Origin of the sequence: Flavihumibacter fluminis (assembly GCF_021491375.1) — a bacterium.
Taxonomy (GTDB): Bacteria; Bacteroidota; Bacteroidia; order Chitinophagales; family Chitinophagaceae; genus Flavihumibacter; species Flavihumibacter fluminis.
The window spans coordinates 1-57,671 of sequence record NZ_JAKEVY010000007.1; the positions used below are offsets into that span (position 1 = coordinate 1).

The 57,671-nt window shown below is 43.4% G+C and carries 49 protein-coding genes and 2 tRNA genes (1 of these 51 running past the window's edge); 17 read left to right on the forward strand and 34 right to left on the reverse strand.

What is annotated here, in order from left to right; translation table 11 throughout:
• Positions 1-152: 152 nt before the first annotated feature.
• From L0U88_RS19510 to L0U88_RS19600, 20 genes are all read right to left on the reverse strand, one after another.
• A complete protein-coding gene (locus tag L0U88_RS19510; protein ID WP_234868356.1) occupies positions 153-668 on the reverse strand; it encodes a tetratricopeptide repeat protein in 516 nt (171 codons plus the stop codon).
• A 347-nt stretch (positions 669-1,015) separates the two neighbouring features.
• Positions 1,016-1,180 (reverse strand): hypothetical protein, encoded by a 165-nt coding sequence (locus tag L0U88_RS19515; protein WP_234868357.1) that lies wholly within the window; start codon positions 1,178-1,180, stop codon positions 1,016-1,018.
• On the reverse strand, positions 1,177-1,596 hold the full coding sequence (locus L0U88_RS19520) for a hypothetical protein (protein WP_234868359.1): 420 nt from the start codon (positions 1,594-1,596) through the stop codon (positions 1,177-1,179). The genes L0U88_RS19515 and L0U88_RS19520 overlap by 4 nt, the downstream gene beginning before the upstream one ends.
• Before the next feature lie 213 nt (positions 1,597-1,809).
• Positions 1,810-2,940 carry a hypothetical protein gene (locus L0U88_RS19525; RefSeq protein WP_234868361.1) on the reverse strand — a complete coding sequence of 377 codons (1,131 nt, stop codon included), beginning with the start codon at positions 2,938-2,940 and terminating at the stop codon, positions 1,810-1,812.
• A gap of 508 nt (positions 2,941-3,448) precedes the next feature.
• Positions 3,449-3,754, reverse strand: a complete 306-nt coding sequence (locus L0U88_RS19530) for a hypothetical protein (protein ID WP_234868363.1) — start codon at positions 3,752-3,754, stop codon at positions 3,449-3,451.
• Between the two features lie 264 nt (positions 3,755-4,018).
• Positions 4,019-4,567, reverse strand: coding sequence for a hypothetical protein (locus L0U88_RS19535; protein WP_234868364.1), 549 nt, complete (start codon positions 4,565-4,567; stop codon positions 4,019-4,021).
• Positions 4,568-4,965: 398 nt separating this feature from the next.
• Positions 4,966-5,373: a hypothetical protein gene (locus tag L0U88_RS19540; protein WP_234868366.1), complete on the reverse strand. Its 408-nt coding sequence runs from the start codon at positions 5,371-5,373 to the stop codon at positions 4,966-4,968.
• Between the two features lie 245 nt (positions 5,374-5,618).
• Positions 5,619-6,044: a hypothetical protein gene (locus tag L0U88_RS19545; protein ID WP_234868368.1), complete on the reverse strand. Its 426-nt coding sequence runs from the start codon at positions 6,042-6,044 to the stop codon at positions 5,619-5,621.
• A gap of 300 nt (positions 6,045-6,344) precedes the next feature.
• Positions 6,345-7,463: a hypothetical protein gene (locus L0U88_RS19550; protein ID WP_234868370.1), complete on the reverse strand. Its 1,119-nt coding sequence runs from the start codon at positions 7,461-7,463 to the stop codon at positions 6,345-6,347.
• A 213-nt stretch (positions 7,464-7,676) separates the two neighbouring features.
• Entirely contained in the window at positions 7,677-8,702 is a 1,026-nt protein-coding gene (locus L0U88_RS19555; RefSeq protein ID WP_234868372.1) for a hypothetical protein, read from the reverse strand.
• A gap of 140 nt (positions 8,703-8,842) precedes the next feature.
• Positions 8,843-9,568: a hypothetical protein gene (locus tag L0U88_RS19560; protein ID WP_234868374.1), complete on the reverse strand. Its 726-nt coding sequence runs from the start codon at positions 9,566-9,568 to the stop codon at positions 8,843-8,845.
• A gap of 235 nt (positions 9,569-9,803) precedes the next feature.
• Positions 9,804-10,427, reverse strand: a complete 624-nt coding sequence (locus L0U88_RS19565; protein WP_234868376.1) for a hypothetical protein — start codon at positions 10,425-10,427, stop codon at positions 9,804-9,806.
• A 286-nt stretch (positions 10,428-10,713) separates the two neighbouring features.
• Positions 10,714-11,379: a hypothetical protein gene (locus tag L0U88_RS19570; protein WP_234868378.1), complete on the reverse strand. Its 666-nt coding sequence runs from the start codon at positions 11,377-11,379 to the stop codon at positions 10,714-10,716.
• Between the two features lie 222 nt (positions 11,380-11,601).
• Positions 11,602-11,940, reverse strand: coding sequence for a HepT-like ribonuclease domain-containing protein (locus L0U88_RS19575; protein WP_234868380.1), 339 nt, complete (start codon positions 11,938-11,940; stop codon positions 11,602-11,604).
• A complete protein-coding gene (locus L0U88_RS21170) occupies positions 11,930-12,232 on the reverse strand; it encodes a nucleotidyltransferase family protein (protein WP_353620681.1) in 303 nt (100 codons plus the stop codon). Before L0U88_RS21170 ends, L0U88_RS19575 begins: the two co-directional genes overlap by 11 nt.
• 1,022 nt (positions 12,233-13,254) lie before the next feature.
• Positions 13,255-13,917 carry a hypothetical protein gene (locus tag L0U88_RS19580; protein WP_234868382.1) on the reverse strand — a complete coding sequence of 221 codons (663 nt, stop codon included), beginning with the start codon at positions 13,915-13,917 and terminating at the stop codon, positions 13,255-13,257.
• 148 nt (positions 13,918-14,065) lie between these two features.
• Positions 14,066-14,599 (reverse strand): hypothetical protein, encoded by a 534-nt coding sequence (locus L0U88_RS19585; RefSeq protein WP_234868384.1) that lies wholly within the window; start codon positions 14,597-14,599, stop codon positions 14,066-14,068.
• Positions 14,600-14,864: 265 nt separating this feature from the next.
• Positions 14,865-15,272, reverse strand: a complete 408-nt coding sequence (locus L0U88_RS19590) for a hypothetical protein (protein WP_234868386.1) — start codon at positions 15,270-15,272, stop codon at positions 14,865-14,867.
• Positions 15,273-15,526: 254 nt separating this feature from the next.
• Positions 15,527-16,807, reverse strand: a complete 1,281-nt coding sequence (locus L0U88_RS19595; RefSeq protein ID WP_234868388.1) for a tyrosine-type recombinase/integrase — start codon at positions 16,805-16,807, stop codon at positions 15,527-15,529.
• Positions 16,808-17,394: 587 nt separating this feature from the next.
• Positions 17,395-17,468 (reverse strand) — tRNA-Asn (locus L0U88_RS19600).
• 136 nt (positions 17,469-17,604) lie between these two features.
• Here L0U88_RS19600 and L0U88_RS19605 point away from each other — a divergent pair.
• Positions 17,605-18,654 (forward strand): zinc-binding alcohol dehydrogenase family protein, encoded by a 1,050-nt coding sequence (locus tag L0U88_RS19605; protein ID WP_234868390.1) that lies wholly within the window; start codon positions 17,605-17,607, stop codon positions 18,652-18,654.
• Between the two features lie 62 nt (positions 18,655-18,716).
• Here the strand turns inward: L0U88_RS19605 and L0U88_RS19610 are convergent, their stop codons facing one another.
• The 6 genes from L0U88_RS19610 to L0U88_RS19635 all read right to left on the reverse strand — a co-directional run bounded on the left by L0U88_RS19610 (position 18,717) and on the right by L0U88_RS19635 (position 24,770).
• A complete protein-coding gene (locus tag L0U88_RS19610) occupies positions 18,717-20,396 on the reverse strand; it encodes an ArnT family glycosyltransferase (RefSeq protein ID WP_234868391.1) in 1,680 nt (559 codons plus the stop codon).
• A gap of 14 nt (positions 20,397-20,410) precedes the next feature.
• Positions 20,411-21,016 (reverse strand): phosphatase PAP2 family protein, encoded by a 606-nt coding sequence (locus L0U88_RS19615; protein ID WP_234868393.1) that lies wholly within the window; start codon positions 21,014-21,016, stop codon positions 20,411-20,413.
• A gap of 147 nt (positions 21,017-21,163) precedes the next feature.
• Positions 21,164-21,496, reverse strand: a complete 333-nt coding sequence (locus tag L0U88_RS19620) for a Rieske (2Fe-2S) protein (protein ID WP_234868395.1) — start codon at positions 21,494-21,496, stop codon at positions 21,164-21,166.
• Between the two features lie 8 nt (positions 21,497-21,504).
• Positions 21,505-22,716, reverse strand: coding sequence for a GTPase HflX (gene hflX / locus L0U88_RS19625; RefSeq protein ID WP_234868397.1), 1,212 nt, complete (start codon positions 22,714-22,716; stop codon positions 21,505-21,507).
• Between the two features lie 88 nt (positions 22,717-22,804).
• On the reverse strand, positions 22,805-23,584 hold the full coding sequence (locus L0U88_RS19630) for an outer membrane beta-barrel protein (RefSeq protein WP_234868399.1): 780 nt from the start codon (positions 23,582-23,584) through the stop codon (positions 22,805-22,807).
• Between the two features lie 142 nt (positions 23,585-23,726).
• Positions 23,727-24,770 carry a Gfo/Idh/MocA family oxidoreductase gene (locus tag L0U88_RS19635; protein WP_234868401.1) on the reverse strand — a complete coding sequence of 348 codons (1,044 nt, stop codon included), beginning with the start codon at positions 24,768-24,770 and terminating at the stop codon, positions 23,727-23,729.
• A 79-nt stretch (positions 24,771-24,849) separates the two neighbouring features.
• On the opposite strand from L0U88_RS19635, the gene L0U88_RS19640 reads away from it, so the two are divergent.
• Positions 24,850-26,358, forward strand: a complete 1,509-nt coding sequence (locus L0U88_RS19640; RefSeq protein ID WP_234868403.1) for a sulfatase family protein — start codon at positions 24,850-24,852, stop codon at positions 26,356-26,358.
• Here the strand turns inward: L0U88_RS19640 and L0U88_RS19645 are convergent.
• From L0U88_RS19645 to L0U88_RS19655, 3 genes are read right to left on the reverse strand one after another with little or no spacing between them, the layout of a single operon-like run.
• Positions 26,315-26,842, reverse strand: coding sequence for a GNAT family N-acetyltransferase (locus L0U88_RS19645; protein WP_234868405.1), 528 nt, complete (start codon positions 26,840-26,842; stop codon positions 26,315-26,317). The two genes, L0U88_RS19640 and L0U88_RS19645, sit on opposite strands and share 44 nt — an antisense overlap.
• Before the next feature lie 5 nt (positions 26,843-26,847).
• Positions 26,848-27,474: a class I SAM-dependent DNA methyltransferase gene (locus tag L0U88_RS19650; protein WP_234868407.1), complete on the reverse strand. Its 627-nt coding sequence runs from the start codon at positions 27,472-27,474 to the stop codon at positions 26,848-26,850.
• A gap of 19 nt (positions 27,475-27,493) precedes the next feature.
• Positions 27,494-28,231 (reverse strand): YoaK family protein, encoded by a 738-nt coding sequence (locus L0U88_RS19655; RefSeq protein WP_234868409.1) that lies wholly within the window; start codon positions 28,229-28,231, stop codon positions 27,494-27,496.
• Positions 28,232-28,412: 181 nt separating this feature from the next.
• Here L0U88_RS19655 and L0U88_RS19660 point away from each other — a divergent pair, with 181 nt between their 5' ends.
• Positions 28,413-30,779 (forward strand): family 10 glycosylhydrolase, encoded by a 2,367-nt coding sequence (locus L0U88_RS19660; RefSeq protein WP_234868411.1) that lies wholly within the window; start codon positions 28,413-28,415, stop codon positions 30,777-30,779.
• A gap of 49 nt (positions 30,780-30,828) precedes the next feature.
• On the opposite strand, the gene L0U88_RS19665 is transcribed toward L0U88_RS19660, so the two are convergent.
• The 5 genes from L0U88_RS19665 to L0U88_RS19685 all read right to left on the reverse strand — a co-directional run bounded on the left by L0U88_RS19665 (position 30,829) and on the right by L0U88_RS19685 (position 35,548).
• Entirely contained in the window at positions 30,829-33,492 is a 2,664-nt protein-coding gene (locus L0U88_RS19665) for a TonB-dependent receptor (protein WP_234868413.1), read from the reverse strand.
• Positions 33,467-34,207 carry a GLPGLI family protein gene (locus tag L0U88_RS19670; protein ID WP_234868415.1) on the reverse strand — a complete coding sequence of 247 codons (741 nt, stop codon included), beginning with the start codon at positions 34,205-34,207 and terminating at the stop codon, positions 33,467-33,469. Before L0U88_RS19670 ends, L0U88_RS19665 begins: the two co-directional genes overlap by 26 nt.
• A gap of 2 nt (positions 34,208-34,209) precedes the next feature.
• Positions 34,210-34,917: a GLPGLI family protein gene (locus tag L0U88_RS19675; protein ID WP_234868417.1), complete on the reverse strand. Its 708-nt coding sequence runs from the start codon at positions 34,915-34,917 to the stop codon at positions 34,210-34,212.
• A gap of 47 nt (positions 34,918-34,964) precedes the next feature.
• Complete coding sequence (locus tag L0U88_RS19680; protein WP_234868419.1) at positions 34,965-35,288, reverse strand: hypothetical protein; 324 nt, start codon at positions 35,286-35,288, stop codon at positions 34,965-34,967.
• Positions 35,289-35,474: 186 nt separating this feature from the next.
• Positions 35,475-35,548 (reverse strand) — tRNA-Ile (locus L0U88_RS19685).
• 155 nt (positions 35,549-35,703) lie between these two features.
• Between L0U88_RS19685 and L0U88_RS19690 the strand changes: the two genes are divergently transcribed.
• The 14 genes from L0U88_RS19690 to bglX all read left to right on the forward strand — a co-directional run.
• Positions 35,704-36,285: an RNA polymerase sigma-70 factor gene (locus L0U88_RS19690; protein WP_234868421.1), complete on the forward strand. Its 582-nt coding sequence runs from the start codon at positions 35,704-35,706 to the stop codon at positions 36,283-36,285.
• A gap of 172 nt (positions 36,286-36,457) precedes the next feature.
• Positions 36,458-37,561 (forward strand): FecR family protein, encoded by a 1,104-nt coding sequence (locus L0U88_RS19695; protein WP_234868423.1) that lies wholly within the window; start codon positions 36,458-36,460, stop codon positions 37,559-37,561.
• 210 nt (positions 37,562-37,771) lie between these two features.
• Positions 37,772-41,050, forward strand: coding sequence for a TonB-dependent receptor (locus L0U88_RS19700; protein WP_234868425.1), 3,279 nt, complete (start codon positions 37,772-37,774; stop codon positions 41,048-41,050).
• Positions 41,051-41,068: 18 nt separating this feature from the next.
• On the forward strand, positions 41,069-42,577 hold the full coding sequence (locus tag L0U88_RS19705; protein WP_234868427.1) for a RagB/SusD family nutrient uptake outer membrane protein: 1,509 nt from the start codon (positions 41,069-41,071) through the stop codon (positions 42,575-42,577).
• A gap of 29 nt (positions 42,578-42,606) precedes the next feature.
• A complete protein-coding gene (locus L0U88_RS19710; RefSeq protein WP_234868429.1) occupies positions 42,607-43,476 on the forward strand; it encodes a LamG domain-containing protein in 870 nt (289 codons plus the stop codon).
• Between the two features lie 80 nt (positions 43,477-43,556).
• A complete protein-coding gene (locus L0U88_RS19715) occupies positions 43,557-46,847 on the forward strand; it encodes a VCBS repeat-containing protein (protein ID WP_234868431.1) in 3,291 nt (1,096 codons plus the stop codon).
• Positions 46,848-46,852: 5 nt separating this feature from the next.
• Positions 46,853-48,298: a glycoside hydrolase family 30 protein gene (locus L0U88_RS19720; protein ID WP_234868433.1), complete on the forward strand. Its 1,446-nt coding sequence runs from the start codon at positions 46,853-46,855 to the stop codon at positions 48,296-48,298.
• A gap of 12 nt (positions 48,299-48,310) precedes the next feature.
• Positions 48,311-49,975 carry a glucoamylase family protein gene (locus L0U88_RS19725; RefSeq protein ID WP_234868435.1) on the forward strand — a complete coding sequence of 555 codons (1,665 nt, stop codon included), beginning with the start codon at positions 48,311-48,313 and terminating at the stop codon, positions 49,973-49,975.
• Positions 49,976-49,990: 15 nt separating this feature from the next.
• Positions 49,991-51,343, forward strand: coding sequence for a glucoamylase family protein (locus L0U88_RS19730; RefSeq protein WP_234868437.1), 1,353 nt, complete (start codon positions 49,991-49,993; stop codon positions 51,341-51,343).
• 29 nt (positions 51,344-51,372) lie between these two features.
• Positions 51,373-52,533, forward strand: coding sequence for a Gfo/Idh/MocA family protein (locus L0U88_RS19735; RefSeq protein WP_234868439.1), 1,161 nt, complete (start codon positions 51,373-51,375; stop codon positions 52,531-52,533).
• A gap of 11 nt (positions 52,534-52,544) precedes the next feature.
• Complete coding sequence (locus L0U88_RS19740; RefSeq protein ID WP_234868441.1) at positions 52,545-54,236, forward strand: GMC oxidoreductase; 1,692 nt, start codon at positions 52,545-52,547, stop codon at positions 54,234-54,236.
• A gap of 11 nt (positions 54,237-54,247) precedes the next feature.
• Positions 54,248-56,410: a discoidin domain-containing protein gene (locus L0U88_RS19745; RefSeq protein WP_234868443.1), complete on the forward strand. Its 2,163-nt coding sequence runs from the start codon at positions 54,248-54,250 to the stop codon at positions 56,408-56,410.
• A gap of 11 nt (positions 56,411-56,421) precedes the next feature.
• Complete coding sequence (locus L0U88_RS19750) at positions 56,422-57,162, forward strand: GDSL-type esterase/lipase family protein (protein WP_234868445.1); 741 nt, start codon at positions 56,422-56,424, stop codon at positions 57,160-57,162.
• A gap of 15 nt (positions 57,163-57,177) precedes the next feature.
• Positions 57,178-57,671, forward strand: partial view of a beta-glucosidase BglX gene (gene bglX, locus L0U88_RS19755; RefSeq protein WP_234868447.1) — the 5' portion only. Its footprint extends 1,795 nt past the window's final position; 494 of the gene's 2,289 nt are visible here — the first part of the coding sequence; the start codon lies at positions 57,178-57,180; the stop codon falls past the right edge of the window.

The window sequence follows — 57,671 nt, forward strand, 5'->3', positions numbered from 1 at the left end:
TTTATTGATTTTGCAACTTCCGTTAAATGTCAAGCTGCATCAGAAAATCAATAAATGACAGCCTGTAAAATATTATTATGTAGTAACTTTAACCATATCAATCCCTGGGCAAACGCTTTACATAGGAACTGCTTGTTAGCTGCCGTCTCTTGCTATTTAATATACCCTTCTTCTTTCAATTTGGCGTGAATTAATGATGATAATCCACTGTCATACCTGATCGAGTCGGCTTTATTACACCAACTTAGTGCATACTTATATTGCTTATGACTTAACTTGACTAAACTGTATCCATAGTATGCATTACTGCAGTTTGAATCAAGCATTGCTGCAATAGAAAAATTTGCAAATGCATTCTTTGTATCATTAATTGTCAATAGTGCCATTCCTTTTGTGGCATAAACTTCTGCGTCAGGATAGAGTTTTAGAGCTTTGTCATAATCTGCTAATCCCAGAGATGTCTTCTTTTTAGTAAGCAATGCTCGTCCTCTATTTACCAGTGCAGTAAGGTCAGTAGAGTCTATTTCCAAGATTCGAGAGTAGTAAGCAATTGATCGGTCAAGTTCTTTGGTTGAGTCAGCAATTGCAGCCAAGGTAAAAAGGCTGTCTTTAGAAAGATTTTTGTCTACTTCAAATTTCGAATTACATGAAAGAAATAAAAGTGTCACTATTGTAATTAGGAATTGTCGCATTTTGATGGCAGCTAACGAGCAGGGCTTTATGCAGGTTGGGAATTAGTATTCCGTCCGCTGATAACCGCTGCTGATTGAAAATATAATGTTGAATATAAGAAACTAATTTTGAGATTTATTCGTCCAGACCGAACTGAAGCTGAGATTTGCAATTAGCTGATGTTACCATGTCATGCCCAACTTGCATAAAACCCAATGTTAGCTGTGGTTTTTAGTCCTTGAATAAATATTGTCAAATTTCTCCGATAGTTTCATGTATTCTTCTTTCCAGTCGTTTTGTAAAGAATATTCTTGAAAGGTTGATGTCGGCAAAAGGTGAATATTTAAATTTTCAAACAGCTTTTGTCACCTTTGTTTATTTGGTTGATGTAACCGGTCAATTCATCTCTCACTTCTTTTGCTGTTTCATAGCTTGTCCAAAGCATATCAGAATTGTCGGTGAATTTCGCTTTTACAATATATAAGATGTCAACTAAATCTTTTGTCATGAGTCTCTATAAAATTCTAAGTGGTAATTTTCAGCAATGCATTCAAACGTATTGTCTTTAAAGAAAAAAATGTAATGGTTCAGATTTCTTTTGTCTGTCATGTCAGTAAGAGTGGTGTGTCTTGCCGGAAAATCTGTTTCCCAATTGGTGTCTAATCTATAAAACTCACCCCACGGTATGTCAGTGTATTTATACCGGTATTGTCCCATGTAATAACCTTCGTCATTCATAGAATTGAATGAATATTTAAGACAATTAAGGAAAGTTAATTTTGCTTTGTCACCTTCTTTGAATTTTTCATAAATGAAACAGTTCACAAAAAAGTTGAGTGTCACAGAACTTCCTTCCACCGTAAGTTCTACTTCTGGGGCATTGGGGTCGGCATTCCAGTCTGTTGTCAGTAGAGTGTTGGTCATAAAATCACAGCTAACGTTAAAGCATTGGCGATGTGGCGGTATTCCGTGTTCCGTCTGCCTAGTTCTGCCGCTGATTAAAGATACTAAAGTTCATTGTTTACTCCTCTGCTCGGCGTCATTCGTCTGCAGAAACCGAAGCAGAATTGCAAACAAAAAGTTGAGAATATAATTGTCGCCCCGCCATATTTCCAATGCAATGTTAGCAGCAGCTTTCTACTCTGGTTCTTCTTTTGGCAAAACGCAATCCTCAATTGCACCCTCAACGATACCTACTTCGAATGGATCTTCAACTAATTCGGTTCTGTTTATTACTTCAATGTGTGTGTCAACATTAATGAATAACTGACCAGTATCCTTGAAGTCCTTAGAAAGCAATTTCCATTTTAATGTTATTACTTGTTTATCATGTTTAGGCTTAATAAATATCGTATCAGATAGTAAGATGTCGTCGCCCACAAGAATTGGTTTCTTAGGATTTATTTTTATTCTGTTATTTGACGGTTCCAGATTGATATTCGTGTGGATAGTATTTATGAATGGCATTCCTCCGCTTTCATTGGTTTCGGATAAATCTTGGATGTCGCCGATTATATCTAAAGTCACGACATAATCTTCAATGGGCTCACTTCCTGAATTCAGAATTTTTATCCTAAAGCCAAAGAAACTTAAATTGATATTTGTCTGAAAATCAGGAAGACCAACTACAGAAAAATTATTTATTGAAGATTGCCTTCCCAAGCCCGTAAAGAAACTGTCAAACGAACCACTAGCTGGTACAATATTTTGTCGCTTATCAGTAATTGTCTTCACAAATACTACTGAAGAGTTCAACTGTAATGCATCATCCTCGAAGGTTATTTTTATTTCTTTTCTAGATTTAAAATTTTGGCTTTTGATATACCAGTCATGAGTCTCTTTGTTTTCATCAATTAGATCGACAATGTCTTCCCATGAAAATAAGTGTACTTCAAAAAGTTGGTTGGTTAAATGCTCAACATTCTTTTGTCGCACATATGCCTCAATCTTAGCGTCTTTTACAGCAGTAGTAGCAAAATAAAGCTTCTTTAAAGCCGGTTTAAAATGCCTCGCATTTTCAATTTCTTTGTCAATTTCTTCTTCTGAGAATTGTTTGTCCGTATACTCGTCTTTGCCCTTGCACTGAATGCCAAAATAATCTATTTCGCCTTTGGGTATGCCATAGATATCTACTCCATGCTGTAGTTGCCCAGGACGTCCATTTTTTTTTATTTCAGCGCAATTCCAAATCTCTCCCCAAAGTTTTTTGCATAGGGTTTCAAAGTCTTGCCAATTAGTTGGTCGTCTTAAAGATTTTGATGCTTGCATAAATTGCTGCTAACGTTCAAGTATTGGCGAAGGCAGGGCCATTATTAATGTCCCGCCCGGTCTATCGATATATTATTTACAAAAGATCATATTTATAACCTAAAGCTACATTGTAACCTTAAAAAGCTTGGACTTACGTTCATCTATGATATTCTGTTGAAGTTCCAACGTCCCGCCCTGCTTTTGCTAATACTCATGTTGGCTGCACACCCTTTTTCTCAATCTTACCCAAATAGAAAAATATTAAATGTTTTGCCTAAGAAACTAAGTGTATAATAGAAAATTAGACTCAGAATGAAAATAGAAGCTATAACGCTTGTAATATATGCAAATGGATCTTTATAATATGGTTTACCGTCAATTATATAATGTCTTTTATTAATAAATTTCCAATAGGTTTTCATAAAAAAGCTACTCAAAATCATTGTCCCAATGATTAAGTATGGAACATAAAATATCATTAAGATATATCCACCTGCTAATGCCGCTTGTAAAAGTGGCATTAGTTTTAGGTAATTATTGATTTTCGGCCTTTTAAATACGATAAAATACTGCCTATTAAAAGTCCTACTAACATTAAGTATCCAGGGACTGTAATTAATGCTACTGGCACATCCGACTTGTCATTCTCTGGTTTAAATAAATATCCCATTGCAATAATTATTCCCATAAGCTCTCCAAGTAATCCAAATTTAAGAATGTGTCGGTAAGTGTCTTTTTGATTTCTAAAAAGTATTATTTTAATAAGTCCGGTTATAGTGCATGCACCTAAGGCTATAAGAATAAAAACAATTGTAAGAATTAATAAAAGCATATTCAATGTTTTATAAAAGTTCCATCCTTGACACGCAGACAGGGTCCTTATAGGGTTGCAGCCAACGTAGACGGCTTGCTGCTGTGCTGGAAATTTATAACTGTCAGCCTGGAAACTGAAGCCGATTGATGAACCAAAGTACAAAATATTTACTATTGCTCAATAGGGTAATGTCGGATGGAACTACTGCTGATATGCTAAACAAAAGTTGAGATTGCGTACTGTCGCCAGCATAGCAGCAAACCGATTGTTGTAAGCAGGCTTTCAGTCGCACGTAAATACTTTGTCTTCTTGTTTAAATCTGTCACAATAAAGGTCGTATTCATTTTTTGTCAATAGATTTATTTCAGTATCATCTGTCGGTTTTAATCGTCGAAGCATAAACCAATTTATCCTGTCAACAAAGCCCGTACAACCGCCAGCCGTCCAAAACCATGACGTGTCACTAATGTGGTTAAGAAAAATTTGTTTGAGTCCTTCGTAGTTGCGTGAGTGAAGAATATTGAAAGAATAAACTACAAGAACTTCTGATTTGCTGTTTGTTAACCGTACCAACTCCTGATTTGTCGCTTTTGATTTAAGCCGCTTGTATAATTTGAAATATTTGTTGTTTGTCTCTGGTTTTGCAGCATATCCCACAGCATAGCCAAAGTGAACCATGTTGTCCTTTTGAAGTTTGTCGGCTATAGCTTGAATTTTCGGTCTGATGTTGTTTAGACTGTCATCGGCATTAACTGTCAAACTAATCAATGTAAAGATTCCGAAAATTATAAGATGCAGTCTTGCAGCTTGTATTTTAGTGGTTGTTTTCATTAAGTTTATTTTGATGTGTCATCCTACCTCTTGCACTGTAACGCTGTCGCCCAAGCTTGCTTACAACGTTTACGGCTTGGCGATGTGGCGGTATTTGAAAATCGTCAGCCCGTAACCGCTGCTAAATTTATAACTAAAAGTTCATTGTTTATTCTGTTGCTCGGCGTTATTCGCCGGCTGGAACTGATGCCGAATAGCGAACAAAAAGTTGAGAATATATTCGTCGCCCCGCCATATTGCCAAACCGCCTGTTGCCTGCTGGCATTTTAGTCGGTCTTTTGAAATATCCCATGTAAATATTGAATTCCATCGTTGTGATTTTCACCTTTCAAAACTTCAATTACTTCGTCTGGTAATTTCTTACTTGCAAATTCTTTGTCAAGCAATGAAATATTATGTTAAAGTAATAGAGAGTTGATTTCTTTTTCGATAATTTTCAAGGAAGTGTCCGTAATGTCTCCAATTTTGTCAGCAATAAATAGTCCGCCCCAAACAACTGTGTTAAGTGTCTTACTGAAAGTAGTTTGTCCATAAGCAGCAACAGGAGCACATAAGCTTATACAAACAATTATTGCATTACCTTGATAAGTGTCACGTCCTTTTGGATAACACATAAACTCAAGGTAGTTACCTAAACCTCCGTCTTCTGAATAATATGTGTCAAAAAGTAAATTCTGTGTCAGCTTTGAAATAAGGTCGCCATAGTAGCCTTTTATGTTGTCGTCAATTTGATTTCTGTCAACAGTCCAGCTGTCTCTGTAAGGAAGCCATGAAAATATTTTATTCACTTCTTTTTCTGTCAACATTGGTCACTTCAATTTAGTAGGGTGTGTAATATGCTTGCAGGCAACGATCAGGGCTTTATGCAGGTTGGGAATTAGTATTCCGTCTGCCAACAACCGCTGCTGATCTAAAATATAAATTTGAATTTAAGAACTAATGTTGAAAGTTGTTTGTCCAGCCTGAACCACAGTTTGGATTTGCAATTAGCTGATGTTTGTTTGTCGAACCCAACTTGCATAAAACCCAATGTTGCCTGCTGTACTTTGTCTTACTCAAGTGTCAATTTGTGATTTTTTCTTGTACAAACCAAAAGTGAGATTGCCAATAGTAAAAATGGTGTCCCGCTCCAAAATGAAAAACTGTCAAGACTAGAGTTTAAAATGTTCTTTGTCAAAATAATGAATGAAAAAAACAGAATGAAAAGTCCAGCATAAATTACTCTGAACTTTTGAATTTGTTGTTTCTGAAAATATGCAATAATCAAAATAATTTGTCCGACTAAGGCAAGTGCTGCTGATAAAAAAAGTCTGTCGTTATAATTATCTGTTAAGCTAAACTTTGTGTCACCTTGAAAAAATTCTTTAAAGCCGATTATTTCAATTAATCCTAAAAATCCAATTCCGTGTCCTGCCCCAATAAGAATGAGAAAGTTAAAAACTACAGTCAGAATTATAAGTCGGTTTATAATTTTCATTTCTGTCTAAAAGTTGGTTCTGTATCCGCCAATAGTTTTTGATAGTTAAGGTTTATGTTTGCTAATTTTTAGAATGACTGAGGTTTCAATTCGTATAGCAGGCAACGGCCGAGTATTTGCGAAGGCAGGAAATTCATTGATTGTCCAGCCCGGTACAAATGCTCATTTGAAAATATGTTGTTGAAGTTATGAACAAAAGCTGAACATTGAACGTCGAGCCCAAACTGCTGCTGATGCTTGCATATAGCTGATGTTAGAATGTCCAGCCCTGCTTTTGCAAATACTTTTGTTGTACGCAGTTTATTCGATTTGTTTCGATTCAATTTGTTGTAGTATTCTTTCAATTTGGCCAAACTTAGTATTCTCATAGGGAGCTTTTAAGTCTTGACTTAGCTCTACTGTTATCGGTCTCATTGTAATTTTCATTTCTTCTTGTGATAATTTCTCGCTTGTCACTTGTGGCAATACTAAAGAAGCAAACATATACGAAACGGGAGTTGTCAGTTTGACTTTTTGCTTAAGTTCATCGCAATATCCTGATGCTTTACTTTTCTTAATAGGTATTACTAAATTAGAAAAGTTACCAAAATGTAATACTGGAATACTGCCGTTGTACTTAGTTGAAAAAAATCTGATTCCGTCAAGCTCTTTGTTATTTACAATCCATTGTAGCAACAATTGCGGAATTATATATTCAGGCTTAAACGGAAAGTCTCTATGTTGTACAACATTAGACACTGCTGCTTGTAAAGGCCAAGTTGCTAAAAATTGCACAATAAGAAAGTCAGCCATTTCGTCTACATCACCATCTTTGTCAAAGCCGATAAAAGATAATGCTTGATTAGTGTGATTAAGATTCAAAAATTTTAACTTACTATCTTTAAGGTCAAAACGTGAGAATTGAGTCCTGTCAAAATCGGGCTTACCCAACTCTTCCCAACACAGATACGTTGAGTTTGCTAAATAAAGGCAAGGGATGCCAGGTAAACTATACCGTTGTGAGTTAACTAAATAACGCTTCTCAAAAGGTATATGAAACATTTCTTCTCTTGTGAATAATATATCTGAACCATACCGTGCTCTATAAAACTGTTCAGGTTCATTAATACTTGGAATATCTGTTATTCCTTCTTTTATTAATAAATGTTTTTTTATTTGATTAACGCCAGTTTCCAATAATTTATATGCAGCAATTGTGTCACCATTTAGAAAGGATTCTATCGAGTCTAGAATTGAGTTAGCTAAAATTTCAATTTTTGGTCGTATAGCTTGTACTTTTTCTTGAAGTCTGCCATTAAATGAATCCAAGTTGGAATTAAATATGTCAAAAACTCCCTTTTGATGTTGAAGGAAATCTTCATTCTTGCGTTTGATTGGTATTGCGAAGTCTTGGGATTTAAAAATTGTCTCGTTAGTCATAGTAATTGCGTACAACGGTCACGGCTTGGCGATGTGGCGGCATTTGAAAATCGTCCGCCGGAACCGAAGCCGAATAGAATTACTAATGATGAAGATAAGTACAAAAGCTCAATAGTAAAAGTCCAGCCCGGACTGAAGCCCAATAGCGAACAAAAAGTTGAGAATATATTCGTCGCCCCGCCATATTGCCAAACCGCCTGTTGGCAGAAGTTTTTAGTCGTGCCCACTAAACAATTTTGCAAGTTCTGGAATACTTTCAACAATGTTAAGCCCTTTTTGAACTGCATAATCATAGACTTCAAATGACATGTCGCCTTGTTTGCCGTATATGTCAAGTCCGCCTGCAAGAATGTAGTCATATTCCAGTAACTCAAACATTAATTTTTCTTTGTTCATTTTGTCATAGGGAACATATTCGCTTAGCCATTTTACTTTTGTAATAAGAGGACATTGGCTTTTGATGTTCTTTTTTATAGCGTCTTCAAAAAGAAAATATTCTCTCATTGTTGGTACGCCATACTGCATTATTACAAAAAGGCTTTTCCCATTAGTCAGGTTGTCTTCCTCAAGTATTGCTGGTGGTGTCGTGCCTCTCTCATAATAGATGTTGTCTTTAGCAATTAAAGACAACTCTTGTGAGTAATCAGCATTTTTGAAAAACTTTGAGGTCGTTTTGTTTTTCATCAACTCGTACCAGTCAAGAACATAATTGCCATTTCTCAAACAGTCAACATTCCAGTCGTAATACGGACATTTTGAAATGTGTGTCCAGTCAATTGAAAGAGTATCTGAAAAATGCTTAATGAAGTCTTGAAAGTATTTCATTTCAATTAAGAAAACATTACTGAACTCGGTTGTTTCGGGGGCAAAAAGATTTTTAACTTGTTCTACGATTTTGTCATTCTTCTCAGCTATGGCTTTCTTAGCTATTTCGCACTTGGTAGAGTAGTCGCTCTGTTTATATGTGTCAAAGCTTGTTGAAGAGTAGTCTGCCAAAAGTTTTTTGATTATCTCGTCTTCTAGTTTGAATTTGTCCGGTACAGAAAGTTTCTTGATTTCAGCCTTATGCTTCTTTGCATAGAATTTCATCTCATCTTCCACATAACTGTCCTTGATGGTAAGTCCCGAAATTCTAACGTAAAATTGTGAATGGATGGTCGTCATAAAATTTCTGCCAACGACCACAGCTTTGCGTTCGGCAGGGTATTTGGAAAACGTCCAGCCCGGAACTTCAGCCAATGTAATTTACGATAGTTGAAAACATATTCTGTTGTTCATCTGTGTTAGGTCAGCCGGATATGTAGCTGATAGTAGCACTAGGATGATATTTTATTCGTCGCCCCCTGCTGACGCAAAACTGCCTGTTGTACGCCGTGAAGTTATCTATCTGCCTTGAGCAAATAGCAATTGTCAAGATTGAGTTTTGTCAGATTTGAATACCAGTCAGCGAATGGATAGTCATCCTTTGAGAATATTTCTAAATACTTGCCCACTCGTTCAAATCTTTCTTGTTCGTCAATAAAGTACTTGTCGTCTGATGGAACCCCATCTTCATCTAAGTCCCCGTTGTCGTATGCATGCCAGTAACCTTCATTTAAAATATTATTTAGTACGTCAACCTTTTTGGCTACCGGAAGAATGTTTGAAAAGCTTTCTGGTGTATGCCTTTGTGACAATACTTCTTCCTTGTCGGCTGGCTCTGTCAAGAAATATTGATAGTTGCTGTTATAACCGTCAATTGATTCTCCACCATTGTCAAGGTTGTAATATAGAACGTCGTCGTCATGAAAATGAAATGATAAAGTGTAGGTGTTAAGCAATTTGCTTAACGCATTTGTTAGGTCATATAAGTAGAAAGTGTTTTCAATGTTTACGTTTAATTCTATGATAGTTGTCCAGTTGCCATGTGACTCTGTTATTAGGTAAAAGATGCCAGGTTTAGAATAAACTTCATTGTCAAGCACCCCTTGGTAATTTGAATTGGAAATGTCGAGCTTGGAAAAATTCTTTAGGTTTCGATTTGAACCCAATTCATGTTGAAGTTCCTTAACTGTCTCATCCTGAGACTTTTTAAAGATGTGAAGAACTGTTGAAAATAGTCCCATGTTTGAATTTTAGATTGTACGGATTTTACGGCGTACAACGTTCAAGTATTGGCGAAGGCAGGGCCTTTTCTAACGTCCCGCCCGGCCAATATGATTAATTAAATTCAATTGTTTATATTCTTTTCAAAAGCCAAATTGGAAATGTTACAAGCCTAATATGTTGCCGATTAATGATCCAATGTTGATGGCCTTTAATGTCCCGCCCTGCCTTTTGCCAATACACGTGTTAGGCGCATTATAAGCCACCTTCAAAGTCTATTAACGTATCTTCACTTTTCAATAATTTGTAGTTCGTTAATATTCTAGGTTTGAATTCGTTGAAGTCTATGTGTGATAAAACTGTAACGATTAAATAATTACGGTTTTTAAGAATTGGAATCCACTGGGAGCTTATACCTGGATAAACTTCTAGTTTTAACGCTGTAATATTATATAGGAAATCATTGGCATAAAAACTCATAGGAAAATCCGCATAATAACTTTTATCAATAGCAGTGTCATAATTCATAAGGTATCTTGCTTTCCTTAATAGTTTACCGTTAAGGTTACGAGCAAATGAAAGTCGTCGAGGCGGAGTTTCATTCAGTTCATTTTCGCTGTACTCTACTTTAATTTCAAGATTTCCTTCTCTAAAGTCGGTGTTTAATATTAAGGTGTCTTTTTTTATTGTATAGTCTCCTTCAGAATATTCATGACTACCAAATGGTCTTTGTGAATTAAATATAAACCTGCCGGATTTTAGAAAAACTAGTTTACCATAGGCTGAATGATAAGAGTTGTGCTCCTCCCAATTATAAATAACACTTGTGTCTGAATTTAATGCGTTTGGAATAATTTTTTTCCAGTATTGTCCTTGCACTAATGTGCTATATATAATAGTGCAAAAAAGGAGAAAGATATAATGTAATGACTGCGGCATTTAAGTGTCTGATCAAGATGCGCCTAACGGGCAGGTATTTGCGAAGGCTGGGAAATAGACTTCCGTCCGCCCGGCTGCCTGAAGCTAAATTTATAATTAAAAGTTGATGATTTGCACTTAGCTAAATTAATAATGTCCAGCCCGATATGAAGCAAAATTGAAAAGCAACAAGTTGAAATACGGCTTCTGCCCGCCCAGCTTTTGCAAATACCAATGTTGTGTGCCGTTATTTTGGTCGGTCACATTCTTTGTCCAAATAGTCATCAAAGTTTTTATAGTTCTTGTAAACCGATAAATACGTTTTGTACGCTGGATAATAGAATTTGCATTCTTGAATTAGTTCACTTTCGTTTCGTTGCAATTTGTCACAGAGTATTTCATATTTTTCAACCTCTTGGATAAGCTCTTCGCATTCTTCAAATGTTGCACCATTTGCTCCATATAAAACGCCTGTTGGCAATTCGTGAAGTGTGTAATTCAAGTAATCTCTTGTTGCCTTTTCAGATAATTCAAGTAGTTCTCTGTCGTCTGGTGAAATACTCAATCCTTTTTCTAAAAGTGTCCAACTTGAATATGTATTGTCTTTTGTATAACCTTGATAACTTACAAGATGTTGGTCAAGTTTCAAAAGTCCCTTGATTGCATTTACATTGTTTTGTTCTACTTGGTCAGAAAGTATTGGGTAAATTAAGTGTTTAAAAAGAGGTTGTCGAATTCTGATGTCTTTGATGGTCAGACAATCAATTATTTCTAAAATGTCAGTCGAAGTCAATTTTATCTTATAGATTTCTTTGTCTTTAAAAAGGTTGTCAAGTTTTTTGTTCTTGTCTGCCTTGATAAAGGTTTTAGTTTCTATGTCAATATAGGTTTGTAGAAATCTTTCTTTGTCCACGGAATGTCTGGTTATAATGGCACACAACGGCCGGCAGCTTTGCGCAGTGCTGGTAATGAAGCACTATTGCCGGATCCGCTGTTCATTTATTGATTACTGTTTCAATCTCTGTTCTTTTGATGAATCTGTACATAGCCTGAACTGCTGTACAGAAAGGAACTGCTGTTCATTGAACCGATGTCCCGCCAGCATTGCGCAAAACTGCGTGTTGCGCGTTGTACCCTACTCATTTAACAATTCAATTATTTCCGATTGAAGAACTGGTAAATATTGTATTACTATGCCCCAGATTATTTCATCTGATACATGATCGTAGCCGTGAATTATTCTATTACGTGTAGATACTATTTGTCGGGCATAGGACAAATGAATTGTGTCTGTTTTGTGAAGGATCCTATTTGTAGCTTCTCCGATAATTTCTAAATTCCTTTCTACTGCTCGTCGTGTCCGGGTGTCATTTTTATATGCTTCGAAATCTTTTGGAACCTCTTCAAAAAAGCCATCGATTTCATTTATTGCATTCAAAATGTCATATAGCCAGGTTTTAATTTCAATTTCCATAAACAAGTTTTCTGGAATTTGAAATTGACTCCTTAAAATAAGGGTTCTTTACTGCGGTCTCTTCAATTAAGTCCACTGGCCTTTTAAATAGGTCCTCTAACGAAAATTTAAAATTGAAATAGTTATTCGTATAATTTTCCAAGTCCATATTGTCGAAATGGACAATAAAATCAATGTCGCTAGATTCATTAAAATCTTCTCTTAGGACCGAACCAAACGCATATAACTCCTTCACCTTGTGTGTCGCGCAAAGTCGTTTAATAGAGTTTGAATAATTGTCCAGCAGTTTCATATAGCTAAATTAACCAATTTTTGTTATTAGTTGGAGTTTCCGAATATAGGGTCCGGGTATAACGCGCAACGATTACGGCTTGGCGATGTGGTGGTTTTTGAAAACCGTCAGGCTGAGCCGTCGCTAAATTTATAATTATAAGTTCATTGTTTATTCCAATGCTAAGCTTTATACTTTAGTTGGATTTAATGTTGAATATGGAATAAAAGTTGATTAAATATTCCTAGCCCCACCATATTGCCAAACCGCCTGTTGGGCGCTGCGTACTAATCCCGAAGCAATTGTTTCTTAACTGTTTTTTTCCAATGTGTTGTGGCCTTGTACGTTTAATTGTCCATTTGTCGCGTCGCGGGTGCTATTATTTCTTTACTTCTACTATTGGTGACGCAGCCCATTTTACATATTATTAGGATTCTCAAATATCGGGGTGCGGTGTTCGTATTAATTTAAATGCTGCTATTTGTCCTGCACCCGATATACCATGTCGTCAGCATTTTATATTTTTAGAATACGTTGTTACACCGATAGCTGAACTTAACAGTCGCGTTAGGTGGTGTTACACTCTTTGATAAGCTATTGCGTCGTAAGTTGCCCACCTTACTATTTGTTTTACTGTTTGCATTCGGGGAAACCGTGCCCCCAGTAAATGTTTCATACAATATTGACCTCTATAATTCAAGTACCCCACCTGGCTATTAATTGTCGCGTTTGCATTCTGATATTCCTGAATCCTCAGAATGTTGAATTTAAGTCCTCCCGAATATTCTGCTTCTCGAATTTCTGTCCGGGTAGCTACACTATAGGAGGAAGATAAGTAGCGCCCAACGTTCAAGTATTGGCGAAGGCAGGGCCATTTCTAACGTCCCGCCCGGCCAACTGATATATTATTTACAAAAGCTCATTTTTATAACCAAAAGCTCAATAGAAATCGTGACAAGCTTGGACTAATGATCATCATTGATCTACTGTAGAAGTTTCGTCGTCCCGCCCTGCTTTTGCCAATATTTTTGTTAGCGGCAGTATCACCAATCCCCCCCTAGCAAATACAACTCATTCTCCCACTGTCCATTTACAAGTCTTCTTATCCCAAATGAATGTCCACCTGACGAATTTCTGATATACATAAAAAAGTAAAAAAGCATCGAATTATTTCTCAAGTATACCGGGTTAGAAAAATAATACGCCCACTTTAAAACTGGGGTCTTCGGTCGTTGTCCTGGTATAAGTCCCAAAACCGAATCTCTAATTATGCTATTTAATGAATTAATTTGATTTACAATTGAATCAGATTCAACTGCAATTGACATTGGAATTAGAGAATTCGGAAGAATTTCAAAAACAGCTTCTTTCATTCTTCGCCTGATATATCTGACCTCAGAGTTGGTCAAACTATAATCTTTAATACCAGTCAGGGCTTTAGCATCTTCAAATGTACTTTTCCGTAACTCATTTATGGAATTATTTACAATATTCTTCGGTAGTCTATTCGAATAATAAATTATTCCGTTAGGCTCCATACCTCTAATTTTCTTTGAGATTAAAGCCCAATAAGCACTATCATTTTGACCAAATAGAGATATTGTGGTTAATGACAGAATGATCAGAATTGAAGACTGCTTCATATTGCCGCTAACGTTCAGGGCTTGGCGTTCGGTGGGGAAAATTTGATGTCCCGCCTGGGCCATTGCCTATAATTTAATTAATGTTGAATTACTATTCTTACTTTGAGTTTGATACAGCAGCTGGATCAAATGTTGAAATTTTGAAAAAGCTGATTGTTAGTTTGTCGCGCCCCACTGACGCCAAACCCTCTGTTGGGCGCTGTACATACTTTCAATGTAATATTGATTCAACTATGTTTTTTTTATAAATTAATACGTAATAATTCTGTTCGTCGCGATACGAAAGTATTTTTTTGAAACTATCAAATTCTTGTTTCACGTTTTCATCTACTGTCCTTGGTTGTGGTTTATATCTTAGTCCATTTTTCCAAATTGTCTCTGATTTGGAAGCTTCCTTTTCTGTCCCGCCAGGACTGTCTGATATTAGTTTACTTAAATCTTTTGAATTAGGGTCTATTGGAAAATATTCAAACAATGTATCAGTAATAATAAAATATGGGTAATGCTCTGCATACATGTGATGTTCAAATATTGTCATTGCAATTCTTGGATGTGATGTAATAAAATAGTCCCAAAAATCTTTTGAAAATTTAACCGGTTTGATTACGTTATTTAAGTCAATACTTGTACCATTAAAATCTTTTGGGTATAAAACTATAAGTACATCATTTGATATTGTCAGTTTATTATTTGCGTCGCAAAAGGTTAATAATATTATCAAAATGATTGAACACAGGAGTTTCATGGTATAGCGCCCAACGGCGGCAGCTTGGCGATGGTGGGGAATTGGTATTCCGTCTGCCCATTACAACCGCTAATTAATAATATTTAGTTGAAATTTAAATACCAAAGATCCATTTTATTCATCATTACAAATGGATGCTTGGATATATTATAACGTCGATTGTTGCCTCGTCCGCCCCACTAGCGCCAAACTGCTTTGTTGGGCGCTGTTACTTTGAGTATTACCAACAGGAATATTATGGAATAATATGTCAACATATGTTTCGTTATTTGTCCTGCTTATCCAGAAAATACTTAGTAACGTTCCTTTTTTTGATTTCTGGAGAAATTTCGGCATTGTCCATGTAAAAATTAAATACCTTAAATGTCTCTTTAAAATTCAAAACTTCACTATCATGAATTCTAATTGGTCCAGAACCAGTATTTAACATTGTCCAAACTGTCTTTAAGGCACTCTTGTACTCACCTCTGCCAATTATATAATGTTTAAATGAAGAAACTGTACCAATCCTAATTTCCACAATAAACTTATTATCCGAACCTGCGCTTTGCAGATAAGAATTAGTCCCTGCCTCCAGTATTAAATATTTACATACACCAGTTCTTAAGTCGTTAAGCGCTGCTAATAAATCTATTTGTTTAGGGTTAGGAATATTAACTATATCGCTTCTCAAATTCAGAGGTTGTTTCATAAAAATAGCGCCCAACGCGTTTATTTACGCAATTAGACGAAGTTCATTAAAAAATAAATTGCTCATTATCAATTATAATCTTTGCGTTCAGGTGGATTGTGGTTGCGCCAATCCAATTTGGGGGTGGGAGGTGCGTTGAGATGGATTGTTTGCCTGATTACTTGTTTCATGTTTCCTGTTTCTCGTTTCCTTTTTTCCTTCCACCATTTTCCTTTCCACCATTTTCCTTTCCCCTTTTACCATTCGACGCCGCCACGGCGGATTAAATCATCAAACGGACTGATAATATTCACCAACTGCTTCTTGCTTACATGCAGATACCGCTCCGTCGTTTTTATGTTGAAATGCCCCAGCAAATCTTTGATATAGCGAATATCAACGCCTTTATCCAATAAATGCGTCGCAAAACTGTGCCGCAAACTGTGAACCCCAACCTCCTTCATGATGCCCGCACGCTGCTTCGCCTGGTGAAAAATGTCCTGAACAGTCCGGGTGGAATAGGCCGTGCCTGTCTGCTCCGATTCAAATAAATACTCCTTCGGGCGCTTACCCAGCATCTGAATATACTTTCGCAGAATGTCCAGTAAAACCGGACTCAAATTCACATACCGATCTTTCTTGCCTTTCGCCCGCTCCACAAATAACTGCATCCGGTTCGCATCTATATCTCCTAACTTTAATCGTACCAATTCACTTACCCGCAACCCCGCACTGTAGATCGTAAACAGCATCGCCTTGTGCTTGCGGTTCTCCAATGCATTAAACAAGCGGGCTAATTCTTCCTCATTCAATAATTTGGGTAACTGCGATGGCTTTTTCGGCCGCGAAATCTCAAAAAACATTCGCTCGCGCTTCAATACCTGCTCATAGTAAAACTTCAGGGCATTGATCCGGCTATGGATCGTATGCTCACTTAACTTCAACTCCGTAAAACAATAAGCCAGGTAATCCTTGATCCGGTCGGCAGTCATTTCATCCGCCCGATGCTTTCCTAATGTGTGGAAGTAAACACCTAGTTCATTTAAATAGGTCCGAATGGTACTGGGACTATAAGCCTTCAATATCAATTCTCTTTTCGTTGCCTCCAATGCCTGCTGATTCTCCAGCGATAACCGGCTTTTGGGTACGTACGATCTTTTTTCTTGTACTGCAGTAATTGGTTCTGCTACTCCTTCCGGTTTTTCATTGCTTGCCATACGAATCGCTTCCTGTAACTCATCCGGTACAACCTTTTTTTGCAGAAATAGATCAAGTGCCTGACGGTCCAACTCCAGCCTATCACCTACCAACTCCTCCAGGCGACGATACCACACTGCACTCATAGGACCATACCAACACCGATGGGTTCTGGACCACTGAATTCCTAATGGACGTAAAATTGTTAGTAGAACCCGATCATCCGGAAAATAAAGGGCGATCCGATCAGCCCCCCGGTGATGCATACCCGACAGGAAAATTTGACGAACCCACACCAACTCCCATTTCTCTTCATGGCCAACCCCACTTGCATTTTTCATATCCCCACATTTTTCAACCTCACTTTAAACTACCCCAATGCTTCGCCACCTGAGTCCCATTACAGGGATCAAAGGATAAGTGCCTAAACATAAAATATTCCCAGCAACTTTGCAAGGGTTAAAAGACGTTTTATCAATAGTTTTTTAAAAATTGAAAAGAGTATTTTTTCACCAACGGTTTGAGCTGGATGAATTGTTTCATTGGCATTCATCCTGTTAGTTAAACAGAAGTCTTCCAGGATTGAAAACCCAAACTCCGGCTGCTGTATTATTCAGGTGTATAGTTATAGAAGTATCGAACCTCCACCTAGTATAGCTATATCAGTAGGATTAATCAACACTCTTTAATTATTGTAGGATCTGACAGGCCGCAGCTATAAATTTTCAATTTATCTCAGAACGGTTGCTGAGTGCTTCACTGGCGGTTCACTGGTGGTTGAAGAGTGCTCCAGAAGTGGTCAAATAGTGCTCCCGGAACGATTAAACAGTAGTGATGGAACGATCAACTTCTGCCGAATGGACGTAGAATAGTACCCGAATGGTAATCAAATAAAAAAGCAACTACCTGTTTGTAGCTGCTTTTTTCGCTCCCCCTGCTGGACTTGAACCAGCGACCCTCTGATTAACAGTCAGATGCTCTAACCAACTGAGCTAAGGAGGAATTTGCCCTTTTAAACCAGGCCGGTTTCCCTTTTGGGGAGTGCAAAAATAGGGATTTTTGCATTGGAACAAAATTTTTAAATGGAATTTTCTGCCCCCCGCCCCCATATTCTTAGTAGTTTGCATATCAATAGTATATGATCTACTCCTCCCTTATTTGCGACCAACCCGAATCCTTCCTCTACCGGCAGGATCAACTGGAGCTGACCCCTCCTTCCGCCAACACCCCAACCGCCCTGCTCAAGGTGAAACAGGTCGGTATCTGTGGTACCGATCTGCACGCCTTCGATGGTACCCAACCTTTCTTTCAATACCCCCGTATCCTCGGCCACGAAATCTGCGCCGAAATCGTAGAGCTGCCCCCAACTACCCCCAATCCCGATAAATTCCAAGCCGGCGACCTGGTCACGCTGATCCCTTACTTCAGCTGTGGCTCCTGCATCGCCTGCAGATCCCATAAACCCAATTGCTGCTCCTCCATCCAGGTCTTCGGTGTCCATATCGATGGCGGCCTCCGCCAATTCATCCAGGTACCTTTCTCCGCACTGGTCAAAGGCCCCGGACTGAACCCCGACCAGCTCGCCCTTGTTGAACCCCTGGCCATCGGCGCCCACGCTGTCAGAAGAGCCAACCTCCAGGCCGGCGAATCGATCCTGGTTATTGGTGCCGGACCCATCGGCCTCGGACTTATGGAAATGGCAAGAATTGCCGGCGCTGCTGTGATCGCGATGGATGTCAACACATCGCGACTCGAATTCTGTCAACAACAGCTCGGTATTCAGCATACCATCAACCCTAAAGAAGAGGATGCTGTGGAAGCAATTAAGAACATCACAAAGGGAGATATGGCTACCGCGGTTTTTGATGCTACCGGTAATCTTAACGCTATTGAAGGCGGACTGCAATTTCTCGCCCACGGCGGACGGTTCGTCCTGGTTGGTTTGCAAAAACAATCCTTCTCTTTTTCACACCCCGAATTTCACAAGCGCGAATCCACGTTGATGAGTAGCCGAAATGCTACAAGAGAAGATTTTAACTGGGTGATCAGCTCGTTACAGTCGAATCTCATTCAACCGGCTAATTATATCACGCACCGCATTGCCTTTTCCCAACTGGCGGAGCTGTTCAAATCACTTTCCAATCCTTCAAATGGAGTCATTAAAGCCATGGTTGATATGGAGGCCTAGGACTGCGGAAACTCGCATCCCATGAAGGATGCAGAGGAAAGCATTGAAGTGTGCCAGAGAGCCTAAGGCTTCGGGCCTACTTCCATCAAATACCGATACTGCAAATACTTCGGTCTTTTATCCGGCATTAAAAACCCGATCTTCAGTTTGGAGATATGATAATGCGGAAAGCTGTCCACCACCTGCACCGGTACGCCCATCGTTACCAGTGTATCGCGCTGCTCCCTTGTACTATAATACAATACCGCACTGTCTTTTGCTGCATTGATTACCTCCGCGCGATCGGTATAACGTACAGGCCCATCCGAATAAAAATCCAGCGAATAGGAGAGTGGATTGGTTTGATAAATACGTTTGCCGGGTTGTTGCTGGTTCACCTGTTTGGCTACCTGCTCGCCCGACTGATATTGCAACAAGGCCGGATAAAAATAAAGGTTCAAAAATCCATAGAGCGTAATCGCCGCTAGGCTGGTACTTAAGATCATCCGCGACGGTAAGCCAAAGCCATAACTGGCAGTTTTTTTCCTTAACAGGTTCCAGATGATCGCCATGGATAACACATATACCAGTGGACGGAAATTCAACCCGTACATCAGGACCCAGAGTCCAATGCATCCTACCAGTAGCAGGATGGAAATCCCTACCTGTATGCCTCCCAACACCCGAAGCTTTTTACTCTCCACATCTTGTCGCAGGAGCCAGTCCACCGTTACTATCGCAAAGAAGGGAAACACGATGTTCATATAATGCGGCAACTGAAACCGAGAGGCAGAAAACAATAAAAAACAGATCAGTGAGATCCCCGGCAATACCCATTCTCCTTTTTCTCTTCTCACCAGTCCTTTTATTTTCTCCCACATGGCGATATACAACAATATCGACCAGGGTAAAAAGGCCCATAACAACGTATGCAGGAAAAAGAAGGGATCACCCTTGCCTTTAATCGGCCCGGTATTCATAAACCTTCCAAACTGGCTGTCCCAGAAGAAAAACCGCAAGCCCGATACCCCCGTCCTCCCAAATACTACTTTCTCCGGATGTTGATCAAACTGCCAATACAAGGTGAGCAATTCCGGTAAGATGAAAACCCCCACCAGCCCCAGCGCGAGCCACCATTTCGGCTTACTCAGTTCCGCTTTCAACCGCCCATTCAATGCCCAGTGCAAGAGAAAGGCACCCACCACCGGTATCAGGATAAAGATCCCCTTGGTCATGATCGCCGCTGCCAGGAACAAGGCCCCCAGTACCAGGCCAGTCCGCCTCTGGCGAAAACCTGGCAACCAATAATACACACATCCCGCCAGCAATCCCGTCAGGTAAGGCTCGGCCCGCACATCGTTGTTGGAGATCACCAAATGAAGCGCTGTCAGGTAGATCAACAATGCCACCTGCGCTACCTGCTCAGAATACAGGCGGCGCGCAATCAATAAGGTATACCATCCCCCCAGCGCCCAGAATACCAGGGCTGGAATTTTATACGCAATCTCATTGATCCCGAAGATCGAATAACTGATCGCCGTCATCCAGAATGGAAAATGTGGCTTGTCCAGCCAGTCGCGGTTATGGGCATACAAATTCACCCAATCCCCTTTCAACACCATCGTCTTAGCAATACTTGCATACAAGGCGCCATCCGGCTCCAGGATGCTGCTGTGTAATCCCAACAGGTTTACCAGGATACCTGCTACCACCAGGGCAATATACCAGGACCGCCAGCGGACCGGCGACAATGATTCCGTCATGTAATAAAGATTAATCAGGGTAGGGGTACAGTATCCGGATTGGCCATCCGCTTCTTTCTGTTTTCCCAAAACTCAAAGAGTTTGGCCATCGCGGTTCCGATAAAGATACCCAATAATCCTCCTCCCAGGATATCAATCGGGTAGTGTTTGCCCACGTAAATCTGTGCATACCCGATCAGAAAGGCCCATAGGAACAACCAATACCAGCGCTGCCCCTTGATCATATAAATGGCCCAATACCAGAAAGTTGCCAGTGCAAAATGATTGCTGGCATGGGAAGATGGAAATCCATATTTGCCGCCGCAACCTACCAGGGAACGCACCACCCCCTCCAGGTCATCCTCATAACAGGGACGCTCACGCGCGAAAAAGGGTTTGAAGAGGGAAGCACTGCTAAAATCGGCAAGGCCAAAACTCGCTACTGTCAACAGGATGAAGACCAGCATTTTAGACCGCGCATTTTTCCAGATCCAATACAACATGAAGGCGTAAAAGGGAACCCAGAGTTTGGCTTCCCGCATGCCCAGCATGAAATGATCCATGAAATTGGAAACACCGGTGTTTTGTATGATTTTGAAAATAGTATAATCCAGTTGGATCAGAGATTCGGTCCAGCTCATGTGTGTGGTTTGTTCAGCGAAAATGTGTTTCGTATATGAACAAACTACAATGTGTGTGTTACCAAAGTTTTAAAGATCGATTAGAATGCAATTAGAATTTCCTTCACCCGACCGGTGCCACCGGTCGGGTGGCACCGGTCGGGTGAGCTAACACCACACATACACACCATCCTCTCTTTCCTCCACGGGCCAGTGTTTCAGGTAATAGCCCTCACCCGATACATTTCTCCCACTCGCCATGCTGAACCGATACCGGTGTAAGGGGCACACCACATTGCCCAGTGCATCTATAAAGCCTTCTGAAAACAGGCCGCTGGCATGCGGACATTTATGCGCAAATGCAAATAATTTCTCCTTGTATCGCCCAATGCAGATAGGCCTTCCCTCCAGCTCTGCCAACGCGATTTGGTTGCTATTGAATTGCAGCTCACCAACTGATTCGGCTATCTTGACCCAGTTTTGCGTGCGGTTGAGTTCCATGAAATTGATTATTCCCCTTCATTCGTCTGAAAGGTTCCGAAAAACTCAGTCTTGTATGGATAGCGCTCCCGGTACAACTGCCTCACTTTATTGAGGATCGTTGCTCTCAACCCTTCCAGGTTCCTGCGCTCGATCGCAGATACAAACACACAATTGCCCAAGGTGATATTCTCCCAACGCTCCCGCACTTCTTCCAATATCTGGGTCTTCACCTCGGGCTCCAGCCATTCATCAAACACATTCTTCTCATACTGATCCAGCTTGTTGAAGATCGTGATCATCGGCTTCTCAGTTACCTTCAGTTCCTGCAGGGTTTTATTCACCACATTGAACTGATCCTCATATTGCGGGTGTGATAAGTCTACCACATGCAATAAGATATCTGCCTCGCGCACTTCATCCAGCGTGCTTTTGAAGCTTTCTACAAGGTGGTGGGGCAACTTCCGGATAAATCCTACGGTATCGCTTAATAAAAAGGGAGTGGTGTCAAATACTACTTTTCGCGTGGTGGTATCCAACGTTGCAAATAATTTATTCTCTGCGAATACTTCACTTTTGCTGAGGATATTCATCAGCGTGCTCTTCCCTACGTTGGTATATCCTACCAGGGCTACCCGGATAAACTCACCGCGGTCTTTGCGCTGGGTAAAGGACTGTTTGTCAATTTCGCTTAACCGCCTCCGTAAGAGGGCAATTTTCTCCTTTACAATCCGGCGGTCCGTTTCAATTTCAGTTTCACCCGGACCCCTGGTTCCAATTCCACCCCCCTGGCGTTCCAGGTGTTTCCACATCCCTTTGAGTCGGGGTAACAGGTACTGGTACTGCGCCAGCTCCACCTGGGTTTTGGCCTGCGCGGTTTTAGCCCTCCGGGCAAATATGTCCAGGATCAGATCCGACCGGTCAATGGTTTTCACCCCTAATGCTTTCTCAATATTGAGGATCTGCGAGCCGGTCAGCTCATCATCAAATATGACCAGGTTGATATCCCTTCCGGTGATATAATCTTTGATCTCTTCCAGCTTTCCCTTACCCACAAAGGTTTTGCTGTCGGGATGCGCCAGCTTCTGGGTAAATCTTTTCACAGCTTCCGCACCTGCTGTTTCTGCCAGGAAAGCCAGTTCATCCAGGTACTCCGTCACCTGCTGCTCATTCTGGTCCTTCTGGATCACACCCACCAATACGGTGCGTTCATTTTCTGCTATCTGCTTTTTTTCTATCAATTCGCTTCTATTAAAATGTTGCTCAGGTCGGCAAAATTAGCACAAAAAAAGCGGGCCAGGGGGCCCGCCTCATTAGTAAACTTTTTTCTCAGAGTCCGCTGATCGTTAAGCCGACCGACATCGGGTGCACCGGAGGTCCCTGGTTGTCCTTGATCAGGGTATTCACCTGGTAGGATCCAAAGATCCCGAATGGTCCATAGCTGATCCTTGCCGTGGCTGCTATCCGCAACGCATTGAAATAACGCCGGGAATTGATCTTCTCTGTGTAATTATTGATGGCACTGCCTGATTTGGTCTGGAAATTCTTACCCTTGGTATGGGCATTCAGCATAGTTCCTACTTTCGCTCCCACTGCAAATTTCCAGCTCTTGTTGGTGTTCTCCGGGTTCGCTGCAAAACGCAGTTCTACCGGTACTTCTGCCCAAACATTTACCAGTTTGTACTTTTTAAAATGGTTGGTATCTGCCAGGTTGCGGAAGGCCAATGTCGGACTGTTACCTGCAATCTGCACATCGTGTTTGTCGAAGAAGATATTGCTGGATCCTATTCCTACACCTATTCCTACACTGAAGCGGGGATCCACTTTAAAGGGGAAATCCATCATCAGGTAAATATTCAGGTGTCTGCCAATACCCGTGAGCCGGATGGAATCAGGCACCTGGGTCCAGGTATCATAGCCAAACTGGAACATGAAATGGTCATTCGCACGGTTGCTGATTTTTACCTTGCTCCAGTCTTTTTTGGGTTTGGATACTTTTTCCTTGATGGCAGGTATGGGGACAGCTGGATTGGTTACAGTGGAATCCGTCTGCGCCTGAAGGGCAATGGTCAAAAGCAGGGCAGACAAAACGGCTGAAATTTTTCTCATACTAGTTGATAAAGCGCAAATCTATCGGATGGACTGCCAGGGTCCTTCCTTCACGTTGTTAATAATTATAAAAACCACAGCCGGCAACAGGTTCCAGCTTAGGCGAGCGCAAAAATAGGGCTTTTCCGGCTGACAGGAGCTTTTAGAGGTTGATTACGCGTTTTTCACGATGACTTTGCTGAGCTGCATCCAGCACGGTCATGGTTTTGATGGCGTCCGCCACAGGCACCGGATTCGGGGCACCATTTACCAGGGTCTGGTACACATCCTCAAAAAATCCCATGTAATTGCCAGGGGTAGATCGGGTTTCCTTACGTACCAACTGGCCGTCAATAATAGTATGCAGGAGCCCATCTGCCTTTTCCAGCGCCGGGCACCAGCTATTCACAGAAGGGATCGTTCCTTTGAGTAGTTCTGTTTCCTGCAGATCAGATCGCTCCTGGATAAAGGTCCCGTTCATGCCCTGCAATACAAAGGCAGGTACGGTTTCACGTGCCACCACAGTTGCTTTGAGGCGCACCCGCATACGCGGATAAAACAGCAACATTTCAAAATAATCATTGCTCTCCACACTATCCCGCAGGGTCATAATATCCGCAAATACAGCCTGCGGCCAGCCAAACAATTGTAAAGTCTGATCAGTCAGATGTGATCCCAGATCATGCAACACCCCTGCTCCCGGCAGGTTCTTCTCTTTATGGGCCTTGCCACTGGGTTCAGTACGATATCGGTCATACCTGAATTCAACTTCCCTTATCTCACCCAGCCAGCCTTTATCCACTACCTCTTTAATCGCATGATAATCTCCATCGTACCGGCGATTCTGATACACGATCAAATGCAGGTTATTCTCTTTTGCCAGTTGATCCAGTTCCGCAGCTTCTGCTGCATTGGTAGTTACGGGCTTCTCTACAATTACATGCTTGCCCGCCAGCAATGCCTGTTTGGCAAAATCAAAATGTGTTTGTGTAGGTGTGTTCACAATTACCAACTCGATGGAATCATCCGCCAGTAATTCTTCTACTGAACGCGCCAGCTTGCTATGTGGGTATCTTGAACGTGATTCCTGGTTATGGCGTTCAACGATCGCCGTTAGTTCATAACCTGGATGATTGTCTACAAATGGCGCATGAAACAATTTGCCACTCATGCCATAAGAGCAGATGCCGGTATTGATGATTCTCATACCCTCTAAAATACAGCCTTCCACCGAAAGAGATCGCATTTTCGGAATTAATGGCTATCTTTTTCATCAAACTTTTGACATGAAACAGTTGCTTGCAGCCTTCCTGCTGGGGTCTTTTTTTGCTGCATCGCAGGCCCAGGAAAAACTGAATGTGGTGTTTATTCTTACAGATGATCACCGCCACGATGCCATGGGGTTCACTGGCCGCATTCCCTGGCTCGAAACCCCCTATATGGATAAGATGGCCAAAGAAGGCGTGTGGGTGAAAAATGCAACTGTTACCACTGCGCTTTGTTCTCCTTCGCGTGCTTCTATTCTAACCGGTCAATATGCTCATACCCACACGGTGGTGGATAATTTTTCTCCTCTGCCTCCCAATCTCCGCTTCTTTCCGGAATACCTGCAGAAAGCAGGTTACCAAACAGGCTTCTTTGGCAAATGGCATATGGGTCACCAGGGCGATCAGCCTCAGAAAGGTTTTCATCATTGGGAGAGTTTCACGGGACAGGGAGTTTATTTCAATCCCCGGCTCAATATCAATGGCGAACGCATTCAATATAAGGACAGTACCTATATCACCGACCTGCTGACAGATCATGCGGTGGAATGGATTCGCAAACAGAAAAAGGGACAACCCTTCTTTGCCTATATCTCACACAAAGGGGTACACGATGAATTCATGCCTGCTCCCCGGCACAAGGGGCGTTATGCCAATAAGCCGATTCCCTATCCTTCTACCATTAACCTCACAGCTAAACCTAACAGCAAGATCTTCGGTGATACAACCCTGTTACCGTTAGCCCATCGCGCGGCTTCAGATCCTGCTTATAATGTGAAAGATATTCCCTCCTGGGTTTGGGCTCAACGCAACAGCTGGCACGGCGTGGACTTCATGTACAATGGCCGCGTTTGGTTTGATGAATTTTATCGCCGCTATTGTGAAACCCTGCTGGCAGTGGATGAAAGTATCGGTCGCATTCTACAAACCCTCAAAGAAACCGGCCAGGATAAAAATACTATCCTCGTATATATGGGGGATAATGGTTTCCTTATGGGGGAACATGGCCTGATCGACAAACGCAACATGTATGAAGAGAGCCAGAAAGTGCCCTTGCTGGTCTATGCGCCTGCACATATCAAAGGCGGACAAATTCTCGATGCCGTGATCCAGAATATTGATATCGCTCCCACGGTGCTGGACATTGCGCGTGTTGAAAAACCTTCGCAAATGCAGGGCAACTCTTTTCTTCCCCTGCTGAAAGGCGCCAAAATCGCCTGGCGCAGCAAAGCTTTTTATGAATACTATTGGGAATATTCTTTCCCGCAAACACCTACTACTTTTGGTGTGCGTGATGGGAAATATAAATTCATTTATTACCCCGGAGTCTGGGATATAAGTGAGCTGTACGACCTGGAAGCAGATCCTGAAGAAAAGCGCAATCTCTGGCGCCATCCGGAGCACCAGGAAACCGTGTTAAGACTTCGCAACGAACTCTGGGACTGGCTGGAAAAAACAGGCGGGATGCAGGTCCCCTTGAAACGCATCACAGAGAAGAGGGGCGATTATGGGAACCATCAATTGTACTGATCATATCATAGTTGGCGCCCTCCCAATCAAAGTAGCCCACAATGCGAAACCCATTTTTCAGGTAGAAATTCACTGCGCGGATATTGGCACACTGAACGCCACCCCATAGGATCAATCGCGTGATCCCTGCATCTTTAAGGTAGGGAAGGGCTTGCGTTAACATGAGAGTACCTGTTCCTCTGCCCTGGTATCCATCTCCCAATACAGGGGCATAGGAAGCTGTCTCCTGGTGAATCGCCATTCCATATTGCATATAGCGATCGCGCTCCCAGGGGAAAGCTCCTTGTAGAAAAACCTGGTAACCCGCCAGCTCATCATCAATGAAGGAAAGCAGCAATCTATAGGCCGGATCAGCTACTTGCTGCTGCAAGGTTTCCCGATCCATAGGATGCGGTGCATACAATCGGCGGGTTGCTTCCTGCAACTGCTGGTAAAAGCTTACAATGCTGTCACAATCATCGGCGGTGGCGATTCGGGTGTGCATAAATGTTAGCTTATCTTAAACAGCAGGCTGAGGATGCGGGGCAGCTCGCGGTTGTCTTCATCAAACCACTCTTTCAGTTCAACCAGTTCAAATCCCTGTGCTTTGGCTGCGGCGTAAAATTCGGATACATGGTGATTGAAACAGGTTACCACCTGCTGGCCTTCTGCTGTTTCAAATCTTGCCTTGGTTCCGGTATATTGTTTAAAGGGATGTAGTTCTCCCACATATACATAACCGTTAGGTTGCAACACGGCTTTCAGCTTTGCAAAGATGCTGTCAAGATTTTCAATATGCTCAAGCACCAGGCTAAAGGTGGCGAGGTCATAAGGCGCTTTGGTAAATTGCCAATCCTGCGTGATATCAGCTTGGATGAATGCCACCTGCGGGGAGTTGATTTTTTCTCTTGCTTTGGTCAGCATGCCTTCCGACAAATCAACTGCGGTGATCTGTTCCGCAATTGTCAGCAGCCATTCTGTATTCTTGCCGGTACCACAGCCAATCTCCAGGCAATTGCTAAAACGGCGACCGGCCAGCAGGGTTCTTAAGCTGATCGCTTCCAGGTCCCGCGTGCGGTTTTTATTGCTATCATAAATTTCAGCCCATTGGTTATAGGCCGATGAAACGTTTGACATAGTATTGAGTTGCTCAAAATTATTTTGATTGACGGACTGCTTTCATTTTTCGTTGCACCACCAACACGCGTAATTTAATGGCATCGTATAATAAGCCAGCCAGCAACAGCAAAACAGCTACTAACAGGATATGCAATCCAGCCCTGCTAAAGGGTAATCCTCCTGCAATACCTCCCAGGAAGAAAAACCCGATAATAGTTAGGCGCAGGCGGATTGAGGACCGCAATCTTTCCTGCTGCTCCTCCTTCTTGTAAAAGAACAACTGCGACAGTTCAATTCCGAGGTCAGTAAACAAACCCGTCAGGTGCGTCGTGCGTACAGTTGCATTGGATAAACTGGTCACCAGTGAGTTTTGCATGCCCATACTGAAGAGCAGTATATAAGCAAGCGTATTCGGATGCGTTTGAATAATTTTTGGCCCGGCCAGCGCAGCAATCAGCAGGAGTCCGGCTTCAATAAGCACGGGCCGCAGAAAAGCTTTTTTCTCACTGTGTCGAAGTCCCGCTTCCACCAGTAGATTCGAAAAAAAAGAGCCTGCCAGGAAAAACAGGATATAAAGGAAATAAGCAAATCCCGCCCAGAGTTTCCACTTCATTACTTCCTCCATGAAGAAGGCAAAATGACCGGTTACATTGGTGGTTAATTGCTGTATGGATAGGAATCCAACCACATTCACCATGCCTGCTACAAAGGAAAGCAGGGAGGCGATTGCCAGGTTATGTTGAAAAGTGCGTGTCTTGCCGCGATGTTTAAACATAGGCAATGAAGGTCCTGATTTTTTTAAGCAGAAAATACATGGTAGATATTTTATACGCGTAAAAAATCTTGGGTACAATTTATAGAATTGCGGCTTTTTGCGGTAATTATTTCGAGGTAATTGCCCAAAATTTCTTCTTTAATGCTGTATTTTCCTGCATAAACCAGATAAATACTGCAATATGAAAAAAACGCTACTACTTTTTTCAGTATGTATTTGGGCGATGCTTGGCCTAAATGCACAAACACCTAAGAGAGAATTCCGGGGCGCCTGGATTGCCAGTTATTTTGGTATCGACTGGCCCAACCGGAACCAGACTCCTGCCCAACAGCAGGCTGCGCTGCTTGCGATTCTCGATCACCACAAAGCAACCGGTATCACTACCATTTTCCTGCAGATCAGAAGTCAGTCGGATGCCCTCTATCCGAGTGAACTGGAACCCTGGTCCAACGACCTGACCGGCCTCCAGGGGCGTGCCCCCAATCCCCTTTGGGATCCCCTTGCGTTTGCTATTGAAGAAGCGCACAAAAGAGGCATGGAATTACATGCCTGGATCAATCCTTACCGGGCGGTAGGCAATGCTGCCAACCTGCCCAACTTCGCGGAAAATCACATCGCGAAGCGCCACCCCGAATGGCTGATCAGTACCGGGGTGCTGAGAACCCTGGATCCTGGTATCCCAGGTGTACGGGATCATATCAATGCTGTGATTTCGGATATTGTTTCCCGTTATGATGTGGATGGCATTCATTTCGATGATTATTTTTATCCCAATGCTGCTTTTAACGATGATGCTACTTATGCAGCTGATCCGCGCGGCATTACTGACCGGGCAGACTGGCGCAGGGATAATGTAAACTTGCTGGTCGCCAGGATCAATCAAACCATTAAGCAAATCAAGCCCTGGGTTGAATTTGGTATTTCTCCTTCTGGCATTTACCGCAACAGTACAGATCCTTCAATTGGTTCTGCTACCTCCGGCTTGCAGCATTATTCTCAACTCTATGCGGATAGTAAAAAATGGTTGCAGGAAGGATGGATCGATTACCTGGCACCCCAGGTGTACTGGTACATCGGTCAGCCGGGCGCCAATTATGGCATTGTTACACCCTGGTGGAATAACAACAGTTTCGGCAGAAGAATCTATATCGGTTTGGCCGGCTACAAAGTAAACGATCCTGCACAAGGCGTGAACTGGGCCAATCCTTCCCAGATCCCCAACCAGGTAAGGTTGAATCGCAGCCTGGCAAATATATCCGGACAGGCAGTGTACAATACTGCGAGTCTAAGAAGCACTACCAAACTGGGTTTCAGGGATTCACTGCGACTTGATTTTTATAGTCGTCCTGCTCTGCAACCCACCATGCCCTGGATTGATGCAGTGGCTCCGGATGCCGCCACGGATTTGAAAGTGATCAAATTTGGTGAAACACATAATCTACTGAAATGGAAAAAGCCCGCAGCTGCAGGAGATGAGCTGAATCGGGTTAGGCAGTTCGCGATATACCGTGCTACCAGTTCCAGCATTGATATTGAATCAGCAGAGAACCTGATTGCTATTACCAACCAGGATGAAACTTCTTTTGAAGATCATTCGGTTGAGCCGGATCAAACCTATTATTACCTGGTGACTTCCCTGGATCGCCTGCACAATGAAAGCGCGCCTTCCAATACCGCGACTTTCCAGTTGCCAGTTATTGAATGTCCGGCTAACCAGCAATCAGTGCTGGATGAAAACTGTAGTGCAACTGTGCCTGATTTCACAGCCGGTCTACCGGCTCAGGAAGATATTACCTACGCACAGGAGCCTGTGGCCGGTACAGTTGTATCTGGCGCCGGAACTACTACTATTACACTCCGCGCTACCGATATAGGAGGCAATTTCAGCACCTGTAGTTTTGAATGGACAAGGGTGGATGAAATTGCCCCGGAGATTGCCGGACTGCAAACTGATAAAACACTCTTGCGTGTGCCCAATCATAAAATGAATGAGGTAGCAGTGAATTATACCGTGATCGACAACTGCGGACCCGTAACTGTTTCACTTGCTATAAGCAGCAATGAACCGGTAAATGGAACAGGTGATGGAGATACAGATCCTGATTGGGAAATCATCAGCAACAACCTGGTTAAACTCAGAGCAGAACGTTCCGGAACCGGAACAGGAAGAATTTATACTATTACGGTTTCTGCAACTGATGCGGCAGGAAATCAGGCTACTGCTACCACTGAAGTACGCGTTCCACATTCAGCAGCAAGTGTTGCTTCCTCCGAAGCAGCAGTGATGGAAAACAATCAGCCAGTTGGCAATTGGGTGAAACTGCTGCCCAACCCAACCACCACTAGCTTTACCCTTCGTTTACTCGGAACCGGTAGAGAGCAGGTGGAACTGCGCATGCTGGATCTGAATGGCCGTGTGATCGAATCACGTGCAGGTATAGCCGACAATGCAACCCTGCAATTCGGTAGTAATTATCGTCCCGGTAATTATTTTGTTGAAATCCAAAGAGGAAAAGAAAGATTGGTGCTAAAACTGATCAAACAATAAAAAATAAAAGGGGCTGCGTTAAATATGCAGCCCCTTTTTATTTTGCTTATCATAACCGTATCATACACTCCAAATAAATATACCGCGGTACGAGTTGGATTTGTTGAATACTGTTGAATACATTCTTGTAACTGCTCCTGTTCTCTATAGTTCCTGCATTTAAAAGATTGTGCAACCTGGACTGCAATTCAAACCGGCTATTGATCCGGTAGCTGATTTTAGCAGATAAGGTATGCAGCCTGCTGTTCTGTCCCAATTCGTTGAACTGGTATTGCAGGGCCGCGTTTACCGGCTTTTTCAGTCGGGTACTGATAGTGCTCTGAAAATTCCACAACCGGATATGATTGGTCTGCTCAGGTCGATTGGCTGCTTTCAACTGGTTGCTGAGCAGGGTAAAAGATAATCGCGTAGCTGCCTGTATGGGAAAGTTCCATCCCGATTGAAGCGATACATACTGTTCCAAACTTCCCATTTTATACTGTATGCGCTCCTGGTTCAGGAGGGCCGGCATATTCCGGAATATAAAACTGAATCCGTATTCAATTCTGGATTGCAATGCAAGCAGGGGCAGTCCCAGGGAATAAGATGCCATCGTTTTCCAGTGATTTGATAATAAAGCGGGTTGCAGGAAACTGAATTCCGGTTGCTGTAAACTGCTCCAGCTATAATCAGCCGGACTATAACCTATCAACACACGTCCATTGCTGCTTAACTGGCTCGAGAAGTTGATGGAATAGAAATTGAAAAGCAACTCATGACTGGATACAGGTTGAAAGCTGGTTGCTTCCAGGTGAATGCTGTTGATTGAATTCACCAGGCTATCACCCCAAAAATAAATGGGATCCGGTCTTTTTCTTTCAAAACTATACTGCATGCCAAGGCCTGCAGATGAATTGATTTCTTTGTAATAATCGATGGTTAGGGAGGGCGTGAAATAGAGGCTTTTACTGCTTGTTTGTAGTGTCGGAAGCAGGAAACCCGGTTGGATGGAAAATCCAATCCTTTGCTTTTTTTTCAACTGGTAACTGGAGCCCGCAAATCCTTTCATACTAAAAAAATGGAGGGAATGAAATCCATCCGGACGAATACTTTCCAATTCAGTTGTTACCCCGGTGCTCCATACGCTTGTATTCTTTCTGATTTTCAACTCAGACCTGGAACCGGCAGTTATCCTGTTTTGCCTGGTGCTGCTGATAAGCTCGTTGACTCCATCGGTTAATCCAAGCAGGCTATTGAACCTGGCAGTGCGCAGTTTCATTTGATCACGTACGGGGGAACTGCTCATAAATACTTCCTGTTGAAAAAGCCGGTTGGCTCCCAGCGCTTTAGTATGGTTCAGGCGGGCTTCGAAGAAGCGGATCCGGTTTGTATAATCAGCTATCGTGGTATCAGTAAGGGCACCTGTTAAGATGGAACGATACCCGGTTGAATTATTGGACACCATTGCTTTGGCCCTGATCTCAGTACGGGCAGATCGATTTTGATCAAGCACATAGGAAGTTTCAAGTCCGGCCAGCTTTTCACCCGGATGCAGTGCTTCCTGCGACTCAATCGTCCATCCGGATCCATCTGCCAGTCGGTATTGATCTTCACCCTGCCTCCTGAGTTGATAATCATTTCTGAAATAACCTCCGGTCAGTCTGAATCCATTGTTGGATTTGCCTTTCGCGTGTAGTGTAAGCATTGCCTGTTGATCCCGGTTGTTGTAGGTATAGGGCAGAGGCAGACTGGGCGGTGTGATCAATTCAGGTTGCAGTAGCTGTTGCTGGTAACTGGTCAGAAAGGGCGATGATAAACTGCCTTCCTTATAGTGCGTGTTGAATCCTGCCTGGATGGATCCCTGCAGATAATTTCCCACTGTATTCGATTCCGCCAGGCTGATCAGTTTTAGTTTTTTTCCGAAAGCCTGCACCGTTCCTTTGTAATGATATCGTTCATCTGTGCTGGCTCCCACGGTTAGATTGCCTGATATGGATTCTGCATAAGCTTTATTAAGTGTCAGATTGATGCCAGCTTCGCCCGACTTTTCGAATGCAGCCAATAAACGGTTTTCTGAAAAATTGCGGATCAGCTCAATATTCTCCACTGTTTCTGCAGCCAGATTTTTACTGATGAGCTGGTAGCCGTTTCCTGCAAGATCTGCTCCGTCTATCAGGATTTTTTTGATTTCAGTATTTTGAAAGCTGATGCGGCCATCTTCACTCACCTGGATACCCGGCAATTTTCTTAGCAGGTCTTCCACTACCCGGGTTTCCTGCGATAGATATGGTTTAGCCTTATAAATGATGGTGTCTCCTGAAATTTTTACCGGATCTTTTTTCGCTACAATTACTGTGTCCAGTACCACTTTTTGTTCTGTAAGCTGAATGATTCCCAGGTCGCGGTCTTCAGGAAACGGACTGCTGTATGAAACTAGTTTCTTTTCAAAATTGATATGGGAAATATGCAACTGGAATGCTGTGGTTGCAGATAGGCTGAGTTCAAACTGGCCACTTGTTTTTGAGATACTCCATCCGATTAACTGTTCCTTTTGAAAAGCCTGGATGGTTGCATTTACAACCGGTTCTCCTTTTGCATTGGTTAGTTTTCCTTTGATCTTTACAGGTAAGGGTTGAGCAATGCCGGTTGCTCCCGGTAAATATGCAACCAGGAACAACAGGCCATACAGCCATACTGTGTATAAGCGGTTAGTTGAAATATTCCAGTTGCTCAAAATGTTTGATTTCAGTGCTGCAGGATTCACAGGAAGCATCTGCTGCTTTCAGCTCCACTATGTATTTTTTCAGCCAGCGATCTGTGAGCTGTGCATATTTTTCAATTGAGAGTATTGGTTTCTTTGGCGTTTTATAAGAAGCAGTGGCTGTCTCTTGAGTAACGATGCCGGTTAACCGATAGACAAAAAAATCATGCTCGTCTGAGATGCGATAGATGAGTCCGGGCAGGCCACCGAATTTCCAGGGTCCGTTTGGAATGGGCACTGCCGGATTAAACCAGGCGGTATATAACCTGCCTCGAAACCGGGTGCTCGCCTTCTGAAGGATTATACCTCCTTCCTGCACGGTATCATTACTGATATTCCAGCTAAACGGATGCAGACTATCTGCAATCCATTTGTCCATGGCTACCGGTGTGAAATCTTTAAAATAGAGTTGATTGGAAGCCGGATTTTTCAATATGTACATGATGCTGTCTTCCATCATGAATTGATGATTGTTCATGAGCACGGAGGCATTGTATTCCCTATCCTGCACCTGGAAGAAAACAGAACGTCCATCTGGCAGAACATTCAGGTCTCCTTTTAGTCGCAGTATCACCTTTGAATCGGATGTATCAAATGCGAAATTGTAATCCAGTTCATAGGAAATGATATGAACGGGCTGACTCTTCAACAGAACCGGAAACAACAGCAATATGAATAAACGTAACATGGTTATAGTTTTTCGATCAGGTTAACATTGTATTTCACTGCACTGGCTTTTGCAGTTTTCTTTTTCCCCTTATTGTAAGATTTCATGAATTCCTGGTTGCTTTCCTCGAGCCAGTTTTTAACATCGGTAGTAAAATCCTGGTAGGTGGCGCTTGTAAGAGGTAGAGTAGGGGCGGCTAGAGCAGTTGTACCCTGCTTCAGATTTCTCAAATAGAAATAGGCAAACCCATCATCAGAATAGGCGAGTCGCACGAGTCCCGGCAAACCGCTTAATTTCCAGGGACCGGTTTTGATACCAACCGATTCATCATACCAGGCAGTATAGGTACGTCCGCGAAAGGCTGCAGTAGCTTTTGTGACCTGGTACCCATCTAAAAAACGAACACTGTCTGCATGGATGGTCCATTGCGGTCCAGGCAAACTATCGCGATAAGTTTTAGTACCGCTGAAAAACTGAAAGTCTTTGAAGTACAGTGTCTGGTCATCAGGTTTGCTAAAAACCCAATACAGGGTATCTGTTACTGTCTTCTGACTGTTTTGAAAGTAGAAGGCAGTACCATTTTCAAAGCACCATAACTGGGCTGTTTTGGTGCTGTCTGTGGGCGATAACTGGTATATCGCCTGTGTTGCGCTTTGTGCGAAACTCCTGTTCGAAAACAGGAGCAGGCTAACTGAAACGTATAAAAAACTGAGAATTGTATGGTAAGTCATTTTTCACGGTTGAATGATAAAAATGACTTTTACCTATCCGGGATTAGTTACTGAACAGCTTTTTTCTTTTTACCGCAATCTGCCACCATGCCTCTTGCTTCCTGGCAGGTATCGGCTGTTGCTGAACAGGTAACTTTTCCGCCTATTCCGAGAAAACCAATGCTTACTTCTACTGTAACGGTACAGCTTGCTTCTTCCTGTTGCATAGTAGCAGGAACAGCAAAGGGATTGATTGAATTTTCCACTTTAAAATTGGAAAGGGCTTTTTGGAATTCCGGTGCTTTTTTGACGTCTTCAGGATTTACTCCGGTTGAAGCTTGTGCGAATAATCCTGCTGCGACGAACAGGAGTGTTAGTGCTAAATTTCTCATAATCTAAAGGTTTAAGTATTGAATTAATAGGATAGGTAAAAGTCAATCCAACTACAACAACACATTCCTGAAAGTTTAATACGAAAAAAAATTACCCAGAAATATTTACCCGAAACTGGTAATAGATGGGGTGGGGATGAAACAAAAAAGCACTTACAGATTAGAATCCATAAGTGCTTCATCAAGTGGGCCCTGCCGGGCTCGAACCAGCGACCCTCTGATTATGAGTCAGATGCTCTAACCGACTGAGCTAAGGGCCCTTCCTCTTGCGAGGCGCCTTCCCAAAAAGGGTTTGGCAGGCCGCAAAAATATAAAAACCCGGGCGATTTGCGGCTTCTGGAAAAAAATATTCCGCGACTGGTTCAATATTGTACATTTATGCCTCGATTTTGCTTTTTAATTGCTGCTGCGAAGTATGATTGCTCCTGCCAGAATACAATACCTGAAGGAACGCATTGCGCGTTTCAACGACCAACAGGCGTATCGGGAGCTTTATATGGCATTTTTCCCACCTCTTCTTCAGTTCGCCAGTGGTTTTATTAAATCCCGTCAGTCAGCCGAAGAAATAGTTTCCGATGTATTTATTACTATCTGGGAAAAGCGCAATCGCCTGGAACATGTCAGCAATCTCAAATTGTATCTGTACACAGCAACCCGCAATACGGCTATTAATTATATTACCCGTCACAATAAAGTGATGGTGACTGATCTGAGTGAGTTGCCCGTTGAGTTGCAGTCCCTGCAGTATGATCCGGAGCGCATGTTGATTACCTCTGAGATGAAAAAAATGATTGCGGAAGCGATCAACAGTCTGCCTGCCCGCTGCAAACTGATTTTCAAGCTGGTAAAAGAGGATGAACTCAAATACCGGGAAGTAGCCGAATTGCTGAAAGTGTCCATCAAAACAGTTGAAACCCAGATGAGTATCGCGCTCAAGCGCATTGGGGAAGCCATCCGTTTTGACCCCCGCAAAACCCTGCCCACCGGCAAACGCTAGACTCCCCCGCCTCCCCCGCCTCCTTTGTCTCCTCTTCCCTGCCTCCTTTGTCTCCTGTTTCCCGTCTCCTTTGTTTCCCGCCTCCTTCGTCTCCTGTTTCCTTTAAAAATTTTTCTTCCATGCTTCAGGGTAAACCCTCCTTTCCTGTGTCTTATACATTCACAACCTACACATGCAAGACAGGATTTGGGAAATTGTTGCTAAAAAACTCGCAGGAGAAGCCAGCGTCCATGAATTGGAAGAGCTGGAAGAAGCACTGCGAAAGAGCCCTGAATTGCATTATCCCCTTCAAACCATTTCCGATCTCTGGTTTCATTCCCTGCCCGTAACAGAAGATGCCAGCCAGGCATTCGAACGACACCTGGAAAGGATGAAAGCCCAGGGAATTGAAATGGAACCGGCTGATAATCAGGAAGTAATAGAGTTTGAGGAAAAATCGAGCCGGTTCGTATGGCTGAAATGGATGGCAGCTGCACTGGTTGTTTTTATTGCAGGATGGTATTTTTTATTAAGAGATTCAGCTACTGCCGGCAGCGAATCCACTCCCTCTCTTGCCCTTAATAGTGAAGTTTCTACCAAAAATGGATCCCGCTCCAAGATCATGTTGCCCGATGGAACCCAGGTTTGGCTCAATGCCGGTTCCAAACTGACCTATGGAAAAGAATTTGGAAACCGCCTGCGGGAAGTAACCCTGATCGGGGAAGCCTATTTTGATGTGGTGAAAGATTCTGCCAGGCCTTTTTTGATCCATGCCCGCAATGTTGATATCCGGGTATTGGGTACCGCCTTCAATGTGAAATCTTACCCAGGTGATAAAACTACCGAAACCAGCCTTATCCGCGGTAGCGTGGAAGTGAGCATCAAAAACAGGCCCAAGGAAAAAATCATCCTGAAGCCCAATGAAAAGCTGGTTGTCAATTCCGAGCTGGACAGTATAGTTGCCAAACCCAGTCAGCCACAGGTAGCCAGGGCCGTAAGGACTGCACCCCAGGTTGTCCTCGACCAGGTAAATTATCATGAGAAAGAACAGGTAATTGTTGAAACTTCCTGGGTGGACAATATCCTGATCTTCGATGCGGAAACCTTTGCTGAACTGGCTCCGAAACTGGAACGCTGGTACGGTGTGAAAATAATTTTTACTTCTCATGATATTCAAAAAATCCGGCTTACTGGTTCTTTTAAGGGCGAATCTCTGCAAACAGCGCTTAAAGGATTGAAAATAACTGCCAATTTCAATTACACCATTAAAAACGATACCGTGATTATCTCACCTTAAACATATAAAAACCGATTGCATATGACGCCAAACTCCTCCTAATAAAAACGGGAAATGCGCCAACATTTCCCGCAGGATACTTAAGATGCTATCAACGCTCGCAATGTTGATAAACCTGTTTATGTAACCCTAATTGCTCAAAGTATGAAAAAAACTTCATATGGTGGCACGCTATTGTGTCAACCATTGCTGCTAAAGTTTTTCCGAATTATGAAATTGACTGCTCTGTTTATGCTGGTATGTGCCCTCCAGGTTTCGGCTGGGGTTTATTCCCAAACCAGGGTAAGTCTTAAAATGGACGGGGTAAATATCAAGAAAGCCCTTTCTACCATCGAACGTAAATCCAGTTACCGCTTCCTCTACAACCTTGCTTTGTTTAATGAAAATGACAAGGTGAACATCTCTTCTTCCAATGAAGAAGTGTTGAAAGTGGTGGATCGTCTGCTGGAAAATACCGACCTGACCTACGAAGTGCTTGACAACTACCTGGTAGTGATCAAATTCAAGGGAGTTGAATTCCAACAACAACAGGTTACCGGTCGGATTACCAATGCCGCAGGTGAACCCTTACCCGGCGCCTCTATCAAAGTCAAAGGAACTACCGGAGGTACTTCTGCTGATGCAAATGGTAATTTCACCATTTCTGTTCCTGCAAATGCTACCCTCATCGTCTCCAGCATCGGGTTTGAAGACCAGGAAATTAAAGTAGGCGATCGCACCATTTTGAATGTGGTGTTGAAAGAGTCTACCAAAATCCAGGACGAAGTGGTGGTGATTGGTTATGGTACCGCCGCCAAACGCGACCTTACAGGTAGTATCACTAAAGTGATGGGTAAGGAAGTGGCAGATAAACCCAACACCAACCCGGTGGCTTCTCTCCAGGGTAAGGTTGCCGGGCTGAGTATCGTGAACTCCGGTACGCCAGGCCGTGAACCAGATATTCGCATACGTGGTACTGTTAGTATCGGTGCGGTGAAGCCTTTGTATGTGGTAGATGGTATTTTCAATGACAACATCGATTACCTCAACCCCAATGATATTGAGTCGATCGAAATTCTGAAAGACCCTTCTTCACTGGCGATCTTCGGTATCCGCGGTGCTTCCGGTGTTATCGCAATTACTACCAAAAAAGCAAAAGCCGGACAACTGCTGATCAATTTCAATAGCAGTATTGGTGCTAAAAAACTCGTGGATAAAATCGACATGGTAAATGCGCAGCAGTTTAAAGAACTGTTCAATGAAGAACAGGCAAACCTGGGCATTACCGGCAGCGATTTGTTTGATTATACTCCCTGGACCGGTAATACGGATTGGGTAAATCTCATGACCCGTACAGGTATTTTCAATAACAATAACCTGAGCATTACCGGTAGTTCTGAAAAGAACAAGTTCTACATGGGCATCGGTTATATTACTGATGAAGGTGTAGTTAAAAATGAAAGACTGGAGAAAATCCTCCTAACGATTAATGATGAATACAAAGTAAACAAAAACATCAAGCTTGGATTTAACATGAATGGTTTCCGCCAACGCCTTCCATTCAGCCAGGCAGATGGCCTGTTGTTCGACGCACGCAGGGTTCTTCCTATCTCGGATCCATTTGATGAAGCCAGTGGCAGATATTCTCAGCTCGCTATTCAGCAGGCTCAGATGAGTAATCCGCTCATGAACCTGGAGACCAAATGGGACAAAGAAAGGAAGATGGAATACAGAATGGTTGGTAGTGTTTATTTCGATGTCAACTTCCTGAGAAATTTCAATTGGCGTACAACGCTGTATGGAGATATGTCTTGGGGTGATGATCGTACTTATAATCCCATTATTGAAGTATTTAACCCAACGCTCCCTGCAGGAGAACAGGTGTTTGTAGATCCGAATAACAGAATCACTTCCGTTAGCCAGAATAAGCACGAATGGAAAAAATTCCAGCAGGATCACATCCTCACCTATAAAAAAGATTTTGGAGACCATGGTTTGACTTTGTTGGCTGGTTTCACTACTTACTTCAATTCCTATAGCGGACTGCTTGCAACAGCACGTCAAAAAGATCCGGGTGATGCTATTCCTGATGATCCCCGGTTCTGGTATATTGATAATGGATTTGTGGATCAGACAACGCGTCGTTCTTCTTCCGGTCAGTGGGAAAAAGCAACCGCTTCCGGCCTCTTCCGCCTCTTGTATAACTACCAGGGGAAGTATATGCTGAATGCCTCTTTCAGAAGAGATGGATCATCCCAAATATCCCCAGCAAACAGATGGAAAAGTTTTTACTCCGTGGGTGCCGCATGGGAAGTTACCCGGGAAAATTTTATGGCTCGTCAAAACCTGTTTGATTACTTGAAAGTTAAAGCCTCCTGGGGTCTGCTAGGTGTTCAGAATACCTACGGATATGATTATCCTTTCTTCCCCGGACTTCAAACTGGTAATACGGCAGTTTTTGGAAACAATATCATTCCTGCTTATTCTCAGGCTTATATTCCAAATGAAAACCTGACATGGGAAGTGGTGGATTCAAAAGAAGTAGGATTTGAAGCTTATATGCTGAACAATCGCCTGCGTGTTGAAGCTGCGTACTATAATAAAGATACCCGCGATGTAATGACCCTGGTTCGGGTAGGTTCTGGTGCAGGTAGCCGTTTGGATAACGTGGGCCGTGTTAAAAACAGTGGAATTGAACTGGCAGCAGGTTGGACACAAAAAATCACCAATGATTTCACCATCACTTTTAATGGTAACATCACAACGTTCAACAACAAGGTGATTTCTCTTGGTGGTGACCGCCTTCCCCCCAGCGAAGAAAGACCAAACGTAACTGAAGCTGGTTATCCGATTGGTTATTTCTATGGTTATGTGGTGGATGGGCTGTATCAGAGTTATGCCGATAAACTGGCTTCTCCACCTGTACAGGGTTATGAGTATGGTCCGGGTGATTTCAAATACCGCGATATCAATGGCGATGGTGTAATCAATTCTGATGACCGCACGATGATTGGTAATCCTACTCCTGATTTTGCCTATGGTTTCTCCCTGGGTGCAAACTTCAAGGGTTTTGATTTCGGTATCGACTTCAATGGTGTTTACGGAAATGAAATCTATCGCTATTGGGGTAGTTCCGAATTGCCATTTACCAAATTCAACTATCCGGCTTTCAAGTTGAATCGCTGGAATGGTCCGGGTACCTCTAACTGGGATCCAATCCTGGGAGACAACCGTGCCATCAACCGCCTGCCTTCTACTTATGGTATTGAAGATGGTAGTTATATCCGCATTCGGAACGTACAAATCGGTTACAACTTCAGCTCCAAACTGATTCAAAGAGCTGCGATGAAGAGCGCCAGGATTTTTGCCAACGTGCAGAACCTGAAAACATTCAAGCGTAATTCCGGTTATACACCTGAGTTTGGTGGTTTCGCTACTTCCTTTGGTATTGACAATGGTAATGGTCCATTGCCCATGGTTATCACAGGCGGTATAAATGTTACTTTCTAATCAAAAAATCTTACAGCTATGATACGTAAAATGAATGCAATGAGGGCTGTATTGGTTGGTTTGCCAATCCTTCTTGTACTGGCAGGCTGTTCCAAATTTCTGGACAGAAAACCCCTTACAGCTACCCTGGATGATCTGACGCAGGGGGGCATTGAAGGCCAGGTATATGGCCTTTACGGTGCTATTCGCAATGGTGATGTAGCCGGACAAGGATTCGGTGGCATTCCCTGGCTGGGTATGAATAATTTCCGGTCGGATGATTCCGAAAAAGGAAGTAGTCCTTCCGATGGCGCTGACTGGGGTGTGATTTATGACCAGTTCCAATATGCAAAAGACCACTGGTCTTCTACTACCTATTGGGATCAGCACTATGTTTTAATTGGGCAGGCCAATACAGCACTACAAATAGCTGATTCTCTTGGAGCGAATGACCCAGCTTCTCTGGTGAATATTGCAGAAGCCCGCATGTTCCGTGCCTACGCCTACTTTGATCTGGTGCGTGCTTTTGGGGAAGTTCCTAAGATCGATTTCCGTGTCTACAATCCGGAAGATTCAAAAGTGCCGAAATCTTCAGTTGCTGAAATCTATGCATTGATTGATTCAGACCTGGAATTTGCACGCGCCAATCTTCCTGTTGAATGGCCGGCACAATTTATCGGACGTCTGACACAGGGAGCGGCCCAGGCATTAACAGCCAAAACGCTTCTGTATAGGAAGGATTGGGCAGGTGCTTTAGTTTATGCAGAACAGGTGATAGAATCTGACAGATACGAACTCTTCCCCAATTACCAGCAGTTGTTTACAACAAGGGGGGAAAACAGTAAAGAATCCATCTGGGAAATTCAATCCTCCTATGGACCCAATAATACAGACGTTTTGTACTCATGGTACGGTATTGCCCAGGGTGTTCGTGGCGCTGCTGAATGGGACCTTGGTTGGGGTTGGAATACGCCTACCGAAAACCTGGTAAATGCCTATGAAGCAGGTGATCCGCGTAAAGAGGCTACTATTCTTTTTTCAGGTGAAAGCGATGGCTTATATGGCAGAATTCTGCCTACCTATCCATCCATTCCAAGACGTTATTGGAATAAGAAAGTGTATCCGGAGCCAGATGTTCAGGTGTTTACAGCAAACCGTCAAAACGGTTGGATCAACCAGCCCATCCTTCGTTACGCGGATGTACTGCTGATGGCTGCAGAAGCTGCCAATGAAATTGGTGGCGCAGCTAATGAAGCAAAAGCGGTGCAGTATGTAAACCAGATCAGGGCCAGGGCAAGAGGTAATAATGCGGCAGTGCTGCCCAATATTGCTTTCACCAGCAAAAACCAGATGCGCACCGCCATCCAGCAGGAAAGAAGGGTAGAGCTGGCCATGGAAGGAGAACGCTTCTACGACCTGGTTCGCTGGGGATTGGCAGAACAGGTGCTTGGCCCGCAAGGTTATCAGCCAAGACATCAATACTACCCGATTCCTCAATCCGCGATCGATTTTTCTGGTGGCATCCTGATTCAGAACCCGAATTATTGATTTGTTTTCACCGATTTAAAACCTGAAGTATGACTACAATACTTTTAAATAAATGGTTTCGTCGCAGCCTGGCTATTGCCGGGTCTGCGGTGATCCTGGCATCCTGCCAGAAAAGTACCGAACCCGCATGGCGTGAATACCCGGAGGATTCAAATCCTCCAGGTGGCCCGCTTAAGTTTTATGCAGCTTTTGATGGCACAACCGATAATCCCCTGATGAATGCAGTGGATAGCATTCGTGCCAACTTTGCGGCAGACAATCCCCTTACTGCAGTGGATGGAGTTAGTGGTAAAGGTGTTAAGGGCGAGGCAATGAAATTTATCAAATATGCCAAGCCCAACGACTTTGCTCAAACCGCTAAAAGTTTCACCATCTCTTTCTGGTATAAACGCGATGGACAAACGAAAAACAACAAAGGTGGTAACGGTCCTGAATACCCGATTAGTTTCCGGGCTGATGTGGCCAACGCACACTGGTCTGTTGCCAGCATGTTTGTAATCATCGAAGGCAATAATGCCGGTTGTGCTGTTAAAGTGATGACTGCCGATAAGAATAAGGCAGACAATTGGTTCACCTGGGAAAATGCGGATGTTATCCCCGGCATGCTCGATAACCAGTGGCATCACATTGCTTTGGTATATGATCAGGCTACCAGTGGCATGACCCTCTACCTGGATGGAGTTGCCAATCCAAAGGTTCGCAATTGGAATAACCATGGTGCCATCAATTTTGCGCATGACCATATCACAGAAATGAGAATTGGTAATGGTCCGGGTAATAACCTGGATTCCGATGACTGGCTCTCTTCTTCCTGGAAAGGTGAACTTGACCAGGTAAGGCTGTATGGTGATGCTATTTCAGCAGCAGAAGTGCAGGCCCTTTTCAATTCTAAAAAATAATACAGTAGTTAAGGCTTTGTATTCGCATATAAGAGGGGCTGATCAAGGAATTGTTTCAGCCCCTCTTTATCATAAAGCTCATGAATTCCGCTCGCCATATTATTTCTTCCCGATGTTTTTCTGCTTTGCTTGCTGGCCTGTTTTCTCTCAGCTTGCTGTCCGGATGTAAGCAGGAATCAACCCAGTTCTCCATCCTGTCCGCCGCTGACTCCAATATTGATTTTGCTAACAACCTGGAAAAAAGAGAACGGCTTAATATTCTCTATTACCTCTATTATTACAATGGTGGCGGTGTTGCTATTGGAGATATCAACAATGATGATCTGCCCGATATTTATTTCACTGCCAATAAAAAGGGTGGGAATCGCCTCTACCTGAACAAAGGCAACCTCCTGTTTGAAGATATTACTGAATCCGCAGGGGTGGCTGGTACCGGCGACTGGCACTCAGGTGTTACCATGGCAGATGTCAATGGCGATGGATTACTCGATATCTATGTTTGCGCAGTTGCAGGATCCTTCCAGCTTACCGGCAAAAACCAGCTCTACATCAATAAAGGAAAAAATCAGTTCCAGGAATCCGCAGCAGCCTATGGTCTTGATTTTTCCGGGCTCTCCACACAAGCAGCCTTTTTTGATTTTGACCGCGATGGCGATCTCGATTGTTACCTCCTGAACCATTCCAAGCAACCGCATAGCAATATCATCGATACTTCCAACAGAAGAAAACCTGATCCCCAGGCCGGTGACCGCCTCTATCGCAATGAACTCAGCGAAGGCAAACATTCCTTCACAGATGTTTCCGCCAGTGCAGGCATCTATCAAAGCAAACTCAGTTATGGATTGGGGTTAGCCATCTCCGATTTTAATAATGATGGCTGGCCGGATATCTATGTTGGAAACGATTTTCATGAAAACGATTACTACTACCTCAACAACCAGCAGGGTGGTTTTACAGAAGCAGGCGCTGAACATTTTCGGCACTACAGCCGCTTCAGCATGGGTAATGATGCTGCAGACTTGAATAACGACGGCCAGGTAGATCTGGTTACGGTTGATATGTTGCCTCCCGACGAAAAAACGCTCAAAACCTATGGCAGTGATGAAAATCCGGATATCTATAAGTTGAAACTGGAGCGCAATGGCTACCAGCACCAATATTCCCGGAATGTGATGCAAATCAATAATGGAGATGGAAAAAGTTTCAGCGATCAGGCACTACAGGCCGGAGTGTTTGCGACCGACTGGAGCTGGAGCCCCTTGCTGGCCGACTTCAATGGCGATGGCAATAAAGATCTTTTTATTAGCAGCGGCATCCTGAAACGCCCGGTTGATCTTGACTATGTACGTTTTGTTAGTGCCATGGAGCGAAATAAAAACCTCAGCGGTACAGATGCATATGATGAGGAAGTGATCAAAGCTATGCCCGATGGTGCCACGCATCCTTTTTTCTTTCGCAATTCCGGCTCCGGTTTATTTGAAGAGGTTTCAAAAGCCTGGGGCACAGCAAACCTGAAAGGATATTTCACTGGAGCAGCTTATGCCGATCTGGACAACGATGGCGATCTTGATGTCCTTGTCAATGCCATTAATGAAAAGGCGATCCTGCTCAAAAACAATCAGCAGCCGAAACAATACCTGCGATTTAAAACAAGAGGGGAGGGACTGAATTCCAAAGGCATTGGTACCCGCTTGTATGCATTCCATGCCGGCCGGCTCCAGCTGCAGGAAATTATGCCTACCCGTGGCTTTCAATCCTCCTCCGATACCCGCTGGGTTATTGGTCTTGACTCAATTGGAAAAATTGATAGCTTACTGGTAGTATGGCCAGATCAGCAATTCCAGTTGCTAACAGCATTTACTGCCAATAATACTATCGAGCTGGATCAGTTAAATGCTTCCGGAAAATTTGATTTTGCAACTTACTTTAAGCCTGCAGTTGATCCGTTTCAGCCAGCCACTTCAAGCATTCCTTTCCAGCACAAGGAGAACGCATTTGTAGATCATAATGTACAATACCTCATACCTCATGGCCTTTCCACACGTGGGCCTAAAATGGCAGTAGCCGATCTGAATGGAGATGGCCTTGATGATGCATATATAACCGGAGCAGCCGGACAACCAGGTGCCCTCCTTATGCAAACAGCATCAGGTGGATTTGAATCAAAGCAGGCAGATCTCTTTCAGCCCTTTGCTGCCCAGGAAGAAGTGGATGCGATTTTTTTTGATGCTAACACCGACGGACAACCGGATCTCTATATCGCTATTGGTGGTAATGAACTGGAAGACAATAACCCGGGTTTGCAGGATCGCTTGTATATCAACCAGGGCAAAGGTGTTTTCAAACTGGAAACTAAAGCACTTCCTCCCGTACGATTTAATAAAGGCGCGGTTGCTGCTGCAGATATTGATAAAGACGGCGACCAGGATCTCTTTGTTGGTGTACTGGCCAATGCCCGCCAGTACGGAGTTCCACATCATTCTTACCTGTTATTGAATGATGGTAAGGGGAAATTTTCCATCGCCAATAAATCCATTTTTGATGGCGAAAATATTGGCATGATTACCACTGCTTCCTTTGCTGATCTGAATAAGGATGGCTATCCGGAATTGGTTATTGCTGGCGAATGGATGCCGGTTATTATTGCAAAAAACAATTCTGGTACCTTTTCCCGTGAACCCATTCCAGGCTCTACCGGTTTATGGCAATCCATCTTCCTGACTGATACTAACGGAGACGGTCAAATGGATATCCTGGCTGGTAACTGGGGACATAATTCCAAGTTGTATGCCGGGAAAAATGGTCCGCTGAAACTTTACATAAAAGACTTTGATAAAAATGGAAGTATTGAACAGGTGATGGCGTATACCATTGATGGCAAAGAATATCCTTTTCTCGCTAAAGATGAATTGGAGCGGGCTTTACCTGTGCTAAAGAAAGCCTATCTGACCTATGGCGAAGTGGCGGGTAAAACAGTAGACTTCATTCTCTACGACCTGTTCACTGATTATATTGAACAAAAAGCGGAAGTGCTTGGTAACTCAGTTTTTATCTCAAATGGTAAGGGGGATTTTACCCGAACAGATCTGCCTGCTTCTCTTCAACTGGCACCGGTTTTTGCATTTGCTCTAATGGAGGGTTCAGAGAAAAACTTTATCGCTGCTGGAAATTTTTACAATGTCACACCCTATGAAGGTCGATATGATGCGCTGAACCCAATCGTTTTTGGAATGAATGCAACTGCCCGGCCGATAACGCATGTACCTGGTGAAGTGCGCGATCTTAAATGGCTTCGATCTCCCGGAAATAAAAAAAGACTGGTCGTGGTAAGAAATAACCAGTCCCCATTAGTTTTTGACTTTTCAAATTAAATACGATGATAAAAAAGAATTTCACTGTCCTGACACTGTTAGTCTCTTTAATGAGCTGTTCCTTTTCGAACTGCTCCGAACAAAAATCAACGGAAGAGCAACCCAAACCGGCAGATGGCGCCACTGTTTCATATTGGGTTACACGGGGAGATCAATTGTCTCTCCTTGCAAAATTTCCCACAACGGTAAAGTTTAGTGCTGCTGCCAATAATAACCTTACTACCATTGAAGTGGACAGTACGGTTCAGTTTCAAACCATGGATGGTTTCGGTTATTCCTTAACCGGTGGCAGTGCTTATCTGCTGATGCAATTGCCACAGGCGCAGCGCACATCCCTTTTACAGGAACTGTTTGGCAAAAATGAAAACAGTATTTCTGTCAGCTACCTGAGAATTAGTATCGGTGCATCTGACCTGGATGCGGAGGTTTTCAGTTACAGCGATCTCCCTGCAGGAGAAACAGATGAAGACCTTTCTTCTTTCTCTATCGCCCGGGATGAACAAAACCTGATTCCGGTACTCAAAGAAATTCTGGCTATCAATCCGGCTATTAAAATTATGGGCTCTCCCTGGAGTCCTCCAACCTGGATGAAAGACAATAACAATTCCAAAGGAGGCAGCCTGCTTACCAAATACCACCAGGTATATGCACAGTATTTTGTGAAATATATCCAGGCAATGAAAGCTCATGGTATAACCATCGATGCCATCACGCCTCAAAATGAACCTCTTCATCCGGGTAATAATCCCAGCCTCTTTATGTCGGCAGAACAACAACGTGATTTCATCCGGGATGCACTTGGTCCTGCATTCAAGGCTGCCAATATTTCAACTAAAATTGTGATATACGATCATAACCTGGATCGTCCCGATTATCCGATTACTATTCTGAATGATGCAGGAGCCAAGCAGTATATCGATGGTTCCGCCTTCCACCTCTATGCAGGAGAAGTTTCTGCAATGAAAACCGTGCGCGATGCACATCCGGATAAGAACCTCTATTTTACTGAACAATGGACCGGTGCAAAAGGAGAGTTCCAGGGCGATCTTTTCTGGCACATTAAAAATGTGATCATTGGTACCACCCGCAATTACAGTAAAGTGGCACTGGAATGGAACCTGGCAAACGATGCCAGTTTCGGTCCTCATACTCCCGGTGGCTGTACAGAATGTAAAGGCGCACTTACTATTCAGAATGGAGCAGTTCAGAAAAATGTTTCCTATTATATTATAGGTCATGCTGCCAAATTTGTTCCTGCAGGATCCGTGCGGATTCATAGTAATGTTCCACCCGGATTGGACAATGTTGCGTTCCTTACGCCCGAAGGGAAAAAAGTATTGATACTTCTTAGAGAAGCTCCCGGTAACTCAACCTTCGCGATCAAATACAAAGGACAATTGGCAACCGTGAGCTTACAGGGCGGAACTGTTACAACTTTTGTTTGGGATTAATCAGGAAAACGAATGAGATTTTTTGTTTTATATACTGTTTGTCTCGGTATTTTTTTTACAGCCTGTTCCAAGTCTGAAGAAGAAAAGCCAGAACCCGTTGTACCCAAACAGTTAAAGGTAAACCGCCTGCTGCTTGATGGGGAGGAATGGAATACTATCCGCTATAATGTGAGCCGTAATCCGGTAATCCGGATCTTTTTTTCAGAGCCGGTACTCCCATCCAGTATAACTAATGCAGTTAATCTCACTAATAAAGCAGGCCAGGCAATTGCCGCCAATGTAGTGCTTGAACAAAAGGATTCGGTCCTAAAAATCCAGCCAACCGGCAACCTGGACTTCCTGACTTTCCACCGGCTTCAACTGGTAACAACATTGAAATCTGCATCCGGAGGTAATTTTATTTCAACCGTAGATCAGCAGTTTGTAACCAGGATTGATTCCTCTTCCAAATTTCCTGCGCTCACGGATGATGCACTGCTAACCAAAGTTCAGGAACAAACCTTCCGGTATTTCTGGGATTTTGGTCATCCCGTTAGTGGCATGGCCAGGGAAAGAAACAGTTCCGGCGATCTGGTAACCAGCGGTGGCACCGGCTTTGGCATTATGGCCCTGCTGGTTGGTATTGAACGCGGATTTATAACACGCCAACAAGGGTTGGAAAGACTCCAGACAATAGTGGAGTTTTTGAAAACCAAAGCCACCCGTTACCATGGAGCTTTTGCCCATTGGATGAATGGTGCAACCGGAGTAACCATCCCTTTTAGTCAGAAAGACAATGGTGCTGACCTGGTTGAAACCTCTTTTCTTATCATGGGCCTGCTCACCGCGCGTGAATACTTTGATGATAACGCCCCGGCTGCAATTGAGTTACGGTCGCGTATAACCGAAATCTATGAAGCAGTTGAGTGGGACTGGTTCCTGCGCAACAATGGAGATGTTCTCTTTTGGCACTGGAGTCCTGATTTTGGCTGGGATATGAACCTACCCATCAGAGGATGGAACGAATGCCTGGTTACCTATGTGCTGGCTGCCGGTTCTCCTACGCATCCGGTTTCAAAAGAGGTGTATGATAAAGGATGGGCGAGGGAAGGTGCCATGAAGAATGGTGCATCTTATTATGGTATTAATTTGCCGCTGGGTGAGCCTTATGGTGGTCCGCTGTTTTTATCTCATTATTCCTTTTTGGGAATTAATCCGATTGGCCTCAAAGATGCTTACGCTGATTATGAGGTGCAAAATCGCAACCATGCAAGAATCAATTACCAGCATAGTGTGCAAAACCCGAACCGGTTTTTTGGATACAGCGGCAGTGTATGGGGACTAACGGCAAGCGATATCCCAAATGGTTACACGGCCAGTTCTCCACAGAACGACCGGGGTATAATTGCTCCAACTGCAGCACTCGCATCTTTTCCCTATACGCCGGATGAATCAATGGCTGCTCTGAAGTTTTACTATTATGTCCTTGGCGATAAACTTTTTAAAGAGTACGGTTTTATTGATGCATTCTCCCTTCACAATGCCTGGTTTGCTGTTAGTTTCCTGGCCATTGACCAGGCCCCGATTATTGTGATGATTGAAAACCATCGGACCGGTTTGTGCTGGGACCTTTTTTCAGCTGCACCTGAAGTAAAAGCCGCACTGCGTAAACTGGGATTTACTGCACCCTATCTATAACCTAAAACAACAGCGATGAAAATCCGCCATTTTGTTTTTTTCTGCTGCCTGTTTGGCGCCTTCAACAGTGTTGCCTATGCGCAAAAGAAAAAGCAACCGAAACCGCTAGCTTTTTCTGCAACAGATCGACCCCGGAATCTTTCCGATTCTGCTTTACTCGATCTGGTTCAGCAACAAACCTTTCGCTATTTCTGGGATTTTGCGCATCCGGTTTCCGGGCTATCACGGGAACGCAGCAACGAATCGTTTAATTATGGTGGTGAAGTAGTTACAACCGGTGGTACGGGCTTCGGAATTATGGCAGTGATTGTGGCAACTGAAAGAAAATGGATTCAACGTGATACGGCTGCTAAATTCCTCCTTAAGATGGTTCGCTTTCTTTCTAAAGCAGATTCCTATCACGGTGTTTTCCCTCACTGGCTGAATGGTGAAACAGGGAAAACCATTCCCTTTAGTCGCAAAGACGATGGTGCCGACCTGGTAGAGTCTTCGTTTCTGTTCCAGGGTCTGTTGACAGCACGACAATACTTCAATGCAGATAATCCGGTTGAAGGGGAACTCCGAAACCGGATCAACTGGCTTTGGAATGATATCGAATGGAACTGGTTTACCAACAACCAGGAAGTCCTTTACTGGCACTGGAGCCCCAATAACGGATGGGCAATGAATTTTCCGGTGCGCGGTTTCAATGAATGCCTGATCATGTATGTGCTGGCCGCCTCTGCAGATCGCTATCCGGTTTCCCCGGCTGTTTATCACAATGGTTGGGCGCAAAGCAATTTCTTTAAAAATGGCAAGGAGTTTTATGGTATAGAACTACCCCTGGGATTTGACTTCGGCGGACCACTTTTTTTCTCTCATTATTCTTTCCTGGGATTAGATCCCCGCGGATTAAAAGATCGTTATGCAGATTATTGGATGCAGAATCGCAACCATACCCTGATCAACCGGGAACATTGTGTGCGTAATCCCAATCAGTTCAAAGGATATGGCCCACAATCCTGGGGGCTCACCGCCAGTGATACCTACAATGGATATGATGCCCATTCACCAACCAATGATAAGGGAACGATTACTCCTACCGCAGCACTTTCTGCATTTCCCTATACACCCGAATATTCTATGCAGGCGCTTCGCCATTTTTATGAACAACTCGGTGATAAGATCTGGTCGGAATACGGTTTTGTTGATGCTTTCAATGAAACACAAAACTGGTACGCTAACAGCCATCTTGCTATAGACCAGGGACCGATCATAGTTATGATCGAAAATCACCGGACTGGCTTGCTTTGGAACCTGTTCATGTCCTGCCCTGAAGTGCAAAAAGGCCTTAAAAAATTGGGCTTTCAAAGCCCTCACCTTAAATAGTAGTCACATTAATTGCTAAAACCTTGCATATGAAAAATCAATCCCGCAAAGAATTTCTCCAACAGTCTGCTATGGCAGGTGCTGCACTGCTGCTTTCCTCATTGGAAGCAGTAGCTTTTACGGAAAATAAAAAAATCAAAATCGGAATAGTTGGTTGTGGTAGTGTATCCGGACAGTACCTGCCACATCTTTCCAAATCGGCGCATGTGGAGCTGGTGAGTGTTTGCGATATCGTGCTGGAAAGAGCAAAGAACCGGGCAAAAGAATTTAATGTTCCGCATGTGTATGAACATATCTACCAGCAGCTTGCTGGTGCACCCTTTGATCTGCTTGTGAATCTGACTGATATGCAGGAGCATGGCCGGCTGAATAAAATGGCCCTGGCTTCCGGCAAACATGTATGGAGTGAAAAACCGATGGCAAATACCTACAAAGAAGGAAAGGCGCTGCTGGATATGGCTCGTGAAAAAAAATTGCGCATCTGGGGAGCACCTGCAGTGGTAAACAGTCCGCAATTTGCCTTTATGAGCAAAGCCATACAGGAAGGTAAATTGGGAAAAGTTTCCGCGGCACATGCTCATTATGGCCATGAAGGCCCGCACTGGTCGGCTTTCTTCTATGAAAAAGGCGGCGGCAGTCTTCCTGATCTGGGTGTTTATAATCTTGCTACCTTAACAGGGTTGTTGGGTCCTGCGAAATCTGTGATCGCCATGACAACCATTGTTACGCCAGAACGTACTGTCGATAACAAGGGCAAAATACAAGTGGAGGCCGAAGACAATGCGATGATCATCATGGAACATGAAGGTGGTGTGCTGTCTCATGTGCAGAGCGGGTTTAATTATTTTGATCCGTATGGTCATGGTGGTAAGGGACAGGACAGGCACACGATTTCCATCTGGGGTACAAAGGGCAATATGGGATTGGTAGGTTATGACTGGGCTCCTTTTGGTGTAGACCTTGCAACTATGGATTCACCTACTCCTGTAAGGCATGTGCCGGATCCGAAAACCTATGTCTGGCAGGAAGGCGCTACTGTCATTTCAAAATCCCTGCTCGATAAAAACGAACCGTTGATTTCTCCCGAACATGCATTGCACGTGCTGGATATTATTGAATCCGCCCGCGCCTCTTCGCAAACCGGCCAGAAAATCAGCCTTCAATCCAGTTTCCGCTGGCCTATCGTCTAACTTCACCCGACATGAGTGACCAACCTACATACGACGCAATTGTAATCGGCAGTGGTATCAGTGGAGGCTGGGCTGCCAAAGAACTCTGCGAGCAGGGCTTGAAAACCCTGGTGCTGGAACGGGGCCGGATGGTGGAACACCTGAAGGATTATCCCGGCATGAACAACCATCCCTGGGAGTTTAAACACCGGGGTTATATTACGCATCAGCAACGTCAGAACAATCCACTCATCTCCAAAGCAGCCGGCTATTCAGAAGATACACAGCATTTTTTTATCGAAGATACAGATCATCCTTATGTACAGGAAAAGCCCTTCGACTGGATCCGTGGTTACCAGGTCGGAGGAAAATCCCTTACTTGGGGCCGAAGCTGCCAACGTTGGAGTGATTTTGAATTCAATGCTCCCAAACAATATGGCTTTGCTACCGACTGGCCAATCCGATACAAGGACATCGCACCCTGGTACAGTCATGTAGAAAAATTTATTGGTGTTTGCGGCAGTAAGGAAAATATCGCCGCAATGCCCGATGGCGAATTCCTGCCTGCCTACGAACTCAATTGCGTGGAAGCCGACATCCGGGAAACATTGTGGCAGAAATTTCAACGTCACTATATTTCTGGTCGATGGGCGCATCTTACGCAGCCGGAACCCATTCACCTGGAGCAGGGCAGAGGCACCTGCCAAAATCGCAACCTTTGTATGCGTGGTTGCCCCTTTGGCGGATATTTCAGTTCCAACAACAGCACCCTTCCCTGGGCTGAAAAAACAGGAAACCTGACCATTCGGCCCCATTCGGTAGTGCATTCCATTCTTTACGATGATGCCAAACAAAAAGCAACAGGAGTACGCGTGATAGACAGCCAAACAAAAGCTGTCACCGATTATTTTGCCCGCATCATTTTTGTAAATGCTTCGGCGCTGAATACCAACTTAATTTTACTCAATAGCAAATCAGAACGTTTCCCCAATGGCCTTGGAAATGATCACGATTTGCTTGGCCGTTACATCTGTTTCCACAACTATCGGGGTTATATGAATGGTGAAATCAAAGGATATGAAGATGGGTATTACAAAGGCCGGCGTCCCGCAGAATGTGTGATCCCGAATTTCCGTAACCTCGGCAAACAGGAAATGGATTTTATTGGAGGATATACTATTTTTTCAGGTGCCTATCGTGAATGGATAAACGCAGATCGCCATCCGGATAAAATGGGTGCAGAGTTGAAGGAAGCGCTTACAGAACCAGGGCCCTGGAGGATCTACATGTATATGCAAGGCGAAACCATTCCCAAAGAAACCAATCGAGTATTTCTGCACCCAACTGAAAAAGATAAATGGGGAATACCGCTACTTGTAACAGCTATTGATTATGATGAAAATGATGAAAACATGCTGCGGGATTTTCTTTCAGAAGGTAAAAAAATGCTCGAAGCCTGTGGCGCATTCAACATTGTTGTAAATGATACGAAACAACCACCCGGACTGGATATTCATGAAATGGGTGGCGTGCGTATGGGCACCGACCCTTCCAATTCCCTGCTCAACGAATGGAATCAACTGCATCTCTGTAAAAATGTTTTTGCAACGGATGGGGCCTGCATGACCAGCACGGGGAATCAAAGCCCCTCTATTTTATATATGGCTTTTACCGCGAGGGCCGCACAATATGCTGCTGCTGAAATGAAAAAAGGAAATCTCTAAAATCAGACAACATGGCCTCTTTCAACGCTACTCAAAAAACAATCTGGCTGGAACCTGGTTGGGCCCTGGTAAGAATCATAACCGGAATATTGATGACCTATCATGGTTGGGAGCTGTTTGATGGGGCAAAAATCAAAGAATATGCTGGCTGGATGCCTTATTTCTCTGCAGAGACAGCTGCCACAATGGCATATCTTGGAAAAGCTTCGGAGTTAATTTCCGGTATCCTGCTAACGATTGGGCTCTTTACCCGACTGGCAGTATGGCCCATGATAGCAACCATGTTGTTTATCGCTTTCATTCTTGGCAATGGTAAGATCTGGTATGGCGATCAACATCCATTCATGTTTGTATTAATCGGATTGCTGTTTTTCTTCAGAGGGGCCGGAAAATACAGCCTGGACCAACATTTTTTCTCCCCTAAACTTTCCATTGTAGTATTAGTTTTCGCTTCGAATGTGTGCTTTGCACAATCAGGCAAATCAGTAGCAACAGCTCAAACAACTTATTGCAATCCCATCAACCTCGATTACGGTTATACCCCGATTCCCAATTTTAGTGAATGGGGCCGGCACCGCGCAACTGCTGACCCGGTGATCGTCACCTATAAAGGAGATTATTACCTGTTCTCCACTAACCAGTGGGGCTATTGGTGGAGTTCCGATATGCTGAACTGGAATTTTATCTCCCGGAAATTTCTCAAGCCCTATCATAAAGTATATGATGAATTATGTGCTCCGGCAGCAGTTGTTGTAGGTGATACCATGCTGGTTTTTGGTTCTACTTATTCCAGCAATTTTCCGCTCTGGATGAGTACCAATCCTAAGGAGAACGAATGGAAGGAAGCATTGGATTCACTCGAGATCGGCGGTTGGGATCCTGCATTTTTCCTCGACGACGATGGCCGCTTTTATATGTACAATGGCAGTAGCAATCGCTATCCTTTGTACGGAATAGAATTAAACCGCAAAACATTCCAGCCAATTGGAACCAGAAAAGAAATGTATTTCCTGGAAGACTGGCGCTATGGCTGGCATCGCTTTGGTGAATACATGGACAATACCTTTTTGGATGGTTTTATTGAAGGTGCCTGGATGACCAAACACAAGGAAAAATATTATCTGCAGTGGGGAGGTCCGGGTACTGAAATGAGTGGCTATGCAGATGGCGTCGTAGTGGGCGATTCTCCCCTCGGCCCCTTTACTGCACAATCCGATCCGGTCAGCTTCAAACCCGGAGGTTTTGCAAGAGGAGCAGGACATGGCGCCACCTACCAGGATCCCTGGAATAATTACTGGCATGTTTCAACGATGGGTATCAATGTGAAAAACACGTTTGAGCGTCGCAATGGTATTTGGCCTGCTGGCTTTGATGATGATGGAATTATGTATGCCAATACTGCTTTTGGAGATTATCCTCATTACCTGCCCAATGGTCCGGCTGATCATCGTAAAAGCCGCTTTACCGGCTGGATGTTGCTCAACTATAAAAAACCGGTTCAGGTTTCGTCTACCCTTGGCAGTTATACCGCCAACAATGCAGTGGATGAATCTATCAAAACCTACTGGAGTGCAGCATCAGGCAATAAAGGCGAATGGTTCCAGACCGACCTGGGCGATATCTCAACAATACATGCCATTCAACTCAACTATGCCGATCAGGATGCGGAATTTCTTGGTAAACAAACCGACATCTATCATCAGTATAAAATTTACCATTCACAGGACGGAAAAAAATGGAACCTGCTCATTGATAAAAGTCAGAACAGAAAAGATGTTCCGCATGATTATATTGAATTAAAAGATCCCATTAAAACCCGTTACCTTAAAATGGAGAATATTCATATGCCTACAGGAAAGTTTGCCTTGTCCGGTTTTAGGGTATTCGGAATGGGAAATGGATCAGGGCCTCCTGCCGTGAAGACTTTTCTGGTACTTAGAACAGAGAAGGATAAACGCAGCGCCTATATCAAATGGTCGCCGGTTGATCAGGCTTATGCATACAATATTTATTATGGAACAGCTCCTGATAAGTTGTACAATTGCATCATGGTGCATGATGTAAACGAGTATTATTTTAAAGGAATGGACAAAGAGAAGGTTTACTATTATATCATCGAAGCGGTGAATGAAAACGGCGTTTCAGATAAAACTCCCGTACAACAGGTAAACTAAATAAACTGGACATGCAAATTCCGTCAAAAAAAATCTTGATAAGTACGCTTTTGATTGCTCTTTTTTCAATGGCAATGTTGCCCGTATTGGCTCAACAAAAGGTGCCATCAGTAGATGATGCGAAAGCTCCCTCCCTTGCGTTTTATCAGGGTAAACCCTTTTATGAGGCGATTCGAAAATTTCAACAGGAAGACAGTATACGAATGCCGGCTTCCAAATCAATTTTGCTGATCGGCAGTTCTTCCTTCACCTATTGGAAAGATGTGGCTACTTATTTTCCTGGTTACCGGATCGTTAATCGCGGCTTTGGAGGATCCTCCCTTCCCGACCTCATAAGATACCAGGATTATATTATCTATCCCTATGATCCGAAACAGATCCTGATCTATTGCGGAGAGAACGATTTTGCTGCAGCAGATACGGTAACTGTTGCAATGGTTGTAAATAGGTTTAAACAATTATTCTGGGATATACGTGTTCGTTTACCTCGTGTTCCTATCAGTTATATTTCAATGAAACCAAGTCCGAGTCGCGCTGCACTACTTCCAAAATTCAAGGAGGCCAATCAGCAAATAAAGGACTTCCTTGCCACACAAAAAGCAACTTCCTACATTGATGTTTACCAGGCAATGCTACAATCGGATGGTCGCCCAATTGGGGAGATCTTTACCAGTGACAGTCTTCATATGAATCCTAAAGGGTATCTGATCTGGCAAAAACAGATCAGGAACCATCTGAAAAAAACAAATTGATCAAAATTGACCACCATGAAATACAATGCACCCTTATTTCGAATCTTGATGATCCTGGCATTCCTGCTACCTGGCACGGTTCATTCTCAAACTGCTGCATCCAAAATGAACCAGTTTGTATCCGGGCTAATGGCTAAAATGACAGTCCAGGAAAAAATCGGACAACTGAATCTGGTTGTTGGAGGTGAAGCAACAACCGGCTCGGTTGTTAGTACGGGTGTTGAAGAAAAAATCAAACAGGGTAAAGTGGGTGGCATCTTTAGTGTTTCCTCTCCACAGCGCATTCGCAGCATCCAGGAATTGGCTGTTCAGCAAAGCCGGCTGAAAATCCCCATCATTTTTGGAATGGATGTAATTCATGGATACCGTACTATTTTCCCTATACCATTGGGATTGGCAGCTTCCTGGGATATGCAACGCATTGAGCAATCAGCCCGGATCGCCGCACAGGAAGCTACGGCAGACGGACTGAACTGGACCTTTTCCCCCATGGTTGATATATCACGTGA

Excerpts from the sequence above, each read along its gene's own strand:
- L0U88_RS19630 (WP_234868399.1), bottom strand. The coding sequence starts at position 23,584 with ATGAGAAAAATTTCAGCCGTTTTGTCTGCCCTGCTTTTGACCATTGCC.
- L0U88_RS19620 (WP_234868395.1), bottom strand. The coding sequence starts at position 21,496 with ATGGAACTCAACCGCACGCAAAACTGGGTCAAGATAGCCGAATCAGTT.
- L0U88_RS19670 (WP_234868415.1), bottom strand. The coding sequence starts at position 34,207 with ATGTTACGTTTATTCATATTGCTGTTGTTTCCGGTTCTGTTGAAGAGT.
- L0U88_RS19705 (WP_234868427.1), top strand. The coding sequence starts at position 41,069 with ATGATACGTAAAATGAATGCAATGAGGGCTGTATTGGTTGGTTTGCCA.
- L0U88_RS19735 (WP_234868439.1), top strand. The coding sequence starts at position 51,373 with ATGAAAAATCAATCCCGCAAAGAATTTCTCCAACAGTCTGCTATGGCA.
- L0U88_RS19675 (WP_234868417.1), bottom strand. The coding sequence starts at position 34,917 with ATGACTTACCATACAATTCTCAGTTTTTTATACGTTTCAGTTAGCCTG.
- L0U88_RS19640 (WP_234868403.1), top strand. The coding sequence starts at position 24,850 with ATGAAACAGTTGCTTGCAGCCTTCCTGCTGGGGTCTTTTTTTGCTGCA.
- L0U88_RS19515 (WP_234868357.1), bottom strand. The coding sequence starts at position 1,180 with ATGACAAAAGATTTAGTTGACATCTTATATATTGTAAAAGCGAAATTC.
- L0U88_RS19615 (WP_234868393.1), bottom strand. The coding sequence starts at position 21,016 with ATGAGCTGGACCGAATCTCTGATCCAACTGGATTATACTATTTTCAAA.
- L0U88_RS19535 (WP_234868364.1), bottom strand. The coding sequence starts at position 4,567 with ATGAAAACAACCACTAAAATACAAGCTGCAAGACTGCATCTTATAATT.
- L0U88_RS19585 (WP_234868384.1), bottom strand. The coding sequence starts at position 14,599 with ATGAAACTCCTGTGTTCAATCATTTTGATAATATTATTAACCTTTTGC.
- L0U88_RS19715 (WP_234868431.1), top strand. The coding sequence starts at position 43,557 with ATGAATTCCGCTCGCCATATTATTTCTTCCCGATGTTTTTCTGCTTTG.
- L0U88_RS19710 (WP_234868429.1), top strand. The coding sequence starts at position 42,607 with ATGACTACAATACTTTTAAATAAATGGTTTCGTCGCAGCCTGGCTATT.
- L0U88_RS19545 (WP_234868368.1), bottom strand. The coding sequence starts at position 6,044 with ATGAAAATTATAAACCGACTTATAATTCTGACTGTAGTTTTTAACTTT.
- L0U88_RS19740 (WP_234868441.1), top strand. The coding sequence starts at position 52,545 with ATGAGTGACCAACCTACATACGACGCAATTGTAATCGGCAGTGGTATC.
- L0U88_RS19530 (WP_234868363.1), bottom strand. The coding sequence starts at position 3,754 with ATGCTTTTATTAATTCTTACAATTGTTTTTATTCTTATAGCCTTAGGT.
- L0U88_RS19595 (WP_234868388.1), bottom strand. The coding sequence starts at position 16,807 with ATGAAAAATGCAAGTGGGGTTGGCCATGAAGAGAAATGGGAGTTGGTG.
- L0U88_RS19750 (WP_234868445.1), top strand. The coding sequence starts at position 56,422 with ATGCAAATTCCGTCAAAAAAAATCTTGATAAGTACGCTTTTGATTGCT.
- L0U88_RS19725 (WP_234868435.1), top strand. The coding sequence starts at position 48,311 with ATGAGATTTTTTGTTTTATATACTGTTTGTCTCGGTATTTTTTTTACA.
- L0U88_RS19645 (WP_234868405.1), bottom strand. The coding sequence starts at position 26,842 with ATGCACACCCGAATCGCCACCGCCGATGATTGTGACAGCATTGTAAGC.
- L0U88_RS19560 (WP_234868374.1), bottom strand. The coding sequence starts at position 9,568 with ATGGGACTATTTTCAACAGTTCTTCACATCTTTAAAAAGTCTCAGGAT.
- L0U88_RS19580 (WP_234868382.1), bottom strand. The coding sequence starts at position 13,917 with ATGGCCCAGGCGGGACATCAAATTTTCCCCACCGAACGCCAAGCCCTG.
- L0U88_RS19680 (WP_234868419.1), bottom strand. The coding sequence starts at position 35,288 with ATGAGAAATTTAGCACTAACACTCCTGTTCGTCGCAGCAGGATTATTC.
- L0U88_RS19525 (WP_234868361.1), bottom strand. The coding sequence starts at position 2,940 with ATGCAAGCATCAAAATCTTTAAGACGACCAACTAATTGGCAAGACTTT.
- L0U88_RS19720 (WP_234868433.1), top strand. The coding sequence starts at position 46,853 with ATGATAAAAAAGAATTTCACTGTCCTGACACTGTTAGTCTCTTTAATG.
- L0U88_RS19575 (WP_234868380.1), bottom strand. The coding sequence starts at position 11,940 with ATGGAAATTGAAATTAAAACCTGGCTATATGACATTTTGAATGCAATA.
- L0U88_RS19695 (WP_234868423.1), top strand. The coding sequence starts at position 36,458 with ATGCAAGACAGGATTTGGGAAATTGTTGCTAAAAAACTCGCAGGAGAA.
- L0U88_RS19650 (WP_234868407.1), bottom strand. The coding sequence starts at position 27,474 with ATGTCAAACGTTTCATCGGCCTATAACCAATGGGCTGAAATTTATGAT.
- L0U88_RS19660 (WP_234868411.1), top strand. The coding sequence starts at position 28,413 with ATGAAAAAAACGCTACTACTTTTTTCAGTATGTATTTGGGCGATGCTT.
- L0U88_RS19635 (WP_234868401.1), bottom strand. The coding sequence starts at position 24,770 with ATGAGAATCATCAATACCGGCATCTGCTCTTATGGCATGAGTGGCAAA.
- L0U88_RS19540 (WP_234868366.1), bottom strand. The coding sequence starts at position 5,373 with ATGTTGACAGAAAAAGAAGTGAATAAAATATTTTCATGGCTTCCTTAC.
- L0U88_RS19655 (WP_234868409.1), bottom strand. The coding sequence starts at position 28,231 with ATGTTTAAACATCGCGGCAAGACACGCACTTTTCAACATAACCTGGCA.
- L0U88_RS19700 (WP_234868425.1), top strand. The coding sequence starts at position 37,772 with ATGAAATTGACTGCTCTGTTTATGCTGGTATGTGCCCTCCAGGTTTCG.
- L0U88_RS19745 (WP_234868443.1), top strand. The coding sequence starts at position 54,248 with ATGGCCTCTTTCAACGCTACTCAAAAAACAATCTGGCTGGAACCTGGT.
- L0U88_RS19550 (WP_234868370.1), bottom strand. The coding sequence starts at position 7,463 with ATGACTAACGAGACAATTTTTAAATCCCAAGACTTCGCAATACCAATC.
- L0U88_RS19605 (WP_234868390.1), top strand. The coding sequence starts at position 17,605 with ATGATCTACTCCTCCCTTATTTGCGACCAACCCGAATCCTTCCTCTAC.
- L0U88_RS19730 (WP_234868437.1), top strand. The coding sequence starts at position 49,991 with ATGAAAATCCGCCATTTTGTTTTTTTCTGCTGCCTGTTTGGCGCCTTC.
- L0U88_RS19520 (WP_234868359.1), bottom strand. The coding sequence starts at position 1,596 with ATGACCAACACTCTACTGACAACAGACTGGAATGCCGACCCCAATGCC.
- L0U88_RS19690 (WP_234868421.1), top strand. The coding sequence starts at position 35,704 with ATGATTGCTCCTGCCAGAATACAATACCTGAAGGAACGCATTGCGCGT.
- L0U88_RS19610 (WP_234868391.1), bottom strand. The coding sequence starts at position 20,396 with ATGACGGAATCATTGTCGCCGGTCCGCTGGCGGTCCTGGTATATTGCC.
- L0U88_RS21170 (WP_353620681.1), bottom strand. The coding sequence starts at position 12,232 with ATGAAACTGCTGGACAATTATTCAAACTCTATTAAACGACTTTGCGCG.